This window comes from Agrobacterium tumefaciens (assembly GCF_005221385.1).
GTDB lineage: Bacteria > Pseudomonadota > Alphaproteobacteria > Rhizobiales > Rhizobiaceae > Agrobacterium > Agrobacterium tomkonis.
The window spans coordinates 2,701,861-2,759,531 of the sequence record NZ_CP039903.1 but is presented as its reverse complement, the minus strand read 5'-3'; the positions used below and the strand labels follow the sequence as shown (position 1 = coordinate 2,759,531).

Below are 57,671 nucleotides of genomic sequence, written 5' to 3'. Positions count from 1 at the left end.
TGTGCGGATGAAAACAATGATCTTGCTGCGCTCTGGTCCGGCGAGGCTGGTGACACGCTTTCCGGCCTGTTCGGCGAATTGATGGAAAGCGGCGAAATCCTCGATGCGGATGGGCCACAATGGGCTGACATATTTGCGGCGCTGGTTGCCGGAGAATCGATCAAGCCGCGATCCATGCGTCATCCGCGCATCTTTATCTTCGGTGCGCTCGAAGCGCGGCTGCAAAGCGTCGATACAGTTGTGATTGGCGGCCTCAATGAAGGCCTCTGGCCGGGCCAGACGGCGAATAACCCATTCTTGTCCCGAACCATGAAGACAGCGATCGGACTGGAGCCGCCGGAACGGCGCATCGGCCAGCTGGCGCATGACTTTGAGATGGCGAACGGCACCCGGCAGATCTTTTACACCCGGGCGCTGAGGCAGGGCTCCACCCCTGCCGTCGCTTCGAGATGGCTGCAACGATTGCTGGCACTGGGTGGTGAGGATTTTGCCGGAGAATTGAAGAAGCGCGGCGAGACGTATCGGCATTGGGCCGGTCTAATGGATGAAAGCATCGATCAGGATGCGGCAAAGCGCCCTGCCCCCAGGCCGCCGGCTGATCTGCAGCCAACCCGTTATTCCTTCAGCGAAGTGGGGCGGTTACGGCGCGATCCCTATTCGATCTATGCGCGGCGTATCCTGAAGCTCGACCCGCTCGAGCCCTTCAATCGCGATCCAAGCGCCGCCGATCGCGGCACGCTCTATCACGCGATCATCGAGCGCTATTCGCGTGAGGGACACATCCCCGGCACGCCGGCTTCGCTCGAGGCCATGCAGCGCATTCTGGACGAATGTTTTGACGCGGAAAACCTGCCGCCGCATGTGGATGTCATCTGGCGGCCACGTTTTGCGGCGGTGGCACGCGCCTTCATCGACTGGGAAAAGGACCGGCACCCATCCATTCGCCATAGTTTTTTCGAGGCACGCGCCGGGCAGGAAATCGCCGAGGCGGGTATAAGGCTGACCGGAATTGCCGATCGCATCGACATCAAGTCAAACGGTCACGCGGATATTATCGATTACAAGACCGGGCTTGCGCCATCCGTCAATCAGGCGCGCGCGCTGCTTGACCCACAGCTGGCGCTGGAAGCGGCGGCGCTGATGCGCGGGGCCTTCCGCGAAGCCGGATCGCCAACACCGGAAAACCTTATCTATGTGCGCCTGCGGCCGGGCGATCGTTTTTTTGCCGACCAGGTCAATAACGAACATTCCAGCCGCAGCGGTAAAAGACCGCCGAAATCGGCTATCGAACTGGCAACGGAATCGATCGAGCAGCTCGCCAAATTCGTGCGCTCGCTGCGCGAAGGCGAGAACGGTTTCGCCTCGCGGCTGGTGCCGGAAGAGCAACAATCCTATGGCGGGGAATATGACCACCTCGCCCGTGTTTCGGAATGGTCAACGGCGGAACCGGGAGACGGCGATGACGATTGATCCTGTCGATCACGGCCCCGCCGCCGACACGCCGGAAAGCTGGATCGACTGGACCAGCGCCCGGCAGCGGCTTGCCTCTGATCCGTCCAGTTCCGCATGGGTGTCAGCCAATGCCGGCTCCGGCAAGACCCATGTGCTGACCCAGCGCGTCATCCGCCTGCTTCTGGCCGGATGCCGCCCCTCGGCGATTTTGTGCCTCACCTATACCAAGGCTGCCGCGTCTGAAATGTCCAGCCGTGTCTTCGACCGGCTGGCGGAATGGGCAACGTTGCCGGATTCCGATCTTAGGGATCGCATCACCGCTATCGAAGGCAAAGCGCCAGATCGCATAAAGCTTGCTGAAGCGCGGCGGCTATTCGCCAAGGCGCTGGAAACGCCGGGCGGGCTGAAAATCCAGACCATTCACGCTTTCTGCGAGGCTCTGCTGCATCAGTTTCCACTGGAAGCCAATGTAGCGGGCCATTTTTCCGTTCTCGATGACCGCGCCGCCACGACCCTGCTGGCCGAGGCCCGCCGCTCTCTTCTGACGGCGGTTTCGACAGGAGGCGACACGGAACTGGCGCAGGCGCTTGCCTATGTGCTCGATCTTGCCGACGAAAGCGGGCTGGAATCTCTGCTCTCCGCCATCATCGCCAATCGCAGCGCCCTTCGCGCCTTTCTGCTCCAGGCAAAACAATCCGGCGGCATCGATGCCCGTTTGCGGCAGGCGATGCAGATCGATCATGAGGAAACCGAGGAAACGGCGGCGGCGGCCTTCTGGCCCCTGCCCGGTCTTTCCGGCCTTGCGCTCGACACCTATCTGACGCTTGCCGACGAGGTGGGCGGATCGCGCGTCATCGATGTTGCTTATGCGCTGCGGGAAGCGAAACGGCAGTCGGACCCAGTGCGGCGTATGGAGTTCATCGAGGCCGCGCTGCTGACGGCCAAGGGTGAGAAAAAATCGGATGCCTATGTCATCAACAAGGGGATGCAGAAATCCGCCCCTGATCTTGTCGATGCGCTGACGCTTGCGCGGGACCATGTTGTCTCCTGCCGCAACCGATATCGTCTGGTGCGGATGCTGGCGGCGACAAAATGCGCCCTTGTTCTGGCAGAGAGGCTGATCGGCGATTTCGAAGACCTGAAAAAACAGCGAAGCCAGCTCGATTTCGAAGACCTGATCGAGCGCGCGGCCAACCTCCTCAACCGCGATACGGCCGGCGCTTGGGTGCATTACAAGCTGGATCAGGGCATCGACCATATTCTCGTCGACGAGGCGCAGGATACCAGCCCGGTACAATGGTCGATCATCCAGTCGCTGGCTGCGGATTTCTTCACGGGCGAGAGCGCCCGCATGGGGCGGCGCACGCTGTTTGCCGTGGGCGATGAAAAACAGTCGATCTATTCCTTCCAGGGCGCGCGGCCGGAACGGTTTTCGCAGGAGCGCGAAGAGACCAAAAGGCGCGTGGATTCCGTGGAGCAGGCGTTTCACCGCATCCGCCTGCCGCTGTCCTTCCGGTCCACGGAGGATGTGCTGGCCGCCGTCGATCAGGTCTTTTCAGATCCGAATAACGCCAGCGGTCTTAGCGCCGATAACGAGCCGGTGGAACACCGATCCAACCGCGCCGGCCATCCCGGCACCGTGGAAGTTTGGGACATGGTGGCACCGGAAACCGCCGAAGACGAAGAGGATTGGACAGCGCCCTTCGATGCGCTGCGGGAAAGCGCTCCGGCCACCATCGTCGCCCGAAGGATCGCCGCACGCATCGCCGAGATGATCGGAAGCGAGACCATCATTGAAAAGGGCGTCGAGCGTGCTGTCGAGCCGGGCGACATTCTGGTGCTGGTCAGAAAACGCCACGCCTTCGTCAATGCGCTGACCCGCGAGCTGAAACGGCGCAAGAATATTCCCGTTGCCGGTGCAGATCGCCTTCGCCTGACTGACCACATTGCCGTGCAGGACCTTCTGGCGCTCGGCCGTTTCGTGGTGCTGCCGGAGGATGATCTTTCGCTTGCCGCGCTGTTGAAGAGCCCGCTCTTCAACCTGACGGAAGATGATGTCTTCGAGATCGCCGCGACGCGATCGGAGACGGAGAGCGTATGGCAAAGGTTACAGGTCCTTTCGCGGGAAGAAAACAGTCACCTTTCCCCCGTTGTCGGTAAGCTGGGCGGTTTCATCGCGCTTTCGAAAACGGCCACCGTGCATGATTTCTTCGCGGCGGTTCTGACGCTGCATGATGGGCGCAAAAAATTCCTCGGCCGGCTTGGCAATGAGGCGAGCGATGTTCTGGACGAGTTCCTGTCCTTTGCGCTGGACCACGAAAGGACAGGCCTGCCCGGCCTGCAGGCTTTTCTGTCCGTTCTGGAGACTGATTCGCCTGAAGTGAAGCGCGAGCAGGACAAGGATCGTGGCGAAGTACGGATCATGACCGTACATGCCTCCAAGGGCCTCGAAGCACCGGTCGTTTTTGTCGTCGATGGTGGTTCGAAAGCCTTCAACCACAGCCATGTGCCGAAACTGCGCTTCATAGAAGCGGATGGGGACACAGTCCCGGTCTGGCTGCCCGGCAGCGGCTTTTCCAATCATCTCATTCGCTCGGATGAGGAGCGCCTGAAGACGGCCGCGGAAGACGAATATCGACGGCTGCTGTATGTGGCGATGACCCGCGCCGCCGATCATCTGGTCGTTTGCGGTTATCGTGGCCAGAAAGAAAACCCGGAATGCTGGCACGCCATCGTCAAGGCGGCGCTTGCCGATAATCAGGATCACTGCCAGCCGCAGCAGTTCGTAGCCGATGGCGAGGAATGGCAGGGGCTTGTCTGGCGCAAGTCCGAAGCTCGCTCGACACTTGCCCCGCAGACTGTGCCAGAACCGCAGCGAGATGAAGATTACACTCTTCCGGCGGGACTTCTTGCCCCCTTGCCGGCCCTGCCCTCTCTGCCCAGACCGCTAAGCCCTTCCGGTGCGGGCACCATCATCGATGACGGCGCGGACGATCTTGCCGTGCGTTCACCGCTGTTTGGCGAAAAAGCCGATGTCTCCTCTCTGGCGTTGCAACGGGGCCGACTGGTGCATCGCATGCTGCAGGCCCTGCCCGATTTTGCCGAGAGTGAACGGGAAGCCGCGGCGCGGCGTTATGCTGAACGGGCAGCCCGTTTCTGGCCTCCCGACGAGCGCGAGTATCTGATACGGGCGGTCTTGCGGGTTCTGTCCGAACCGGTGGTGCAACCGGCCTTTTCCGCCAACAGCCGTGCGGAAATATCGATCATGGGCACGATGACGATCGGCCGACAGCAATATGCGGTGTCCGGCCGTATCGACCGGCTGGCGGTGAATGGCGACCGCGTCATTCTGGTGGATTTCAAAACGAACCGCGTTCCTCCACGTGAAGCACGTGAGATCCCCTATTCCCACGTAGCGCAGCTTGCCATCTATCGGGAAATTCTGGCACCGCTTTATCCCGGCAAGGAATTTGTCTGCGCGCTGATCTATACGGAAAATGCCAGTTTTGTGACGGTTGGCGATGATGCGATGAGAGAGGCTCTTGCCGCAATAAAGACAAAGTGAGATACCGGGGCATTGAAATTCCGACGCGCCCGCATCACATGCGATAGCGGAAAAGTTTAGCTGAAAGGAGAGCCAGATATGGCTACCGTAAAAGTCGACGCCGCCAACTTCCAGTCCGAAGTCCTCGAATCCGCCGAACCCGTTGTGGTGGATTTCTGGGCCGAATGGTGCGGCCCGTGCAAGATGATCGCGCCGAGCCTTGAAGAAATTGCATCTGAGCTTGCCGGCAAGGTCAAGGTTGCAAAGCTCAACATCGATGAAAACCCGGAATTGGCCGCCAAGTTCGGCGTTCGCTCGATCCCGACGCTCGCCATGTTCAAGGGCGGCGAAGTGGCCGATATCAAGGTAGGTGCTGCACCCAAGACAGCGCTTTCCGCTTGGATTTCCGGCGCCGCATAAGCCATTTTTTTGGAATGAAAAAAGCCCGGCATCACTGCCGGGCTTTTTTATTGGGGAACCGTGCCGTTCAATGCAAGCGCATTTCCGGCAAGATAAAGCGATCCACCGATCAGGATGCGCGGCGGTGGCCCATCCGGATCGAAGCGGCGGGAAAGCTCATCCAGCGCCTCGGTAAGAGACGAGGTCGGTGCCGCGACCAGCCCGGCATCGAAGGCCGCATGGGCGAGCACGACAGGATCAATCGCCGCATCCGTGCCGCCGATCGGCACGGTGAAGACATATTCGGCAATATCGGCGAAAGCCTTGAAATAGCCCACCGGATCCTTGGTATTGATCATACCGGCGATGATGAACAGCGGCCGTGGTGTCTTCTCCTCGAACCCCGCCATCGCCTCGGCAATGACTTCACCCGCACCGGGGTTGTGACCGCCATCGACCCAGATTTCCGAATCCTTCGGAGCCATTTCAGCGATTTTGCCGGTCAGGATGCGCTGAAGACGGCCGGGCCACTCCACTGACGTCATGGCCTTTTCGATCATCCGCTCCGTTACCTCAAAACCGGCGGCCTTGACGGCACGGATCGCGGCGGCGGCATTGGCAAGCTGGTGGCGGCCGGGAAGCCGCGGCAGCGGCGCATCGGTCAGACCGTATTCATCCTGATAGACCATGCGGCCGAATTCTTCATGGGCGGAAAAATCCTGCCCGTAGACTGCCACCGGGCAGCCGAGCCGCTCCGCCGTGGCGACGAGCGTTTCCAGAGCCGCATCATATTCCTGATGGCCGATGACGACGGGGGAACCCGACTTCATGATCCCGGCCTTTTCGGCGGCGATTAGCTCCACGCGGTCACCGAGATAGGCCTGGTGGTCCAGCGAGATCGGCATGATGACCGACACGGCAGGATTGTTGATTACATTGGTCGCATCAAAGCGGCCGCCCAGACCAACCTCGACGACGGCGGCATCAGCGGGCTGTTCCGCAAAGAGTACGAACATTGCGGCGGTCAGAATTTCGAAAACCGTTATCATCTGGCCGCCATTGGCAGCTTCAATACGGCGTAGCGCATCCGCAAAGACCTCGTCCTCGACATACTGACCCTTATTGCCGGTAACGCCGATGCGATACCGTTCATGCCAGTTCACGAGATGCGGAGAGGTATGGACGTGGACGGAAAGACCTGCGGCCTCCAGTAAAGCACGACAAAAGGCCGTGACCGAACCCTTGCCGTTCGTGCCTGCCACATGAATAACGGGCGGCATCCTCTTCTGGGGATTTCCGAGTTTTTCGAGAAGACGGGAAATTCTGTCGAGTGAAAGATCGAACCCCTTGGGGTGGAGCTGCATCAGCTCTTCAATGATCTTCTCGGCCTCACTGATCGCGGGCTTCGTCATGTCTTCTGTTCGCCTTTCAGGCGTTTTGCTTGCCATTTGTCCGCCGCACCAAAGATGAAATCATGCAACGTATAGCATCATCCCGAAGGCCGTTCAGGCCTTCGGGCGACATATTTTTGCTCAGGCCGAAGCGGCCAGCGGTACGACAGCGTTTGCGTTGTCAGCAGGCGCCTTGGTCATGATCTTAAGCAGATTGGCCAGCGTATCCGGGATTTCGCGACGGTCGATCACCATGTCGACCATGCCGTGCTCCAGAAGATATTCCGATGTCTGGAAACCTTCCGGCAGCTTTTCGCGAATGGTCTGCTCGATCACACGCTTGCCGGCGAAGCAGATTTCCGCACCCGGCTCGGCGATATGAACATCGCCCAGCATGGCATAGGAAGCGGTCACACCACCGGTCGTCGGGTTCGTCAGAACCACGATGTAGGGCATGCCGGCTTCTTTCAGCATATTCACTGCAACGGTCGTACGCGGAAGCTGCATCAACGAAAGAATGCCTTCCTGCATGCGGGCCCCACCGGAGGCCGGGAACATGACGAGCGGGCAACGCTCGGAAATGGCGCGCTCGAATGCCTTGACGATGGCTTCGCCGGCAGCAATGCCCAGAGAGCCCCCCATGAACTGGAATTCATGCACGACGGCAACGATCTTCAGGCCTTTCAGGAGGCCGACGCCGGCAAGGATCGTATCTTCCTGCTCGGTCTTCGTGCGGCTGTCACGCAGGCGATCGGTGTATTTCTTGGAATCGCGGAACTTCAATGGGTCCTGCGCCACCTTCGGCTGCGGCAGAGCCTCATAGACACCGCCATCGAAAAGATCGACGAGACGCGCCTTTGCCGGCATCTTCATGTGATAACCCGAGGCCGGGATAACCCACTTGTTATCCTCGAGATCCTTGTGGAAGACCATCTCGCCCGTTTCCGGGCACTTGATCCACAGGTTCTCCGGAACCTCCGGACGGCGGCCAAGCATGGAATTGATCCGGGGCCGAACGTAATTGGTGATCCAGTTCAATCAATTACTCCTTGACTGAGCCGCGCTTATTCCGCAGCGGCAAGGCGCGACGCACGCACGCCCGTTGAAAGTCCCTTTACCAGCGTCGTGACGGCCGGCACGGTATCTGCGGTCGCCTGCCCGTCCTTGGTCAGGCTGCCGGCAATCTGGTTGACGATGGCCGAACCGACCACCACACCATCCGCCACAGCACCGATCGCTTTCGCATGATCGGCCGTCTTGACACCAAAACCGACACAAACCGGCAGTTCCGTATGCGCCTTGATACGACCGACCGCGCCCGAGATCAACGAGGGATCGGGCAGCGCGGAACCGGTAATACCGTTCATCGAGACATAATAAACGAAACCTGAGGTATTTTTAAGAACGGCAGGCAGACGCTTGCCATCCGTCGTCGGCGTGGCGAGACGGATGAAATTCACACCCCGCTCAAGAGCCGGAACGCAAAGCTCGTCATCCATTTCCGGCGGCAGATCGACCACGATCAGACCATCGACGCCGGCTGCCAGCGCATCTTCCAGAAACCTGTCGACGCCGTAAATATAGATCGGATTGTAATATCCCATCATCACGATCGGGGTCGCATCGTCTTGCCTGCGGAACTCGCGGGCGAGATCGAGCGTGGTTTTCAGCGTCTGGCCGCCTTTGAGTGCACGTTGTCCGGCCAGCTGGATTGCCGGGCCGTCCGCCATGGGATCGGAAAACGGCATGCCAAGCTCGATAATGTCGGCACCGGCTTCCGGCAGCGCCTTCATGATGCCGAGCGAGGTTGCGAAATCCGGGTCACCACCCATGAAATAGGTGATCAGGGCCGGGCGATTTTCAGCGCGCAGATCGGCGAAGCGCTTGTCCATACGTGCGGTCATGGTCTTATACATCCATTCCAAGGAACTTGCTGACGGTGTGGACATCCTTGTCGCCGCGACCGGACAGGTTCATCAGGATGATCTCATCCTTGCCCATCTTCGGCGCGCGCTTGATGACCTCAGCCAATGCGTGGCTCGGCTCCAGTGCCGGAATGATGCCTTCAAGGCGGGTCAGCATCTGGAAAGCGTCCAGCGCTTCATGGTCCATGATCGGCACATATTCGACACGGCCGATATCATTCAGCCAGGAATGTTCAGGGCCGATGCCGGGATAATCGAGACCGGCGGAAATGGAGTGGCCTTCCTTGATCTGGCCGTCCTCGTCCTGAAGCAGATAGGTGCGGTTGCCGTGCAGAACACCGGGCGACCCGGCGGTGATGGAAGCGCAGTGCTCGTCGCCCGAAAGGCCCTTGCCACCCGCTTCGACGCCGACGATGCGGACATTCTTGTCATCGAGGAACGGGTGGAAAATGCCGATGGCATTCGAGCCGCCGCCGACAGCCGCCACGACCAGATCCGGCAGGCGGCCTTCCGCCTCCAGCATCTGCGCCTTGGCTTCCTCGCCGATGACAGCCTGGAAATCACGGACCATTTCCGGATAGGGATGCGGGCCGGCGGCGGTGCCGATCAGATAGTATGTATCGTCGACATTGGTGACCCAGTCGCGTAGCGCCTCGTTCATGGCGTCCTTCAGGGTGCCGTGGCCAGCCGTCACCGGCTTCACTTCGGCACCGAGGAGCTTCATGCGGAACACGTTCGGGGCCTGACGTGCGACATCGGTCGCGCCCATGTAAACGACGCAAGGCAGGCCGAAACGTGCGGCAACGGTGGCTGAGGCAACTCCGTGCTGGCCGGCACCGGTTTCGGCGATGATGCGGGTCTTGCCCATGCGCTTGGCAAGCAGGATCTGGCCGAGACAATTGTTGATCTTATGCGAGCCAGTGTGGTTCAGCTCTTCGCGCTTGAAATAAATCTTCGCGCCGCCGAGTTCCGCGGTCAGGCGCTCCGCGAAATAAAGCGGACTCGGGCGGCCGGTGTAATGGGCGCCGAGATATTTCAGTTGCGCCTGAAATTCGGGATCGTCCTTAGCCTTGTCCCATTCCGCCTGCAAATCCAAAATGAGCGGCATCAGCGTTTCGGCAACGAAGCGACCTCCGTAAATGCCGAAACGGCCGTCCTCATCGGGACCAGCGCGGAAAGAATTGGGTGTTGGCGCGTCGTTCACTTCAAGCTCCCTTTGGGCCTTTTGACCAATCATTCACCACATCAAAAAATGCGTCGATCATGGCCAGATCCTTGACGCCCGGTGCGCTTTCGACACCGGACGATAAATCTAATCCGCTCGCCCTGGTCTCCGCCAGAGCTTCAGCGACATTGTCCTTGTTCAGCCCTCCGGAAAGCATGTAATCCACACTTCCGTCAAGAGAGCGAAGGATGGTCCAGTCGAAGGAAACACCGTTGCCGCCCGGCAGGTCAGAGCCGGCAGGCGCCTTGGCATCCAGCAGGAAACGGTCGGCGATGCCGATATAAGGGTCGATTTTGGCAAGATCAGCGGCATCACGAATGGAAATGGCCTTCATGACAGGCAGGCCATATAGCGCCTTGATATTCAGCAGTCGCTCCGGGCTTTCGCTGCCGTGCAATTGCAAGATATCCGGTTTTACGAGATCGACGATCTCATCGAGATAATCATTATCAGCATTGACGGTGACGGCAACAACCTTGGCGGCGCCACGGACGTCGTCCGCCAGCCTGCCAGCGATATCGGGCTCGATGTTGCGCGGGCTTTTTTCAAAGAAGATAAAACCGACATGGGACGCACCGCGCCTGACGGCGCGCTCCAGCGCTTCCGGTGTCTTCAATCCGCAAATCTTGATATCCGGTTTCATACCCGCGACCTGACATGAAATGCGACGAGAGTCGAGCCAAATCGCATTCGTCTATGGAATGTTTCACGTGAATCCAGATGGCGATCCGCGTCTCCGGTTTCAATCGAAATCGATGGCGTGGAGTTTAGAGCCATGGCGTTTCAGCCAACCCTTGGCTTCTTCCGTGTGCGGGCAAAGCTTTTCACATAAAGCCCAGAATTTCGGGCCGTGGTTCATTTCCCTGAGATGCGCGACCTCATGGGCGGCGAGATAATCGATGACCTTTTCCGGAGCCATGACAATGCGCCAGGAGAAACTCAGGTTGCCATCATGGGAACAGGAGCCCCAGCGGCTGCGGGTATCCTTCATGCTGATGGAACGCACCGGCCGGCCGGCCGCACGCGCATGAACCGCAACCAGTCTTTCCAGATCGGCCTTCGCTTCTTTTTTCAGGAAAGTTGCGATCCGCCGTCTCAGATGTTCCGGCGCACCGCTGACTTTCAGAATGGCCGCGCCGTCCGCGTCTTTAGAAACATGGGTCAGGCCGCGCAGGCTGCCGGTATGGTCTATGCGGTGGGGTATGCCGCGAATATCGATGGTCGCGCCGGGACGCAGACCGTCATCGGGGTTGAATTTCAGAAGCTTGCCTTCCAGCCAGCCTTGATGCCTTTCGAGAAAATCATCAACCTGGCCATGGTGAAGTCCCATCGGGATCGTCAGCTTCAGTGCCCGGCCACCGGGTTCAATACGCAGGGTAATGCGGGTGGCGCGCGGGTTTTCCCTTACCGTGATCGGCACCTGTCTGCCCGCCACGGCGACAGTGCGCTGGCTGGGTGCGGCCTTTTTGGCCACTGGCGATTTCACGGATTTTCCGAAGAGCGAAAACATGCGCTGTTCATAGCCGATTCGCCGCCGGTTTGGCCATGCAAATGCGCGTCACCACCTGCCGTCTTACCCTATGCGGTCTGGTGTTTGCGGATGAAATCCAGCATGCGTGGCACGATTTCCTTGCGGAACCGCGAACCGTTGAACACGCCGTAGTGGCCGACATCGGGTTGCATATAGTGCGCGCGTTTTTCATCTGGGATGTTCCGGCAAAGATCATGGGCGGCCTTTGTCTGGCCGACGCCGGAGATATCGTCATTTTCACCTTCCACAGTGAACAATGCGACATTGCGAATTGCGGCAGGATCGACCGCCCTGCCCCGGTGAACCATACTTCCCTTTGGAAGCGCATGTTCGATGAAGACCGTTTCCACCGTCTGCAGATAGAACTCCGCCGTCAAATCCATGACGGCCAGATATTCATCGTAAAATTCGCGGTGTTTTTCGGCGGAATCACCATCATTCTTGACGAGGTTGAGGTAAAAATCCTTGTGCGCCGTCATGTGCTTGTCGAGGTTCATGGACATGAAACCGGACAGTTGCAGGAAGCCGGGATAGACATTTCTGCCAAAGGCCGGCTGCGGCCACGGCACCTGCATGACGACGTTGTCGCGGAACCATTCAATCGGCTTGGCCTTGGCGAGACCATTGACGGCGGTGGGATTGATGCGCGTATCGATTGGCCCGCCCATCAGCGTCATGGATGCCGGCGCGAAACGATCTTCATCCGCTTCCATCAGGGAAACGGCGGCCAGAACCGGCACGGATGGCTGACACACGGCGACTACATGCGCGCCCGGACCAATCTGCCGCAACATCTCAATGACATAGCTGATGTAATCGTCGAGATCGAAAGTCCCCTCACTCACGGGCACCGTGCGGGCATCCGTCCAATCGGTGATGTAGATATCCGCTGAGGGCAACAGGGCCTCTACCGTCCCGCGCAGCAGGGTGGCATAGTGACCGGACATGGGCGCAACCAGCAGCACCTTCTGATCGGACTGGCGGGCCGCATCGAGTTCTCTTCTGAAATGAACGAGATTGCAGAACGGGCGCGACCATACGATCTCTTCCGCGACAGTGACGCTCTGGCCATCAATAGTCGTGCTGCCAAGACCAAATTCGGGCTTTACGTAACGGCGGGTCAGGCGCTCGAACACCTCGAAACCGGCATCGAGGCTTCGCCCGAAGGCAGTGCTGAAAAGCGGGTTGAGCGGATTGTTGCAGGCCTGGCGCATCATATCGGCACCGGCACGCAGCGGCATCATGGCCGCATGGTTCATTTCATAAAGATGGTAGAACACTGATGACGCCTCCCTCGCGGATCAAGCTCTTTTTTTGACCATAGCAGCTTTTCGCATGTGCACAAAATCGAAGGCGCCGGCAGTTTCCCGCCGACGCCTCAATTTCAGTTGAATGCCCGACGGCAATCAGATGTCGGCAACGAAAGTCTGCTTCTGGGAACCGAGGGCTTCAATGCCGAGTTCCACGACATCGCCAGCCTTCAGATAACGTGGCGGCTTCTGACCCATGCCGACGCCGGGGGGCGTGCCAGTGGAGATGACGTCGCCGGGATGCAGCGACATGAACTGGCTGAGATAGGAAACCACATGGGCGACGCCGTAAACCATGGTCTTGCTGGAGCCATCCTGCATGGTCTGGCCATTCACCTTCAGCCACATGCCGAGGTTCTGCGGATCCGCGACTTCGTCCTTCGTCACCAGCCAGGGGCCGATGGGGCCGAAGGTGTCGCAGGACTTACCCTTGGTCCACTGCCCGGCACGCTCCGTCTGGAAAGCGCGCTCGGAAACATCGTGGGAAACACAATAACCGGCGACGTAGTCGAGGGCATCCGCTTCCGAGACATATTTGGCGGTCTTGCCGATGACTACACCAAGCTCGACTTCCCAGTCGGTCTTTTCGGAACCGCGCGGAATGGTGACGTCATCGTTCGGACCGACGATGGCCGAGGTCGCCTTCATGAAAATGACAGGCTCCGGCGGTACGGTCGCACCTGTTTCGGCAGCATGGTCGGAGAAATTGAGGCCGATGCAGATGAACTTCCCGGTTCCCGCAACGCAGGCGCCGATACGCTCCTCGCTCAGTACCGGCAGCGTGCCGAGATCAATGGCGGCAATCTTCTTGAGGCCTTCGGGCGAGATGGCGTCGCCGCCGATATCCTTCACGTGGGCGGACAGATCGCGGACTTTTCCTTCCGCGTCGAGAATGGCAGGTTTTTCCTGGCCGGGCTGGCCAACGCGCATCAATTTCATGGAACTCTCTCCCGGTTGTCAGACAAGATGATGCATATATGAACGATGCATTCATCCTTGTCACCCCTTGACTGCGCCAAGTTTTGAAAAATACCTTTTCCTTCCCGTCAATCAAAAGGACACGGCCCGTGACGAACAGCAACTCCCGGCAATCTGAATATCCCGTCGATCCCCTCTTCCTCGACCGCTGGTCTCCGCGCGCCTTTGATGGCAGCGCCATATCGCAGGAACACCTGCTGACCATTCTGGATGCGGCCCACTGGGCGCCCTCGGCATCCAACCTGCAGCCATGGCGATTTGTCTATGCCCATAAGGACAGCGAAGACTGGCCGCTCTTCGTGGAACTGCTGATGGAGGGAAACCAGCGCTGGGCAAAAAATGCCTCGGTGCTGCTGTTCGTCGTTTCGCGGGACTATAATATCTCCCGCGAAGGCGAGAAAAAACCTTCAGCGACCCATTCCTTCGATGCTGGTGCTGCATGGTTTTCACTCGCGATGCAGGCGCATCTGCTCGGTTATCATGCCCACGGCATGGGTGGCATCCTGAAGGACAGGATCGTTGAAGCGCTGGATATTCCTGAAGGCTACAAGGTGGAAGCCGGGATTGCCATCGGTACGCTAACCGACAGTTCCGTCCTCCCGGAAGATCTGGCGGAAAGGGAAGTGCCGAGCAAGCGCCTGCCGCTTGCGGAGGTGGCTTTCGAAGGGCGCTTCACCGGCAAGGCCGATTGATATCAGGCAATTCAGAGAACAAAAGGCCCGGCGATTATCGATCGCCGGGCCTTTTGTTAAATTATCGTTTCACGTGAATCGTTACGCGAGACACTCCACAGGATTAAATGTCGAGGTTGGCGACGCTGAGCGCATTTTCCTGGATGAAGTCGCGGCGCGGTTCCACCTCGTCACCCATCAGGCGGGCAAACAGGCCGTCGGCATCGGTCGCATCGTTGACCTTTACCTGCAGCAGCGAGCGAACATTGGCGTCGAGCGTCGTTTCCCACAGCTGCTCGGCATTCATCTCGCCGAGCCCCTTATAACGCTGCATGGAAAGACCCTTGCGACCGGCGGCGAAAATCGCATCCAGAAGCGCACGTGGTCCTGCCAGTTCCAGGGTGCCATCCTTGCGTTGCAGGACCGGTGGCGTGGCGTAGATTTCACGGGTGCGGGCTGTGAGTTGATCGATATGGCGGGCATCGGCCGAACCGAGCAGTCCCATATCCAGCGTCGAGACCTCCTTGACACCGCGCACCATGCGCTCGAAACGCAGACCGCCATCCTCCAGCACCGTGCCGGACCAGCCGCGTTCGGTTTCTTCCGCAATCATGTCCAGACGCCGGGCCACTTCGGCAACGGTTTCCTGAGCACGGGCCGCATCGGCCGAAAGCTCCGGGTTAAGCGCACCGGCAATGGCAGCCTGTTCGACAATTGAACGGCTGTAGCGGGAATGCAGACCATCGATCAGCGAACGCATGCGCAGCGCATCGAGAATGACTTCGCGAAGATCAGCGCCGACGCGAACCTCACCGGTGCCGAGGGTCAGCGATGCTTCCTCAAGACCCATGGAAATGAGGTATTCTTCCAGCGCCTTCTCATCCTTGAGGTACTGCACGGATTTGCCGCGTGTCACCTTATAAAGCGGCGGCTGGGCGATATAGAGATGGCCGCGCTCGATCAGTTCCGGCATCTGGCGGAAGAAGAAGGTCAACAGCAGGGTACGGATGTGGGCGCCGTCGACGTCAGCATCCGTCATGATGATGATCTTGTGGTAACGCAGCTTGTCGGCGTTGAATTCGTCCTTGCCGATCGATGTGCCGAGCGCGGTAATCAGCGTCCCGATTTCCTGGCTGGACAACATCTTGTCGAAACGGGCGCGCTCAACGTTGAGGATCTTACCGCGAAGCGGCAGGATGGCCTGCGTTTCACGCGAGCGGCCCTGCTTGGCGGAACCGCCGGCGGAGTCGCCCTCAACGAGAAAGAGTTCGGATTTCGCCGGATCGCGCTCGGAGCAGTCGGCAAGTTTGCCGGGCAGAGAAGCAATATCGAGCGCGCCCTTGCGACGCGTCAGTTCGCGCGCCTTGCGGGCGGCTTCGCGGGCGACTGCCGCTTCCACCACCTTGCCGACGAGGATTTTCGCTTCCGAAGGGTGCTCTTCCAGCCAGGTGGAGAGCGCTTCGTTGACGAGGCTTTCCACGACCGGACGAACTTCGGACGACACAAGTTTGTCCTTCGTCTGCGAGGAGAACTTGGGGTCAGGAACCTTGACAGAGAGAATGGCCGTCAGGCCTTCGCGGCAGTCTTCGCCCTGCAAGCTCACCTTTTCTCTTTTCATGATGCCTGACGTATCGGCATAGGAGGTGACCTGACGGGTGAGCGCCGCGCGGAAACCGGCCATATGGGTGCCGCCATCGCGCTGGGGAATGTTGTTGGTGAAGCAGAGCACATTCTCGTGGTAGCTGTCGTTCCACCACAGTGCGACCTCGACGGTGATGCCGTCCTTCTCGCCATGAATGGCAACAGGCTTATCCACCAGCGGTTTCTTGGCGCGGTCCAGATAACGGACGAAGGCCTCAAGTCCGCCGTCATACAGCAATTCCTGCTGCTTGACGTCCGAGTGGCGCTTGTCGGTGAGCAGAATGCGAACACCGGAGTTCAAGAACGCCAGTTCGCGCAGACGGTGCTCCAGCGTGCCGTAATCATAGTCCGTCATGGTGAAGGTTTCGGGGCTTGCAAGGAAGGTAACTTCCGTGCCGGAGCGGCCTTCATATTCGCCAATCACCGAGAGCGGTGCATCGGCGACACCATGGGTGAAGCCAATTTCGTGCAGCTTGCCGTTACGGCGGATTCTGAGCTTCAGCCAGACGGACAGCGCATTGACCACCGAGACGCCCACGCCATGCAGACCACCCGATACCTTATAGGAGTTCTGGTCGAATTTACCGCCCGCGTGCAGCTGGGTCATGATGACTTCAGCGGCGGAAACACCTTCGGAAGAGTGGATATCGGTCGGAATGCCGCGGCCGTTATCCGTTACCGTCACCGACCCGTCGGCGTTCAGCGTCACCGTCACCAGATCGGCATGGCCCGCGAGCGCCTCGTCGATGGCGTTGTCGACCACTTCGTAGACCATGTGGTGCAGGCCCGAACCGTCGTCGGTATCGCCGATATACATGCCGGGCCGCTTGCGCACGGCATCAAGACCCTTGAGGACCTTGATCGAATCGGCTCCGTATTCCGTGTTAACGCCGACTTCGCTTGACGATGTTTCGGTCATAAGTACTCTTTCCAAAGTTTCCTGGCCAGGTTTTCCAGTGAGAAGGCCTGAAGCCAGCGAATCACTCAAATCCGACATGCGACTATAGAAATTCTACACCCAATCCCAAAGGCCGCATGCTTCAGGATGCTGCATAAAGCAGGGGATAGAGGGGGTTTCAATCGCAAGAACGGCTTTTTTGCAGCACCGCTGACAGTTCCTCTATCACACTCGGCGACAGCTTGCGAATATCCCGCGCCAGGCGATTGGCGAAAGCCGTATATTGCGGCGCAAGACCGACCGTATCGATCACCACCTTGGGGTCGGACGAACCGGCCAGAAAGAACAATTCCTCCGCCTCGTCCCAGATGATGTTGAAATATCCGGCGATGCGCTGGAGGAGATCGAAGCTCGGCTTACCGCGTTTGCCATGCTCAAGCGCCGAGAGATAGGCGGGCGAAACACCGATTGCCGCAGCCATCTGCTTTTGTGTCACGCCCTTGCGTTCGCGAAGCTGCCGTACGGCCTCAGCAAACGGTGTCATGATTTTTCGCCCCGCCGGCGCGCCAGCCGCACATAGAGTGCGCCGTCGCCGCCGTGATTGGCGGATGCGTCCTCATAGGACGAAATCAGGTGGCGATATTCCGGTTTGGAAAACCACATGGGCACCGCTCTTTTCAGCGCACCGTCGCTGCCGATCGAGCGCCCCTTGCCGGTGATGACGAGCACGTGCCTGAGACCCCGTTCATGCGCGCGCAACAGAAAATCCAAGAGCACCGCATGGGCTTCACTCTGAAACATGCCGTGCAGATCGATACGCCCTTCCAGAGGCAACCGGCCACGGGTTAGTTTGCGTTTGACCGGCTTTTCCATCGGCTGATGAATTTTCGGCTTCTTGTCCAGCGTTGCCGGCGACACATCGACCGGTTCCGCAAGCATGCGCGGAAAAAGGCTGTTGCCGGTTTGCGGGACAATGGGCTCCATCGGAGCCTCTTCTATGTCGTCGAAAGCCAGCAAATCTTCCAGCCTGCCGGAGATAGGCCGCGCGGTTCTTGCGACCTTGCCCCACAGAATGCGTTCTTCCTTGCCAAGCTTTCTGCTGCCTTTCATCGCCGATACCTTTCCGCAGCACTGCGCGGCATCAGTATATAAAAATCGGCCTCATTGCGCACCGTGCCGGCAAGCTCTCCTGCCTCAAAACCGGAGCCGGTGAAAATATCGCCCCGCGCCGGGCCGACGATAGCCGAACCCGTATCGAGCGCCAACATCAGCCGGGCAAAGGGTTTTCCATCATCCAGATGCGTCAGGGTCGGCGCATGGATAAAAAAGGGAAAACCGAAAGTATGGATAAGCCTGTCCACGGCAAGTGCCCGCCCGGCAACCAGCGGCACCTTGGCGGCGGCAATTGGCCCCATGTCCTGATCGACGACATCCGCCTCGCGGAAAAAAATGAAGGAGCGGTTGTGCCACAGCACCTCATCGACCTCATCCGGGTGATCGGCAAGCCACTTGCGGATCGTCTGCATCGAGATCGTCTTCGGATCGAGCTCTCCGCGATCCAGAAGCAGTCGGCCGATCGGCGAAAACGGATGCCCGGCCTTGGCCGCATAAGTCATGCGTTTTATTGTTCCATCCGGAAATACCAAACGGGCCGCACCCTGCACGTGGACGAAAAACAGGTCGACCTTCGATTTCGCCCAGGCGATCTCAAGACCCCTGCCCGCCAGATATCCCTCATCGATCGCCCGCCGATCGGGGAAAAAGGAGATACCCTCCTCTTCCGCTTTTCCGAAAGCATAGGACGGATCGAAACCGGTGGGACGATTGTCGTCGTCTATATCCACCAGCTCCGGCGGTCTGCGATAGATCGGGTGACACCAGACATCATCACGAACGGATGATACTTCCAGCTCGGGTTCATAGAAGGCGGTTACAAAACCGCTTTTTCCCCCAAGTGGAGAAATTTTAAAGGGTACACAATTTGTCTCGAAGAAGCGGCGGGCCTGTTCCGGACTAGCCCCACCCTCCTCATCGGCCATTTCCAGAAGAGAAACCAGCTCAGCGGCGGTCAGCCCCAGCGCACCGCTCCTATAAGGCTTTGCATTCCGGAGATGCGACAGAACCGTCCGCATCACCGGAAAAAGCTTGCCCGGATCGTCTTCCCGCCAGCCGGGCAGGTTTTGGAAAGAAACTTCCTCGATCGAAAAGGGCGCGGTCATTGCTCGGATTCGGTGGCGATCAGCTTCCAGTTCGGATCGCGCGAGCGCATGTCACGCGAGAAGGTCCAGATATCGTCCACTTCCGCAACCGCGTCCGGGTCGCCATCCACCAGCTTGCCGTCCTTGTCATAGGTTGCCGAAATCAGCTGGCTGACGATCCTCAGCGTGATCTGCACCTCGGAATCGCGAATGCCGGCCTGGGTGATGTCGGCTTTCTCGATACCCACGAAAGTGGATTTAACGACTTCGCCGCGGCTTTCACGTTCGGAGATCGCCGCCTCAAAGCCTTCGAAGACCTCTTTCGACAAGAGATTCTTGAGGGTATTTCGGTCGCCATCGGCAAAACCCATGACAATCATTTCATAGGCCATGCGAGCACCATTCAGGAATTCCTTGGGCCGGAACGTCGGGTCCTTGGTCATTACCTCGCGCAGGGAGGCATTCAGGGAAGAATCCACAGGCGCCAGAGCATCCGCCTCGGCAAAGGGATTTTCATCCTCGGCCTCACCGCGTTTCGGCAGGGTCACGACCTTGTTATCGTCCGTGACGGGGCCTTTGGCGACATCGCGCGGGCTATAGGGATCGAATGGCGGTTTCTCATTGCCCGTCCGGCGGCCGAGAACACTGCGCAACTGAAGGAATATCAGCACCGCCGCAACGAGAAAAAACAATGTGATAAAGTCGCTAAAGCCCATCTTTTACCAAAACCGCCATTTAAATTCGAAAACCACACCATCATATAGTCTGCATCTTATCATCATTCAAATGTGCAGATTCAATCATTGGTGTCCCGGCATCGATGTTCCGGAAACAAGCAATCTGCCAGAGATGCACACGCAAGGCTAGAAGATGCGTTTTTCCTTTCTCCCCATTGTCATCCTGATGATGCCCATTCTCGAAATCGCCGGTTTCATCATTGTCGGCAAAGCCATAGGCCTCTGGCTCACCTTGGCGCTCGTTCTCTTCACGTCGTTTCTCGGATTGCTCATCCTGCGCCTCGGCGGCATCGGCATGGTGAGAAATCTTCAGGATGCGGGACGCACCGGCGCCCAGCCGGCCGACGAGTTGGTCAATGGCGCGATGCGGGTGGTTGCCGGGATACTGCTGATCATCCCCGGCTTCATCACTGACATCCTCGGCCTTCTGCTTCTGTCGACCACTGTACGGCGTTTTTTCTGGAAGGCTTTCGGACCACGTGTCGTCGTGGCGGGTTCCTTCCGCCAACCCGGCCAGCAATCAGGCCATCAGGCCGGTCCACAGCAGGGAGACTATTCCGGGTTTCGCAATGGTCCGGGACATGCGGGCAGTTCGAAGGTTGTCGATCTGGATGAGGACGACTTTCACCGTGAGGAACAGAAGGACTCTCCATGGTCGCACAAGCCGGATGATCGCGATCTGCCCAAGCCCTGATCGCCCCTCAGAACCGATGTAGGGCCCCGATCACGAAGGGTTGTAAGGCTCCGGTCGAAATGATAGACCGCCATCCACGAATTCACGCCGCGAGGAAACGTAATGACCGCTGAAAATGGTGCACAGGGCGCAGTTAGTCCTTCCCTCAACATTCTTACCCAGTACATCAAGGATCTTTCCTTTGAAAATCCGGGCGCACCTCGTTCGCTCCAGGCTCGTGACAATGCGCCGGCGATCAACATCAATGTCAACGTCAACGCAAACCCGATCTCCGGTTCGGATTTCGACGTTGTTCTGTCGCTGAACGCGGAAGCCAAGGATGGCGACAAGGTCCTGTTCGCGGCCGAGCTGGTTTATGGCGGCGTGTTCCGCATCGCTGGTTTCCCGCAGGAGCACATGCTGCCGGTGTTGTTCATCGAATGCCCCCGTTTGCTGTTCCCCTTCGCCCGCCAGATCATTGCGGACGTTACCCGCAACGGTGGTTTCCCGCCGCTGATGATCGACCCAATCGATTTCGCTCAGATGTTCGCCCAGCGCGTTGCCGAAGAGCAGGCCAGAGCCAAGGTCCAGGCCGTACCGAACTGAAGCCTTTAGAGCTTTCTAAAAAAACAAAACCCGGGTTCTTCGCCCGGGTTTTTCTTTGCCTTCATTTTTCGTTCCCGGCATTTGCTATTTTCCGGCTCTGAGCAGACCTCAATTCTGGTAACGGTTCCAGATCGCCTTGTCCCCCATGCCGAGAACGAGCTTGCCATGGGCCGCAACCGTCTCCGTATCCAGCCGCGGCGCCAATGCCCTCGGCCTCTGTAGCGGCTCAAATGGCACATCGTCCTCGATGATCACTGCTTCCTGCTTGGCGGCGGAGCCGAAACCGAGGGCCGTCTGACGCCCGCCGATCATTTCGATATAAACTTCTGCAAGCAATTCGGAGTCGAGAAGCGCGCCGTGCTTGGTGCGGTGGGAATTGTCGATGCCGTAACGCCGGCAAAGTGCATCCAGGGAATTAGGTCCCATCGGGTTCTTGCGACGAGCGAGCGAAAGCGTGTCCGTCACCAGATCGGCTGCGACAGGCTCAATGCCGAGACGGGCAAATTCCGCATTGATGAAACCCATATCGAATGTCGCATTATGCGCCACCCAGCGGGCACCCTCGAAAAAATCGCGAATCTGATCGACGACTTCGGCGAATTTTGGCTTGTCTTTCAGGAAGTCGTCGGTGATGCCGTGAACCGCAAGCGCGTCCGGGTGAACCTTGCGGTCTTCCGGGCTGATATAGAGATGCAGCGTCCGGCCGGTCGGAAAATGGTTGATCAGTTCAATGCCGCCGATTTCGATCACACGGTCGGACTTCGATTCAAGACCGGTGGTTTCCGTATCGAAAATGATCTCACGCATTATTCTCTCCGTGACCGGTATCGGCCAATCTCTGCAATATTCCTCTTACCTGATCCCGCGCCGCTTCGACACCATTTCCGCTATCGATAACAAAATCGGCGCGCTGACGCTTTTCGGCGTCCGGCGTCTGGCGCGCAAGTATCATTTCGAATTTCTCTTGGGTCATGCCTGGCCGGGCCAAAACCCGCTGCCGTTGTATCTCCGGCGCGCAGCTCACCACTACTATTTTATCGACGCGCTTCTCCGCCCCAGTTTCAAACAGCAGGGGAATATCGAGAAGGGCGAACTGGCGACCATCGTCCCTCGCCTCCGCCAGAAAGGCTTCCTGCCTTTCGCGGACAAGCGGGTGGACAATCGCTTCGAGCCGGCTGAAATTAGCCGGATTCCCTCGCAGAACTTCGCCGAGTTTTTGCCGGTCCACCGCACCGGAAATGCTGGTTCCGGGAAAGGCCGCTTCAATCAGCGGAACCGCTTGTCCACGATAAAGCGCGTGCACGACCTCGTCTGAGTCAAGAACCGGAACGCCTTCTTCGGCAAACAGCCGCGCCGTCGTCGTTTTCCCCATACCAATCGAGCCGGTAAGACCGATGACGATCATCAATGTTTCTCCATGTCCGCGATGATCAGGGAACGGAGAGTTTCATCGACTTCCGGCATTTCGCCGAACCATCGCTGGAAACCGGGCTTCGCCTGATGAAGCAACATACCGAGCCCATCCACCGTTATTATGCCCTGCGCTTCCGCCATTTTCAGGATCGGCGTTTGCAACGGTACATAGACGATATCGGTCACGACGGCATTGGTGGCGAGTGGCGAAAAATCGAATTCAGGCGCTTCGGCGCCGTCCATGCCGAGCGATGTGGTGTTCACGAAAAGCCCGGCACCCCGCATAACTTCATGAAGTGCCGCCTGGGGGTGCGAAAAAACCCGAGGGCCAAAACGGTCGGCCAGTTCCCGGGCGCGCTCAACCGTACGATTCAGAACGTGGATTTCGGCAATGCCGCGATCGCGCAGGGACTGAATGACCGCCCGGCTTGCACCGCCGGCTCCCAAAACCACCGCCCTGTCGATTTTGTCCCAGCCGGGATGACGCTCATCGAGATTGGCGACGAAACCATAACCGTCCGTATTGGTGGCATGGAGCTTACCTTCTTCCACCCAAATGGTGTTGGCCGCACCCAGTTCTTCCGCCAGAGCATCGGGGCTGTCTGCTAAGCTATATGCCGCTTCCTTGTGCGGTATGGTGACGTTGCCGCCAACCGCCGTACCCGGTTTGACTTCCTTAAGTGTGGCAATGAAATTCGGAAAATCTTCCGGAGAAACTTCCACAGCCGTATAAGACCCGGCAATGCCGAATTTCTTTAGCCAGTAGGAATGGATGATCGGTGAGCGCGAATGCTTGATCGGGTAACCCGCGACGAAGGCGTTTATGGTTAATGTTTCACGTGAATCAGCCATCGATGACATCCATGTCGCGCAGTTTCGATAAAAGTGGCAGCAGCGGCAGGCCGAGTATCGTGAAATAATCCCCCTCGATAGAGGTGAATAGCTGGATTCCCTCCCCTTCGAGCTGATAGGCACCGACGCTGGTCAGCGCTCTGTCACCCACCCGCTGCAAATGACGGGAGACAAATTCGGCGCTCAAAATCCGCACGGCAAGTTCCGCACTGGAAACCGTCTGCCATATCACCTCACCGGCATGAACGAGAACAGCCGCACTGTTCAGACGATGAACCTGGCCGGACAATGACATCAGATGCGCTTCGGCCTCCGCCATGGTTTTCGGCTTGTGGTAGACACGCGTGCCGAGTGCCATGGTCTGGTCGCATCCAAGAACCAGCGCCGCCGGATGCAGCTTGCTGACTGCAAGGGCCTTTGCCTTTGCCAGTTCCAGCGCCACCTCTTCCGGGCTCGCGCCGTCTCGTTCAAGCTGCTCATCAAGCGCACGCTCATCAATATCCGCGGGTATTGCAGAAAATGTCAGCCCCGCATTGCGCATCAGCATCTGGCGGGATGCACTGGACGAGGCGAGGATCAACTCTTGTTTCATCGACTGTCTGCTCCGAATGGTGAGATTCGGATTATCGTGTCCTTTGGCGAAGGGCAAGGATGGCAGCCGCCGTTTCCTCAATGGAGCGGCGTGTGACATCGATCAGCGGCCAGTTGTTGCGGGCGCAGAGCGCACGGGCATATTTCAGCTCTTCCATAATGGTGGCGCGGTCCGTGTAACGGCCGCTGTCAAATCCGCCCGTTACACCCAGTTCCCGGTTTTCGCGCACCTGCGATATTCGGTCGGATGTTGCGACAAGACCGACTATCAGCGGCCGGGTGGCTGCATAGAGGCTATCGGGCAGGGGCACATTGGGAACGACCGGGATGTTGGCAGTCTTTATTCCCCGGTTGGCGAGATAGATGCTGGTTGGGGTTTTTGACGTGCGGCTGATGCCGATGATGACGATATCCGCCTCGTCATAGGTTTCCGGCATTTGCCCGTCATCGTGGTCCATGGCGAAATTCAACGCCTCAATCCGCGCAAAATAATCGGCGTTCAATGCATGCTGCGCACCCACCCGCCTTCTTGATGGGGCACCGAGATAGGTCTGGAAAATGCCGATGATCGGTTCAAGGACATTAACGCAAGGAACGCCGATCGCATGGCAGCGCAGATCCAGGAACTCGGCCAGCTGCTGGTCCACGATGGTATAAAGAACGATGCCCGGTTCCTTGTCGATCAGATCAACGACCTGTCCAAGCTGTTTCTGGTTCCTGATCATTGGATAAACATGTTCCACCGGCATGGAGGCATGGAACTGGGCCGAGACGGCACGACCCGCCGACATCAGAGTCTCTCCCGTTGAGTCCGAAATCAGGTGCAGATGGAAGAAACTTTTTTTGTTCTCCACGCTGTTTTTCTCCCGCTGTTGATAAACCGGGACAAACTTCAAAATTGTCCTGAGGGCCGAGCCGCTACGTGAATAAGGTGGTGTTTTTCCACAATCCGCAAGTGGCTGCAATCATCCCCGGCGTGCCTGTGAATTATTGGAAGAACGCAAAACTGTTCAAACTTTTCCCCAAATTATCCACAGATGGGATGCTCTCAAAATTCAATCTAAATTACTGAAATTGCTTTAAAAATATCTGTTTTCCCATTTAGCATGCGATGCTGCGTGGAACAATATCCGCTAATGCCCATCAAACCCTGCTGCTGCGGCATTTCGACTGGAATGATTTTAATCCTTGCTACCCACAGACTCTAAGAAATAGAAAATCTTTTAAATCTCTTTGATTTTATTTTTTAGAAGTTGGGTGCCATGAGCGAACGCAAGGTAATGATGGTGTTGAACGGGCAGACGGTCACACCGCCACCCATATGGCTGATGCGCCAGGCCGGACGCTATCTTCCGGAGTACAGGGAAACGCGAAAGAGCGCGGGAAGTTTCCTTGATCTCTGTTATAATCCCGAGCTGGCAACTGAAGTGACCCTTCAGCCCATTCGCCGGTTCGGGCTGGATGCCGCGATTCTCTTTTCCGATATTCTGGTGATACCTGACGCGCTTCATCGCAACGTATCCTTCAGTGAAGGAAAGGGTCCGGCCATGGATCCGATCGATGTAAGCGGCATCGAGAAGCTGGATCCGACTGATGTGATGGCACATCTCGCGCCCGTTTTCGAAACCGTTTCGCGTCTGCGCAAGACGCTGCCGGATGAAACGACGCTTCTGGGCTTCTGCGGTGCGCCCTGGACAGTTGCGACCTATATGATCGCCGGCCATGGAACGCCGGATCAGGCGCCAGCGCGGCTGTTCGGTTATCAGGAACCCGCGGCGATGGAAAAGCTCTTGGCTTTTCTCGCCGATGTTTCCGCCGATTATCTGGTGGCGCAGATCGATGCCGGTGCTGATGCGGTGCAGATTTTCGATTCCTGGGCCGGCGTGCTCGGTGAAAAGGAATTTGAGGAATATGCGGTAAAACCGGTTGCCCGCATTATCGCATCGGTGCGTGCTCGTCGTCCCTCAGCAAAGATCATCGCCTTCGCCAAGGGTGCCGGTTATCTGCTCAAGGATTATCGCCGTAAAACGGGTGCAGACGCCATCGGGCTCGACTGGTCGGTGCCGCTGACCTTCGCCCGGGACTTGCAGAAGGAAGGCCCTGTGCAGGGCAATCTGGACCCAATGCTGATGGTGGCGGGCGGCCGGGCTTTGCAGGATGGCATCGATGCGGTGCTGCAGGCGCTTGGACAGGGCCCGCTGATCTTCAATCTGGGCCATGGCATCACCCCGCAGGCCGACCCGGAGAACGTTACCAGACTGGTGCAGCGGGTGCGTGCTGGCGGAGCCGGGGCATGAGCGAGGAGAAACAGACCTCCCCCCGTTCCGGAAACAGGGCGGCCTTGCGGGCCGGTATAGCACTCGGTGTTTTTGCGGTTTTTGTTGCCCTGTTGTTTTACGCCGATCCGGCCGATCTCTATCTCTGGATCAAGGCGCTGCATATCATCGCAGTGATCTCCTGGATGGCGGCGATTTTTTATCTGCCGCGGCTTTTCATCTATCATACCGATGCGCCCGCCGGTTCGCAGCAATCCGAAACCTTCAAGGTGATGGAGCAGCGGTTGATCAAGGTGATCATGAACCCGGCAATGATGATAAGCTGGATATTGGGGCTCTATCTGGGATGGTCGGTTTACGGTTTTTCCGGCGGCTGGCTGCACGCGAAAATCGCGCTGGTCGTGCTTCTGACAGCCACTCATGTTTATTTCACCCGCAGCGCCAAACGTTTCGCCAAGGATGAAAACACCCGACCTGCCCGTCACTGGCGGTTGATGAACGAGGTTCCAACCGTGCTGATGATCCTCATTGTCATACTTGTGGTTGTGAAACCCTTTGGTTAAGGGGCTTTGACGATAAATTTCGCGGAATTCGTGCTTTCCTCTTGCAGCGGCCGTATTCAGTCGCTATTTTCAGGCCACTCATCTTCGTGGCATGTGAATTATTCAGTCCTCTGCGGCATTTCCCACAGCATCTGATTCGCGAACACGCCCTCCCCCGACATTACATTATTAGACGGTCTTCCCTTCATGGCTGAAATGAAGCTTCAGGAACTTAAGAGCAAATCGCCTACCGACTTGCTGACTTTTGCCGAATCCCTGGAAGTTGAAAATGCGAGCACCATGCGCAAGCAGGAGCTTATGTTCGCAATCCTCAAGGTTCTCGCGAGCCAGGACATCGAAATCATCGGCGAAGGTGTCGTTGAAGTCCTGCAGGATGGTTTCGGGTTCCTGCGATCCGCAAACGCAAACTACTTGCCCGGTCCGGACGATATTTATATTTCCCCCTCGCAAATCCGCCGCTTCTCCTTGAAGACCGGTGACACTGTTGAGGGACCGATCCGTGGTCCGAAGGAAGGCGAACGTTATTTCGCGCTTCTCAAGGTGAACACGATCAATTTCGACGATCCTGAAAAGATCCGTCACAAGGTTCACTTCGACAATCTGACGCCGCTCTACCCGAATGAGCGCTTCAAGATGGAACTGGATGTTCCAACATCGAAGGATCTGTCGTCTCGCGTGATCGATCTGGTAGCACCACTCGGCAAGGGCCAGCGTGGTTTGATCGTCGCGCCGCCGCGAACCGGTAAAACGGTTCTGCTGCAGAACATCGCGCACTCGATCACGGCAAACCATCCGGAATGTTATCTGATCGTTCTTCTGATCGATGAACGTCCGGAAGAAGTCACCGATATGCAGCGCTCGGTCAAGGGCGAGGTTGTTTCCTCCACCTTCGACGAACCGGCTGTCCGTCACGTCCAGGTCGCTGAAATGGTCATCGAAAAGGCGAAGCGTCTTGTCGAACACGGCCGTGACGTTGTGATCCTGCTCGATTCCATTACGCGTCTCGGCCGCGCCTATAACACGGTTGTTCCTTCCTCCGGCAAGGTTCTGACCGGTGGTGTGGATGCCAACGCCCTGCAGCGCCCGAAGCGCTTCTTTGGCGCTGCGCGTAACATTGAAGAAGGCGGTTCTCTGACGATCATCGCAACGGCGCTTATCGATACGGGTAGCCGTATGGATGAAGTGATCTTCGAAGAGTTCAAGGGTACCGGCAACTCGGAAATCGTGCTTGACCGTAAGGTTGCCGACAAGCGTATCTTCCCGGCGCTGGATATTCTCAAATCCGGTACCCGTAAGGAAGACCTGCTGGTACCGCGTCAGGACCTGCAGAAAATCTTTGTTCTTCGTCGTATTCTCGCGCCGATGGGAACGATGGATGCCATCGAGTTCCTGATCGACAAGTTGAAGCAGACCAAGAATAATTCCGATTTCTTCGAATCCATGAATACCTGATCCGGAGTTTAGCCGGATTCATCTGAAAACCTTGAAGCCGCGTCCGTTCATTCGGATGCGGCTTGACTGTTTTGAACCGAGGTGAGTGATGCCAGCTTCCGCCGATACGATCTATGCGCTTTCAAGCGGCGCTCTGCCGGCGGGCGTTGCCGTGATCAGGATCAGTGGTCCGCGAGCATTTCTGACTCTAACGACGCTGACAGGTCGAGAAACCCCGTCACCGAGGCGGGCTGTTTTGAGTTCGATTCGGAATCGAAACGATGAAGTTATCGATCAGGCACTGATCCTCCTTTTTCCCGCGCCTAATTCCTTCACGGGTGAAGATTGTGTCGAGATACACAGCCATGGTAGCAGGGCGGTGCTGGCTTCGATTTTTGCCGAGCTGGAGAATCTTGAGAGGGTTCGCCCTGCTGATGCCGGTGAATTTTCCCGCCGTGCTTTCGAAAACGGCAAGATGGATCTTCTCGAAGTCGAAGGGCTGGCCGACTTGCTGCAGGCGGAAACTGAAATGCAGCGGCGCCTGGCAGTGGAGCAGAGCACGGGTAAGCTTTCCGCGCTCTACGACGGCTGGGCAGGTCGATTAACGCGGGCCCGCGCATTGATCGAAGCGGAGCTGGATTTCGCCGATGAAGACGACGTACCGGATTCGGTTGCAACTCAGGTATGGGACGCGATGTGGCAGCTGCGGCGGGAGATTGCCGATCATCTTCGCCAGGGTGCTGGCGGTGAAATCATCCGTGATGGATTTAAGGTCGCATTGGTCGGCGAGCCTAACGTCGGTAAATCCACCCTGCTTAATGCTCTAAGCGGCCGCGATGTTGCGATCGTCACCGATATAGCGGGCACGACGCGGGACGTTCTCAGTGTTGATATCAATCTGGATGGCTATCTTGTCCGGATATTTGATACGGCGGGTATCCGGGAGACTGAGGATGTTGTCGAACAGGAGGGTGTTCGACGGGCAAAATTGGCAGCCGAAAATGCTGATCTCATTCTGCTACTTCAGGATAACGATTCGTTTCCGAAACAATCCTCTCTTTCATTCAGCAATACGCGTCGCCTCTATCTCCGCACGAAGTCGGCTCTTTCTTCAGATTTCCCAGAAACCCCCTTCGACCTTTCTATCTCTGCCAAAGAGGGACATGGTCTGGAAGAACTGAGATCGGTGATCACCCAGGAGATCAAGAACCGCGTTGGTGGCGGCCAGACACTGGTTCCTGCACGCGCCCGCCATAAAAAACGACTTGAAGAGACGCTGAACTATGTTAGTGATGCGCTGGATTCCGAAGCCATGGACCTTGCGATAAGGTCAGAATATTTACGGCTCGCGGCGACATCGCTTGGGCGCATTACCGGCCGAGTTGATGTGGAAGATTTGCTGGGCGTAATCTTCTCGGAATTCTGCATAGGAAAATGATTCACGTGAAACATTGGCTACCGTGGTGGCTATGTGGATGATTTAGGATAAGGCGCGGGAACATGCACCAGTCATTTGATGTCATAGTTATCGGAGGCGGCCACGCCGGCAGTGAAGCCGCTGCCGCCGCCGCGCGACATGGTGCAAAAACCGCCCTCGTTACCCATAAGCGTGAGACGATTGGGGTGATGTCCTGCAACCCTGCGATTGGCGGTCTCGGCAAAGGACATCTGGTTCGCGAGATTGACGCGCTGGACGGTTTGATGGGCCGGGTCGCTGACGCTGCCGGTATCCAATTTCGCATGCTCAATCGTAAAAAAGGCCCTGCGGTTCGAGGACCTCGGACTCAAGCTGACAGGCGGCTTTACCGCGAGGCGATGCAGCGCGAAATCGACGCGATTGAAAATTTGACGATTATTGAGGGTGACGCCTTTGATATTGAAATGGTGGATGATCGGGTCTCCGCCGTTATTATGGTGAATGGTAGCCGGATTCCGTGTGGTGCCGCCGTTTTGACCAGTGGAACTTTCCTGCGTGGCCTGATTCATATCGGTTCCGAAAAGATTCCTGCCGGCCGCGTTGGCGAAAAGCCGTCATTGGGTCTTTCAGAGACGCTTTCTCGTCTTGGCTTGGTCATGGGGCGGTTAAAAACGGGCACGCCTGCCCGGCTCGATGGTCGCACCATTCACTGGGACGCTGTCGATCGGCAGGGGGCGGATGAGGATCCAGTGCCCTTTTCGTTTATGACGGATCATATTCTCAACCCGCAGATCGAATGTGGCGTGACTCGCACGACGCCGGCCGGGCATAAGATCATCCAGGACAATATTCATCTGTCGGCGATGTATTCTGGACAGATTGAAGGTGTTGGCCCACGCTATTGCCCGTCCATCGAAGATAAGATCACCCGTTTTGGGGAGCGCGACGGTCACCAGATATTTCTGGAACCTGAGGGTCTGGACGACCATACCATCTATCCGAATGGTATCTCGACCTCCCTTCCCGCGTCCGTACAGGAACAATTTATCCGCACAATACCAGGGCTCGAACAGGTTGCTATTCTTCAACCCGGCTATGCCATTGAATATGACTATGTCGATCCGCGGGAACTCAAGCCCTCGCTTGAATGCCGCAAAATTCCCGGCCTGTTCCTCGCGGGACAGATCAATGGCACCACTGGTTATGAGGAAGCCGGCGCTCAGGGTCTTGTTGCGGGATTGAACGCTTCTCTGTATGCGAGCAATACCGATCCGCTTTATTTCAGCCGAACGGAATCCTATATCGGCGTCATGATCGATGATCTGACCTCGAAGGGAGTGAGCGAGCCCTATCGGATGTTCACGTCCAGAGCCGAATATAGGCTCTCCCTGCGGGTGGATAATGCCGATTTGCGGCTGACGCCAATTGGCCAAAGCGCCGGCATTATCGGTTCCAAGCGCGAAAAGCGCTTTGAGGCATTTATTGCTGATCTGGAATCGGGTCGTGAGCTGATGAGGGCAACTACCATCAGCCCCTCCCAGGCGGCGAAGCAGGGATTGAAACTCAATCAAGATGGCCAGCGTCGTTCCATTTATGAATTACTCGCTTATCCCGATATAACACTGGATATCCTCACGCAGCATTGGCCGGAGCTGGAATCGCTTCGGGGCAAGGTTGCAGAAACTCTGGAAATTGAAGCGAGCTATGCGGTTTATATGCAGCGGCAGAGCGCGGACATTGTTGATATCAAAAGGGACGAAGATAGAAAGATCCCGGATGATTTTGATTTCCAGAGCCTCTCAGGTCTTTCCAACGAACTTAAACAAAAGTTGGAAAAGGCTCGTCCCGAGAACATTGCGCAGGCGGCGCGTGTTGACGGTATGACGCCGGCTGCGATATCCCTGCTGCTTGCCCTGCTGCGGAAAAGTTCTGCCGGGCAAGGCGAAAAATTGCGCATGCACCAATAGCGAGTCGGATTATGAAGATAAACGGCCAGAGTGTTTCACGTGAAACACATGAGAGGCTCGAGCACTTTGTCGAGCTTTTTAAGAAGTGGAATAAAACCACAAATCTGGTCGCGCCCTCCACTCTCACAGAGCTTTGGAGTAGGCATGTTGCCGACAGTGCCCAGATATTCCAGCTGTCTCCCAAGACACAGAGATGGGCTGACTTAGGCAGCGGTGGTGGTTTCCCCGGCGTTATTACCGCTATTTTTCTTGCGGAACTCGGCGATGGTTGGGTCGATCTGGTCGAAAGCAACAACAAAAAGGCTGCATTTTTGCGGATTGCCCTGAAGGAAACCGGGGCGAGAGGCAGTGTTCATCCAATAAGGATCGAAAAAGCACCCGAAATTGTCAAAACCTGCGATGCGGTTTCTGCGCGGGCGCTCGCCGAGCTTGATCTGCTTTTCGACTACATACATCCCTGGGCGCAGAATAATCCCGATCTCAAGGCATATTTTAATAAAGGCCGGGATTATGATTCTGAAGTGCAGAAAGCGCATGGTCGCTGGCAGTTTGATCTGGTAAAACATCAGAGTGCCATTGAGGCAGATTCTGTTGTTCTTGAAATCAGCAACCTCACTTTGAGACGCTGACAAGCTGGCCAGGTGCGGCATGACTTTTGAAAAAAACCGGATTATCGCAGTCGCAAACCAGAAAGGTGGCGTTGGAAAGACAACGACGGCCATTAATCTGGCAACGGCACTGGCGGCTATTGGCGAGCGCGTATTGATCATTGATTTGGATCCGCAGGGCAATGCCAGTACCGGGCTTGGAATTGACCGCAAGGAACGCAAGTTTTCATCCTATGATCTTCTGGTGGGCGATCACACCATTAGTGAAGTTGCTGTTCCGACGGCAGTGCCAAATCTCGACATCGTACCATCGACCATGGATTTGCTTGGCTTCGAGATGCAGGTTGCCAATGTTTCCAACCGCGTCTTTCTGTTGCGTGCGGCCATGGAAACGCAAGAGGCACGAGACTATTCCTATATTCTCGTCGATTGCCCGCCCTCTTTCAATCTTCTGACCATGAATGCCATGACAGCCGCCCACTCTGTGCTTGTGCCGCTGCAATGCGAATTCTTTGCTCTCGAAGGTCTTAGTCAGTTGTTGGATACTGTCAGCCAGATCCGCGGCTCGGTTAATCCGCAGCTTGATATACAGGGTATCGTTCTGACGATGTTCGATGCGCGGAACAATCTTGCGCAGCAGGTTGTTACGGATGTACGTGCCCATTTGGGTGAAAAGGTTTACCACACGCTCATTCCGCGTAATGTTCGTGTGTCAGAAGCGCCGTCTTATGGTAAACCCGCAATTCTTTATGATCTGAAATGCGCCGGTAGCCAGGCCTATTTGCAATTGGCATCGGAAGTGATCCAGAGAGAGCGGCTGCGAAAAGCCGCCTGACGTCTGCCGGAATGTATGGAGTAATATCTTATGAGTGATGATCTTTCCAAGCGTCGACTCGGGCGTGGTCTTGCTGCATTGATCGGCGAAATGGATCAGCCGATGCCGGTGGGCGAGCCGCAGCGTACCGTCAATGCTGACCGCACCATTCCGATTGAATTCATCGCTCGCAGCCAAAGAAACCCAAGGCGTCATTTTGACGAGAATGAATTGCAGGATCTGGCCGCATCCATTCGCCAGCATGGAATTGTTCAGCCTGTGGTCGTGCGGACGGTTGCGGTCAACCGTTACGAGATTATTGCCGGTGAAAGACGCTGGCGTGCGGCGCAACTGGCTGGCTTTACCGATGTGCCTGTCATCGTTCGCGATGTGGACGACCGCACTGCGCTTGAGTTGGCCATTGTCGAGAACGTCCAGCGTTCAGACCTGAACCCACTTGAAGAGGCGATGGGTTATGAACAGCTGATCGCTGAACACGGCTATACCCAGAATGATCTCGGCGAGATTATTGGCAAGAGCCGTAGCCATGTTGCAAACAGCCTCCGGCTTTTAAAACTTCCCGATCCGGTACGGGATATGCTCGCAGACGGTTCCCTGTCCGCGGGCCACGCGCGGGCGCTTGTTTCCACGTCTGATCCGGCAAATCTGGCGAGAACGATCGTCTCCAAGGGATTGTCGGTGCGTGACGCCGAGCGTCTGGCGCAAAACGACATTAAGTCACAGGGCGACGTTGCGGAGAAGCGACCGGCGGCTGAGAAGGATTCTGATACGATTGCGTTGGAGCGAAGCCTGTCGGACGCCCTGGGGCTTGATGTAAAGATCAACCACAAGGGTGGTTCCGGGCAAATCCGCATCGGATACCGCACGCTTGAACAGCTGGAAGCGGTCTGCCGACTTCTGGAACAAAAATAGTCAACTATTTGTTTTTGTTGATAAATACCCGCTTTTGGCGGGTATTTATGTTCTGGTGCGGCTCAAAAGTCGATTGCGCGGCCTTTTATTTCATAATCACCGAAACGAACGGGTTCGGCACCACCGCGGCCGCCTGTTTCCGGCGGCAATTGAAGCTCTGCCTGTTGTTGACGTCGCTCTTCGGCTTCTTTCAGGGCACGTTCCGCTGCCGGCGATAGCCGTCTCGGCGTTTCCGCGCCGTTGTCATTATCCGCATCTTGCATGAGAAATCCTCCCTATGACGGGATATTGAAATATGTTTGGCGTTTACCAGATTATATAATCAAGCGGGGTTTATAAACCCCGCAATGGTTGCTGATGAACGACAAGGAGATTTTAACCGATGAACATGATGCGCACGGCAATGCTTCTGGCCTTCATGACGGCATTGTTCATGGGTGTCGGTTTTCTGATCGGCGGCAAGGGCGGCATGATGATTGCCCTTCTCATCGCTGCGGGTATGAACCTCTTCTCCTATTGGAATTCGGATAAAATGGTCCTCTCCGCCTATCGCGCGCGGGAGATTGACGAGGCCAATGCGCCCGAATTTTTCCACATGATCCGCGATCTTTCGCACAATGCCGACCTACCGATGCCGAAGGTGTATATTTACGACAGCCCCCAGCCCAACGCCTTTGCGACGGGACGAAACCCGCAGAACGCCGCTGTGGCGGCCTCTACGGGTCTGCTGGAGCGTCTAACCCCGGAAGAAGTGGCTGGCGTCATGGCCCATGAGCTGGCGCATGTGCAGAACCGCGATACATTGACCATGACGATCACCGCCACGCTGGCGGGCGCTATCTCCATGCTCGGCAATTTCGCTTTCTTCTTCGGAGGCAATCGTGAAAACAACAATAATCCGCTCGGCTTTATCGGTGTGCTGGTTGCGATGATCGTTGCGCCGCTCGCCGCAATGATGGTGCAGATGGCGATCAGCCGGACGCGGGAATATTCCGCCGACCGCCGCGGCGCGGAAATTTGTGGTAATCCGCTATGGCTTGCCTCGGCGTTGCAGAAAATCTCCGGCATGGCGCAGCAGATTCACAATGACGATGCCGAGCGCAACCCGGCAACGGCGCATATGTTCATCATCAATCCCCTCTCCGGTGAGCGTATGGACAATCTCTTCTCCACGCATCCGAATACGGAAAACCGCGTGGCGGCGCTGCATGCCATGGCGCAGGAGTTTTCCCCGCGAGCATCGACGCCGCCGCCATCGGGTGATAGACCTCTGCGCAAATCAGGCTCCGTTCCCAATACGGGACGAAGCAACGAAAACGAGCGCAAGGGACCGTGGTCTTGACATCCGATATTCAGAATAAGCCGGCCCGGTCCAGAAAACCGAGACCGGGACAAGCGAGGCCGGGACAAGGCGGGGGCCGTGAAGACGGCCCTTCGTCTTTCGAGGACAAGCCAGGCCTTGCTGCGCGCATCGCCGCGACCCGTATTCTCGCTGCCGTTCTGGAAAAGAAGACTTCGCTTGATGGCATGCTGGATAGCGAAAACGGCAATCCTGTCTATCGGGCGCTTTCCATTGCGGACCGGGCGCTGGTGAGAGCCATCGTCAACAGTGCGCTTCGCCACCTCCCCCGCATTGAAACGGCATTGTCGATGCTGCTTGACGGGCCGTTGCCACAGGGTGCGCGATCGCTGCACCACGTACTTGTCGTCGGCGCAGCGCAGATGCTCTATCTCGATGTCCCCGATCATTCCGCTGTCGATCTGGCGGTGGAACAGGCCCATCGTGACCCGCGCAACAAGCGTTTCGTGAAGCTGGTCAACGCCGTTCTCAGAAGGCTTGGCCGGGAGAAAGCGGAAATCGAACAGGCCATTGCCGACGTACCGGTGTTGCCGGACTGGTTCTATGCGCGGCTTGTTTCCGCTTATGGCAATGACGTGGCGCAACGGATTTCCGAAGCGCAGCTGACACCGTCCTCCATTGATCTTACAGTCAAGGCTGATCCGGCCCTGTGGGCGGAGAAGCTGGGCGGCACGGTTTTGCCAAATGGCAGCGTGCGCCTTGGAGATTTCGAAGGGCAGATTCCCTCGCTTGAAGGTTTTGCCGAGGGCGCTTGGTGGGTGCAGGATCTTGCCGCCAGCATGCCGGTGCGGCTGCTGGGAGATATTTCCGGCAAACGTGTCGCCGATCTCTGTGCAGCCCCCGGCGGCAAAACGGCCCAGCTTGCGCTGGCGGGCGCTAAAGTGACGGCGCTGGACCAGTCCGGCAATCGTCTGCGGCGCCTCAGGGAAAATCTCGACCGGCTTGGCCTCCATGCCGAAACGGTGGAGGTGAACATGTTGAAGTATCAGCCGGAGCTGCTGTTTGACGCTGTTCTCCTGGATGCGCCGTGTTCGTCAACCGGCACGCTGCGTAAACATCCCGATGTCTGCTGGACGAAGGATGAAACGGACATTGCCAAACTTGCGGCTCTTCAGGGCCAGATGTTGCGGCATTCGCTGACATTGGTGGGTTCTGGCGGTATCGTCGTGTTCTCCAACTGCTCGCTTGATCCTTCGGAAGGCGAAGAGATGATCGCGCAGGTTCTCGCGGAAAATCCAGATGTGGAGCGTATTGCCGTTCGCAAGGAAGATTGGCCGGGAATGGAAGCGGCTGTCAGCCCAGAGGGTGATCTGCGCACGACGCCGGATATGTTCGGCGGTGTCGACGGGTTTTTTAGCAGTGTCTTGCGTAAGAAGTAGAAAAAAGCGAAGCTTTCGCGAATCATTGATATTTATCGATAATGTTCCGGTCATCACGGTTCACTGATAAAAACAAAATATGTGAAGCGGGAAACACAGCTTGTTAGGGTCCTTTGCAGGCAGCATGAATGCGGCCGGTCTTCTTTCACGGATGGCGTATCGTCATCTGTGTGTCGGCCTTACACCTTTGCGCTTGCATGTCTCGCGGTTTGCCAACCGTGTGCCCGATGGTCTGGTAGCGGCACCGACGGATTTGAGGGCAATCGATCCTTATTTTGCCGAGGAATTGCTGCGCGGTCGGATTGCGCTTGCCGGCCGTGTCGTGGAAACCGGTGGTCTTTCGCCCTTTCAGGTGGATTATCCCTCGCTTGTTTTTGAGGAGCGGCTGCACGCCTTCGGCTGGTTGAGGCATATCCGCTCCGACAGGTCGAGTGAGGCTTGCAAGCGGGCGCGTCGCATTGTCGCCGAATGGATTGCCCTGAACGGCAGGCGCGTTACCGGGACAGGCTGGTCGCCGGAGATTACGGCGCAGCGGCTGATTGCCTGGCTGTCCCATTCTCCCGTTGTTTTATTCGAGGCCGATGCTGGTTTTTACCGCCGTTTCCTCAAAAGTCTCGCTTTTCATGTGCGTTATCTGGACAGGATCGTCAAACACGCGCCGGATGGCGAGACGCGGCTCAGGATCAGGATTGCGCTTGCCATGGCCTCCATTGCCATGCCGACACGCCTCTCCCGTATCACCCGGCACGGTATGAAGCTGGCTCAGGAAATGGAACGCCAGATTCTGCCCGATGGCGGGCATGTGTCCCGTAACCCGCGGGTCATGCTTGATCTGCTGCTCGATCTTCTGCCGCTTCGGCAAAGTTATATCAATCTTGGCCACGATCTGCCCTCCGGGCTGGTGCCGGCGATAGACCGGATGTTTCCGGCAATCCGCTTTTTCAGGCATCAGGGTGGCGACCTCGCACTATTCAACGGTGCGACGGCGACGCTTGCCAATGAGCTTGTCTCCGTGTTGCGTTACGACGAAACCGCCGGTCGGCCGTCGAAAATGTTGCCGGATGTGAATTACCAGCGGCTTGCGACAGATGAGACCGTCATCATCGTCGACACCGGTCATCCAGGCTCGGCGGAGCTTTCCCGTAATGCCCATTCGGGTTGCCTGTCTTTTGAAATGTCCTGCGGCAAGAACCGGTTCATCATCAATTCCGGCTTTCCGAAAAATGCAGCCCCGGAATATCAGCGAGCCAGCCGGTCAACGGCCGCCCATTCCACCGTCACGCTTGCAGATACCTCCTCTTGCAGATTGTCGCGCTCCAGGCTGCTTGGCCCTATCATGATTTCTGGCGTCAGCCGGGTGGATAGCGAGCGTGGAACTGATGGAAACGGCAACGACGTCCTGCGGGCGTCGCATGATGGCTATCTGCAAAACTTTGGCTGCTATCATGAGCGGGAAATCGAGTTAAATGCGGCCGGCACGAAAATTAAAGGCCGTGACCTGCTCAGAGCCGACGAGAATACGACGAAGACACAATTGCAGTCGATTTCGGCGGTTTCGCGTTTCCATATCCATCCTCATATTCAGTTGTTCCAGCGGGATGAGGAGTCGGTTTATCTGGAGGCGGCTGACGGAACCACCTGGCTGTTCTCGGCGCCGGGTCTGGAGGTTTTCGTGACCGAAGATGTGTTCATGGCCGATGCATCCGGCATGCGGCCTTCGCAACAGATCGAGTTGCCCTTCAATCTCGCCAACACGCGGGAAATCCGCTGGATCATCGAACGCAAGGCCTGAGCCGTATCTCATCCGTAATCCGGGCTATTTCGGACGAAAACTGCTCATGGATTTCGTCCTCCGTCATCCCTGCTGTTTATTAATCCGGTAAGCTGTGTTAACGCGGCGGCAATTGCTGGATCAATTCCATTTCAGCCCGTCTTCCCCGTCAAACGGAGTATGCCCGATGGCCGTCGTGTCCAAAAAAATCCCCGCCCCCGACAAAGTCAAAATCCGCACGGCGCTTCTTTCCGTGTCCGACAAGACTGATATCCTCGAGCTGGCGACGGTTCTGTCAAAGCTCGGCGTCAAGCTCCTGTCGACAGGCGGTACCGCAAAAGCCATCGCCGAAGCGGGCTTGCCGGTGACGGATGTTTCCGACGTAACCAATTTTCCTGAGATCATGGACGGCCGCGTTAAGACCTTGCATCCCAACGTGCATGGTGGGCTTCTGGCAATCCGGGATGATGCGGAACATGTCGAGGCGATGAAGGCACATGGTATCGAGGCGATCGATCTTTCGGTCATCAATCTTTATCCCTTCGAGGAAGTTCGCGCCAAGGGCGGCGATTATCCGACGACGGTCGAAAACATCGATATTGGCGGTCCGGCGATGATCCGCGCTTCCGCCAAGAACCATGCCTATGTCACGGTCGTCACCGATCCTTCGGACTATCCGGCACTGGTTGAAGCCCTGCAGGCTGATGACGGCCATACCTCTTATGCGCTGCGCCAGACATTTGCCGCCAAGGCCTATGCCCGCACGGCCGCCTATGACGCGGTGATTTCCAACTGGTTCGTTGAAGCGCTTTCCATCGAGACACCGGATTACCGTGCCATCGGCGGGACGCTGAAGGAAAAGATGCGTTATGGCGAGAACCCGCATCAGAGCGCCGGTTTTTATCTGACGGGCGAAAAGCGCCCCGGCGTCGCAACGGCGACGCTGCTTCAGGGCAAACAGCTTTCTTACAATAATATCAACGATACGGATGCAGCTTACGAGCTGGTGGCGGAATTCCTGCCTGAAAATGCGCCGGCAGTCGCCATTATCAAGCATGCCAACCCTTGTGGTGTTGCAACTGGTCCGACACTCGCCGAAGCGTACCGGCGGGCACTGGCCTGCGATTCCGTTTCTGCCTTTGGCGGCGTCATCGCCTTGAACCAAACGCTTGATGCGGAAACGGCGGAAGAGATCGTCAAGCTCTTCACCGAAGTCATCATTGCACCTGACGTCACCGAAGAAGCAAAGTCCATCATTGCCCGCAAGCCGAACCTGCGTCTGCTGACCGCTGGCGGCCTTCCGAATCCGCGTGCAGCCGGCATCACCGCGAAGACCGTGTCCGGCGGCCTGCTGGTGCAAAGCCGTGATAATGGCATGGTCGAAGATCTCGACCTCAAGGTTGTCACCAAGCGCGCGCCGACGGCGCAGGAGCTTGAAGACATGAAGTTCGCCTTCAAGATTGCCAAGCATGTTAAATCAAATGCCGTGATATACGCCAAGGATGGACAGACGGCTGGTATCGGTGCCGGCCAGATGAGCCGGGTGGATTCCGCCCGCATCGCCGCCCAGAAGGCGGAAGATGCGGCCAAGGCGCTTGGCCTTGCCGAACCACTGACGCGCGGCTCCGCTGTTGCTTCGGAAGCGTTTTATCCTTTCGCTGACGGCTTGCTTGCTGCGATTGCCGCTGGTGCCACAGCTGTCATCCAGCCGGGTGGATCCATGCGTGACCAGGAAGTGATCGACGCTGCAAACGAGCATAATGTGACGATGGTGTTCACGGGCATGCGTCACTTCCGCCACTAAGTCGCGGACCTATAGTCAGAAATAGTGAAGGCCCGGAAAGTGATTTCCGGGCCTTTTGTTTCACGTGGGACAGTTTTGATTTTTGTTCAGGTGACTGCCCCGACCTGCCACGGCACGAATTCGTTGTCGCCGTAGTCGTAAATCTCGCTGACGGTCTTGTCGCCGGAAGCCACGGCCAGAATATGTTCGAAAATTCGTTTGCCGGATTCTTCTATGGTTTCTGCGCCGGTAACGATCTCACCGCAGTTGATATCCATGTCTTCCTTCATATGTTCATACATTTCGGAATTGGTGGCGATCTTGATGCAGGGCGACGGCTTGAAACCGGAAACCGAGCCGCGGCCGGTGGTGAAACAGATGACGTTGCAGCCGCCGGCGACTTGGCCAGTGACGGCGACGGGATCGTAGCCGGGCGTATCCATGAAAACGAAACCCTGCTCGGTGACGGTTTCGGCAAATTCATACACGGCCTTCAACGGCATGGAACCGCCCTTGGCGACTGCACCCAGTGATTTCTCCAAAATGGTGGTCAGGCCGCCAAGCTTGTTGCCATGGGAGGGGTTGTTGTTGAGTTCGTCGCCATTGCGGGCGGTATAATCCCGCCACCAGTCAATACGCTGCAGCAGTTTTTCGGCGACCGCCGGGGTGACGGCGCGTTTTGTCAGCAGGTGCTCGGCGCCGTAAATCTCCGGTGTTTCGGAAAGAACTGTCGTGCCGCCATTGCGGACAATGAGGTCGGACGCATAGCCGAGTGCCGGGTTGGCGGATATGCCGGAGTAGCCATCCGAACCGCCGCATTCCAGCGCCACTTTCAGCTTCGAAAGCGGTTGTTCGGTACGGCGGGCGGCATTGACCATTGGCAGCATGGCCTTGATCTCGGTAATCGCCGCATCGATTGTCTTGCGCGTGCCGCCGTGCTGCTGGATCGTCATGGTGCGCAGCCGCTCGCCTTCCTCCATCTTGTAATGTTCGAGGATGGGGGCGATCTGGTTGGTTTCGCAACCGAGGCCGATCAGCAGAATACCGCCGAAATTGGGATGACGGGCATAACCCTGAATGGTTCGGATCAGAAGGCGGTAGCCTTCCGATTTGGTGTTCAGCGCGCAGCCGCCGCCATGGGTTAGTGCCACGACGCCATCGACATTATCGAACCCGTCAAGTCCGCCCTGTTTGTTGAAATAATCGGCGATGTAACGCGACACCGTGGCGGAACAGTTCACCGATGCGATGACGCCAATATAGTTGCGTGTGCCCACGCCGCCGAGACCACGATCATAGCCCATGAAGGTGCGGCGTTCGGTTTCCGGCACCATGCCCTTTTCTTCAATATCGACACTGAACTGATGAGCGTGTTCGGAAGGTACCATGGCGAGATTGTGCAGATGCACGTGCCGGCCCGGCTCGATATCCTGAGTGGCGATACCAATCACCTGGCCGTATTTCAGCACCTCGTCTCCGGATTTGATGTATTTCAGGGCCACTTTATGCCCGCGTCCGATCAGTTCGCGAGCCGTCAGATCGCCCCTGCCCGTCGCACCACCGGCCGGAATGGACCGGCGCGCCACCGCAACATTGTCGTTGGCGTTCAGCAAAATGGTTGCCTCGGAATTCTCACTCACGGGTTTTCCTCCTCCCGGTATATTGCCTGCTATGTTTCTAACTCAGCTTTCGACCCAGCGCCGTTTGGAGCCTTCAAGATGGGTATGAATGGCCGCCTGCGCCAGCAGTGGATCCTTGAGTTCCAGAGCTGCCAGAATGGCTTCGTGCTCCTGAAGCGCATGGGTCCAGGTATCCCGATCCTCGAATTTGACCCGCAACTGGGCTGAAATGGGGCTGTGTCGTTCGTCGAAAAGACTCGCCACCAGCCGTGTGAGGACGCTGTTGCCGGATTGCTCGGCAATGGTGACGTGAAACAGCCGATCCTGATCCAGAGGCTTACGTCCCGCCTCGATTTCCTTCTGCATGGTATTCAGGATCTGGCGAAGGCTTGAGATCGTTTCGTCGGTCATGCGGCTTGCCGCCAGCACGATGGTCGCGCCTTCCAGAGCCGCGCGCGCCTGCATCAGCTCAGAGGGGCTGTCGCCCAGCGATTTGGTGTGGTGGGTTGTCTGGAGAGCCTCTGTCGAGACATAGACACCGGAACCCATGCGAATTTCAACAGTGTTGTCTATTTCAAGCGCAATCAGCGCTTCTCGCAACGAGGGTCTCGATACACCGAGTTTCTGCGCCAGTTCCCGTTCGGCCGGAAGCCGTGTTCCAGGCAGAAACTCACCGAGATCGATGAGTTCACGTATTTGGTCCGCTATCTGCTGATAGAGCCGGCGTGGTTCCGCTATTTTGGCCTGACCATTCATATGTTTTTCGATGATCCCTATCTGCAATCTCTATTTGGCCTTACCGTAACGCCAAGCGTATCAATACGCAAGAAATTACTTAAATATAAGAATTTACAGTATTATATCGAATTTTCGGCGATGAAGATTCCGCGCCATTCAAAGGCGTATTTCAAATTTCGCCCTAATTGGCTTGACCATTCCAGAAAACCGGCCTAACCATTTGGCCTGTTCAAGGCACCCCGGTGGAGTGGGGAGCACGAGTGGGAGGTTTCCAGATGTCGCAGGGCGCATCGACAATTCGGGGCGATTTTTCGCCTGAGGAGACGGGCGCGGAGCGTTCGGCCCTCCTGCGTCTTGAAAACATCAGCAAGGAATTTCCGGGCGTCAAGGCGTTGTCGAATGTGCATTTCGATCTGCGCAGCGGTGAAGTGCATGCTGTCTGCGGCGAGAATGGCGCAGGAAAATCGACGCTGATGAAAATCATCAGCGGCGTCTACCAGCCGAGCGACGGCACGATCCTGCACAAGGGTGTGAAGGTGCAATATGCGTCGCCGCTGGAGTCTGAAGCGGCGGGCATCGCCATCATTCATCAGGAACTCAATCTGGTTCCGCATCTTTCCGTCGCCGAAAACATCTATCTTGCCCGTGAGCCGCGCCGCGGTTTTCTCGTTGACCGCAAAAAGCTGCGCCTCGATGCCAAACGCTGTCTCGATCGGCTGGGAGTCGATATCGATCCCGACCAGATCGTGCGTGGCCTCTCGGTCGCCCAATGTCAGATGGTGGAGATCGCCAAGGCGCTCTCTCTTGACGCTGAAGTGCTCATCATGGATGAGCCGACCTCCTCGCTAACCGAGCAGGAAACGCGGCTCTTATTCAAGGTCATTCGCGATCTAAAGGCATCCGGTGTCGGCATCGTCTATATTTCTCATCGTCTGGATGAAATGGCCGAGATCGTCGACCGCGTGACGGTCCTGCGTGACGGGCGTTATATTTCGACCGACGATTTTGCGTCGATCACCGTTGACGATATCGTCACGCGCATGGTCGGGCGCTCACTGGAAGACAAGTTTCCGGAGCGCACATCGAAGCCCTCTGAAGATATCATCTTCTCTGCCGAGGGATTGACGCGCGCGGGCGTGTTTCAGGATGTCTCCTTCTCGCTGCGGCGCGGCGAAATTCTCGGTTTTGCCGGGTTGATGGGGGCCGGGCGTACTGAGGTGGCGCGGGCGATCTTCGGAGCCGATGCTCTTGATAGCGGAAAAATCATCTTTGAGAGCCGCGAGCTTTCCATCCGCTCACCGCAGGACGCCATCAGGGAAGGCATTGCCTATCTGTCGGAAGACAGGAAGAGCGATGGTCTCGCCATCAAGATGTCCGTTGCCGCAAACACCACTCTTGCCAATATTGGCGAAGTTTCCAACCGTTTCGGGTTGATCGATTTCAAGAAGCACGACGATGTCGCCAGACGTTACGTCGATCTTTTGAATATTCGTACACCTTCCATCCAGCAGACCGTGCGGCTGCTATCGGGTGGCAATCAGCAAAAGATCATCATCGGTAAATGGCTGTTCCGGCAGTCGCGTGTGCTGTTCTTCGATGAGCCGACGCGCGGCATCGATGTCGGCGCGAAATTCGCGATCTACAAGATCATGGATGAGTTGGCCGCGCAGGGCATCGGCGTTGTTCTCATCAGTTCGGAGCTGCCGGAAATTCTCGGGCTAACGGATCGCATCGCCGTTTTCCACCAGGGCCGGATCACGGGCGTGCTTGAAACCGCCAAGACCAATCAGGAAGAAATCATGCGGTATGCGTCCGGGTACGGCCGGGCCGCGCAGTGAGGAACGACATGGCCAATATTGCAGAACCCAAGAAGAGCTTCGCTTTCAGCGACCGCCAAAAGGACATCATCCAGAAATTTGCGGCGCTTGGCAGCCTCGTGGCGCTTGTCGCGGTCTTCTCCGCAACCAGCAGCGCTTTCTTCACCGTCAATAATGGCATGACGATCGCATTGCAGGTCACATCCATCGCGCTGCTCGGTATTGGCGCAACCTGTGTCATCATCACTGGCGGTATCGATCTTTCCGTCGGTTCGGTGCTTGCGCTTGCCGGGGTCGTTGCAGCCCTTGCGGTGAAAGAACTTGGCATGCCGGTGCCAATCGGCATGTTTCTCGGCATTCTGACGGGTTCGCTTTGCGGCTTCATCAACGGCCTGCTTGTCACGCGCTTCAAGCTGCCGCCCTTCATCGCCACACTCGGCATGATGCTGATTGCCCGCGGCGTAGCTTTGCAGATCACTGGCGCGCGTGCTGTGTCCGGCCTCGGGGAATCCTTCGGCGAACTCGGCAATGGCGCGCTCTTCCGCATCGTCACTATCGGTGATGACGGCTTTCCGAACGTCGTGTTTCCGGGCATCCCCTACCCCGTCATCCTGATGGTGGTGATTGCGCTTGCGGTTTCCTTCATGCTCAACCGCTCGATCCTCGGCCGTCATATCTATGCCGTTGGTTCCAATGCGGATGCGGCGCGTCTGTCTGGCGTGAACGTCGCCCGCGTTACCAATTTCACCTACATCCTGTCCGGAACGCTCGCCGGGTTGACGGGCTGCGTGCTGATGTCACGTCTCGTCACCGCCCAGCCGAATGAAGGCGTGATGTATGAGCTGGATGCGATTGCCAGCGCCGTCATTGGCGGCACGTCCCTGATCGGCGGTGTGGGCACGATTTCCGGCACGGCCATCGGCGCCTTCGTCATCGGCATCCTGCGCAACGGTCTCAATATGAACGGCGTCTCCGCCTTCACACAACAGATCATCATCGGCCTCGTCATTCTGGTCACCGTCTGGATCGACCAGTTGCGCAACCGCCGCTGATCAAGGGCCTGCGGACCCTTTCCGCAAAAAAGATCGGCAAGGGGAGGCCCGGTATGCCGACATCACGGAGGAAGAAATGAACAAACTTGCGACCGCCCTTCTGACATCCGCAATCGCGCTGTGGAGCGTTTCCACCGTGCAGGCCGGCGAAATCGCCGTCATCGTCAAGACCGTCAATTCCACCTTCTGGCAGAACGTTCAGAAGGGCGCTGATGCGGCGATGAAGAACTCTGCCGGCAACACCATGACCTTCCAGGGTCCGGCTGCCGAATCTGCGATTGCCGACCAGGTCAACATGGTTGAAAACGCCATCAACCGTAAGGTCGCGGGAATCGTTCTTGCCCCTTCCGATCCGGATGCGCTGGTTCCGGCCGTCAAGAAGGCCTGGGAAGCCCGTATTCCCGTGGTTCTGATCGACTCGCAGCTGGCGAGCGGCTCCGAGCAATATTACCAGTCGTTTCTGGCGACCGATAACAAGAAAGCCGGCGAACTGGCAGCGCAGGCGCTGATCGACAAGGTGGGCAAGGAAGGCAAGATTGCCGTCATGTCTTACGTTGCCGGTGCCGGTTCTGAAATCGGCCGCGTTGGCGGTTTCACCGATTACATCCAGATGAATTCCAACCTGAAGATCGTCGGTCCTTTCTATTCGCAGTCGCAGATGGCGACCGCGCTGAACCAGACCACCGACGTTCTGGCCGCCAATTCCGATCTGAAAGGTATCTTCGGCGCCAATGAGCCGACGGCAATCGGTGTTGGCCGTGCGCTTGCCCAGACCGGCAAGGCCGGCAAGGTCGTTGGCATCGGCTTCGACGGCAATCAGGATCTTCAGGGCTTCGTCAAGGATGGCACACTGGCCGGCATCGTCGTTCAGGGTTCCTACCAGATGGGTGAGAAGGGCGTGGAAACCATCACCAAGCTCATCAACAAGGAAAAGGTTGAGAAGTTCGTCGACACCGGCGTCGTTGTTGTCACCAAGGACAATGTCGACAAGCCGGAAGCCAAGAACGTTCTTTATTGATGCATGATGGCGCGCCGCTTCACGGCGGCGCGCCTTTTCAAATAAAACCCGGAAAGTCCCTGCGATGAAAGTCTCCGACACACGTAAATTGCCGCGCCGCGCCGTCGACGTCACGGTCATGGGCCTCGGCTGCGCCCAGATGGGCAATCTCTACCGCGTCACGCCCTATGAGGAGTCCAAAGGTGCGTTCGACACGGCATGGGAAAGCGGCATGCGTTATTTCGATACCGCGCCCTTTTACGGTTATACGCGGTCGGAGCGTCGTCTCGGCACCATGGTAACGGAGCATGAGCGGAACGAATATACGCTCAGCACCAAGGTCGGCCGTGTGATGGTTCCTGACGAGACCGTCGGTCCGGAGGAGGATGCCTATATAGCGCCGCTGCCGTTCCGCCCGGTCTATGATTATTCCTATGACGGTATCCTGCGCTCCTTCGAGGCAAGCCAGCAGCGGCTGGGCGTTCTGAAGCCGGATATTCTTTACGTGCATGATATCGGCTCCTTCACCCACGGCGAAAAGCACCGGCATTACTGGGAGCAGCTGACCACTGGCGGCGGCTTCCGGGCGCTTGGCAAACTGCGCGAAGAAGGGTCGACCGGAGCTGTTGGGCTTGGCGTTAACGAATGGCAGATCGTCAGCGACGCCATGGATGTCTTCGATATAGACGTCGCCATGCTTGCTGGTCGCTATACGCTCCTGGAACAGCAGAGCCTTGTCTTCATGAACCGCTGCGCTGAAAGCGGTGTCGGCATCGTTGTCGCTGGTGCGTTCAACTCAGGCATTCTGGCTGGTAACCGCAAGTTCAACTATGCCGATGCGCCTGCCGATATCCTTACGCGCGTCGATGCGCTGCAGGGCGTGTGCGAGGAGTTGAGCGTGTCGTTGCAGGCGGCTGCGCTGCAGTTTCCGCTCGCCCATCCGGCTTCAGTCACGGTCGTGTCAGGCGCGCGCAACGCGCAACAGCTTGCCTCCAATATCGAATGGTTCGAACAGTCGATTCCAGATGAATTCTGGTCCGAGCTGCACAGGCGCGGCCTGATTGCCGAAGGTTCGCCCGTGCCCGGCGGAAAGGCCTGAGGCAATGCTCATAGACGCCCACCAGCATTTCTGGCTGATGAAGGATCGCGCCGGGCAATGGCCGCCGCCGGCGCTCGCCGCCATCTACCGGGATTTTCTTCCGGCCGATCTGTCGCCGTTGCTGGCTGAGGCAGGGGTTTCGGGAACAGTGCTAGTGCAGACAATGGAGACTGCCGCCGATACGGATTTCATGCTGGAGCTGGCGGATAAGACAGGTTTCATCAAAGGTGTGGTTGGCTGGGTGGACATGAAGTCCCCCGATGCGGCGACGGAAATTGCCCGCCGGGCAAAACATTCGGCCTTCAGGGGCGTACGCCCCATGCTGCAGGGCATTGAGGATGTGGCCTGGATCGACGATCCGGCGCTGGATACCGCTGTGGACGCGCTGGTGAAACACGGGCTTGTGTTTGATGCGCTGGTCCTGCCGCCAAATCTGCCGCATCTCCTGTCTTTCGCCCGCCGCCATCCGCAACTGCCTGTTGTCATCGATCATGGTGCGAAGCCGTTGATCGCCACAGGTCATTATAGCGGCTGGCGGAGCGACATGGCGGCTCTGGCTGCCCTACCCAATGTCCATTGCAAGCTTTCTGGTCTGTTGACCGAGCGCGGTGATCAGCGGCCGGAAGCGGTGCGACCCTATGCGGAAACCATTCTGGAACTCTTCGGCGCAAACCGCGTGATCTTCGGCAGCGACTGGCCGGTGTTGCGACTGGCCGGCGATTACCAGGTCTGGCTGGATTTCTGCCGCGATATCGTGCCGGCAGAGGACTATGCGGCAGTTTTTGGCGGCAACGCCATCCGTTTTTATTCCCTTTCTGACAGGTGATGCATGCTGGCGATTTTCTGTGACACTCCCGGTCAACTTACCGCCAAGGATTTACCGAAACCTGTACGCGGTGAAGGTGAAGTGCTGGTGCGCATTCGCCGCATAGGCGTCTGCGGTACGGATCTGCACATCTTCACTGGCAACCAGCCCTATCTTTCCTACCCGCGCATCATGGGCCACGAGCTTTCCGGCACCGTGGAAGAAGCACCTGATGGCAGTCCTCTTTCCGCTGGCGACGTGGTCACCGTCATTCCCTATATCTCCTGCGGAAAATGCAGCGCCTGCCTGAAAGGCAAGAGCAATTGCTGCCGCAATATTGGTGTCCTCGGCGTTCATCGCGATGGCGGCATGGTGGAATATTTGAGCGTTCCGCAGCAATTCGTGCTGAAGGCGGAGGGGTTGAGCCTCGATCAGGCGGCCATGACCGAATTTCTGGCCATCGGCGCGCATGCCGTGCGCCGCGGCGCGGTCGAGAAGGGGCAGAAGGTCCTGATCGTCGGCGCCGGTCCTATCGGCATGGCGGTTGCGGTTTTTGCGGTTCTCGATGGTGGCGAGGTGACCATGATCGACGGGCGCACCGATCGGCTGGATTTCTGCAGGGAGCATCTCGGCGTCGCCCATACGGTAACGCTCGGTGAAGGTGATAAGGACCGCCTCTCTGATATTACCGGCGGTGATTTCTTCGATGCGGTTTTTGATGCGACGGGCAATCCGAAGGCCATGGAACGCGGGTTTTCCTTCGTCGGGCACGGCGGCTCCTATGTGCTGGTATCCATCGTCGCCAGCGATATCAGCTTCAACGATCCGGAGTTTCACAAGCGCGAAACGACGCTGCTGGGCAGCCGAAATGCAACGCTTCAGGATTTCGAGCGGGTGTTGCAGGCGCTGCGGGACGGGAAGGTACCGGAAGCACTGATTACCCACCGCATGACGCTTGCCGATGTGCCTTCCAAATTCTCTCAGCTGACCGATCCGAAAGCCGGAGTGATCAAAGGCATGGTGGAGGTCGCATGACAGCTGACACGCCCATTCTGCAATTTGGCACCAGCCGTTTTCTTCTGGCGCATGCGGATCTGTTCGTTTCGCAGGCGCTGGATAAAGGCGAGGCTCTCGGGCATATCGCTATTGTTCAGACGACCGGCAATGCGGAAAGCCTGAAGCGTGTTGCCGCACTGAATAGCGGCGCGCCCTACCCTGTGCGCATTCGCGGTATCAGCGATGGGAAGGAAGTGGACGAGGAAATTCCGGGTAAGGCCGTCGCGCGCGCGCTGACCGCCGCGACCGACTGGGCCGAGGTGCGGCGTCTCGCCTGCATGGCCGAGGTCATTCTGTCCAATACGGGTGATCGCGGTTATGAGCTGGATTCCGCTGACGGGCCTGGGCTTGTGGCCGATTTTTCGGTGGTGCCGAAAAGCTTTCCGGCGAAACTCTGCATGTTGCTGCTGGAGCGTTTTCAGAGCAATCCGGAGGCGCCTTTGTCGATCTTCCCCTGCGAACTTGTGCCGCGCAATGGCGAAAGGCTGCAGCACGTCATTCGCCAGCTTGCAGACGAGTGGCAGTTGCCGGCGGGGTTTGCCTTTTATCTCAACGAGAAATGCCGTTTCGCCAATAGTCTGGTCGACCGTATCGTCTCCGAGCCTATCGATCCAGTTGGTGCGGTGGCGGAGCCCTATGCGCTCTGGGCGATCGAGAGGCAGGAAGGGCTCGTTTTGCCATGCGCTCACCCTGCGATCGTGCTGACGGATGATCTCGACCACTACGAAAAGCTGAAGCTTTTTCTGCTCAATCTCGGCCACTCCTATCTGGCGGAGCGCTGGATGCAGGATGCGCGTGCGAATGACGAGACAGTGCGTCAGGCAATGGGCGACGACGCTCTCGTTACGGATCTGGAAACGCTCTGGCGGGACGAGGTTCTGCCGGTCTTTGCTGCCGAAGGCATGGGAGATGAGGCTGAGGTCTATATCAGTGTGTTGCGCGAACGTTTGCGCAATCCTTTTCTCGCGCATCGGCTGGCCGATATCGCCGGTAACCACGATGAAAAGAAGCGTCGTCGATTCATCCCGATCATTGCTGCTGCAGAACGGCTGGGATTGAACCTGCCGCAACACGGGCTGCGCGCAGCGCTCGCTACCATCAAGCAATAACGGAGTTTTTCATGCAGCGTATGGGCATGGTCATAGGTGTCAAACCCGAGATGATCGCGGAATATAAAAGGCTGCACGCTGCCGTCTGGCCGGAAGTTCTGGCGCTCATCAGCGACAGCAACATCCGTAACTATACGATCTTCCTGCGTGAACCGGAAAATCTGCTGTTCGGCTATTGGGAATATCACGGCACGGATTTCAGCGCCGACATGGCGAAGATAGCCGCAAGCCCCAAGAACCAGGAATGGTGGTCTTTCACCATTCCCTGCCAGCAACCGCTCGAAAGCCGCAGGCAAGACGAGTGGTGGGCGATGATGGAAGAAACCTTCCACCACGATTGAACGATTTCCTTTGACACTGACCGCGAGTAACCGGCCATGACCAAAATTACAGATCTGCGTGTTTTCGACCTGCGTTTCCCGACCTCCCAGAGCCTTGACGGTTCGGATGCGATGAACCCCGACCCGGATTATTCCGCGGCTTACGTCATTCTCGACACCGACGAGCCGGGCCTGAAGGGCCATGGGCTGACCTTCACCATCGGTCGCGGCAATGACATCTGCTGCATGGCAATCGAAGCGATGCGGCATCTGGTGGTCGGCACCGACCTCATCACCGTCACCGAGAACCCCGGTAAATATTGGCGGCATCTGACGAGCGACAGCCAACTCCGCTGGATCGGCCCGGACAAGGGTGCGATGCATCTCGCCACCGGCGCCGTCGTCAATGCTGTCTGGGATCTGCTGGCGAAGAAGGCGGGCAAGCCGGTGTGGCAGCTTGTTGCCGATATGAGTCCGGAAGAAATCGCCGACATCGTTGATTATCGTTATCTGACCGATGTGCTGACCCGCGACGATGCGCTTGCGATCCTGAGACAAGCCGAGAGCGGCAAGAAGGAGCGTATAGAGACGCTGAAGAACGAGGGTTATGCCTGCTACACGACGTCAGCCGGCTGGCTAGGTTATGACGACGCCAAGCTGCGCCGTCTTTGCCAGGAAGCGATTGATGCCGGATTCAACCATGTGAAGATGAAGGTCGGCCGTGATCTGGAAGACGATATTCGCCGTCTCACCATCGCCCGCGAGGTGATTGGTCCTGACCGTTACCTGATGATCGATGCCAATCAGGTGTGGGAAGTGGATCAGGCAATCGAGTGGGTGAATAAGCTCGCCTTTTCCAAGCCCTTCTTCATCGAAGAACCGACCAGCCCGGATGATGTCGCCGGCCATCGTAAAATTCGTGCCGCCATCGGTTCCGTGAAGGTGGCGACGGGCGAAATGTGCCAGAACCGCATCATGTTCAAGCAGTTCATCGCTGAAGGCGCCATCGACGTGGTGCAGATCGACAGCTGCCGCATGGGTGGCCTGAATGAAGTGCTGGCTGTGCTGCTGATTGCCGCCAAATACAATCTGCCGGTCTGGCCGCATGCCGGCGGCGTCGGCCTTTGCGAATATGTGCAGCACCTGTCAATGATTGATTATCTGGTTGTGTCAGGCACGAAGGAAGGCCGCGTCATCGAATATGTCGACCATCTGCACGAGCACTTCATCGAGCCCTGCGATATCCGCAACGCCGCCTACATGCCGCCGAAACTGCCGGGCTTCTCCATCGAAATGAAGCCGGAGTCGATCGAGACCTACACCTTCGAGGGATGATCGAAAGAGAGCAGTGCCACTTCCAGGCGCTGCCACTCCTCTTCGCTGCCGGGGAGGCCGAAACGCATGTCGTTCGGCCTTTCATCAAAGATGCGGACCAGAATGCCACGCTGGCCAAGATGCCCTAACAGTGCTGTGGCGCGCTTATCCCGGACCAGCGTGAACAGGGACGTGCCGCCTTTGATTTCCAGCCCCACTTTTTTCAGCAGGTCATTCATGCGCCGGGCTTCTTTCGTGAGTTGAAGGCGCATGGATGATTGCCATTCCTCGTCTGCCAAAGCTTCGGTCGCAATATGCAGTGCCGGGCCGGAAACTGCCCAGGGACCGAGCCTTGCCTCAAGTGCGGCGGCTGTATCAGGATGCGCAATCGCGAAACCGAGCCGCACGCCCGCCATGCCATAAAATTTGCCGAAGGATCGCAGCACAACCAGCGCATCGTGATCGGCGGCATCGGCGAGGCTTTCTGTACCTCCCGCTTCGACAAAGGCTTCATCCACGACGAGCAGGCCGTTTTTACGACGCATCGAATGGGCCAGAGACAGCAAGGCGTCTCGATCCGTGACACGACCATCGGGATTGTTGGGATTGACCACCACCGCATATGCGGATGCTGACAGGTCGCCAAGGTTGTCAACTTCGGTCACGTTCAGTCCGGCCATGCGCGCGGTGCGGGCGTGTTCCGCATAGGCGGGTGAAAGCACAGCCCCGTTTTTTGCCCCACGGGAAAGAGCGATTTGAGCTAATAACGGCATCAGCATCTGGGTGCCAGGCGAAAGCGTGATATGCGCGGCAGAAGGTGCGCCAAAATGGGTTGCTGCCAGCTGCTTCAACGCTTCGGCGGCATCCGGTTCCGGCAGGCGGGCGAATGCGCTGGCGGGAATGGGAGAATGCGGATAGGAGTGCGGATTGATCCCGGTGGATAGGTCGATCCACGGTTCAGGCGCGTCAGGAAACGTCAGGCGCGCCTTGCCGAGATTGCCGCCGTGACGGATCGCAGCCTGCGGCTTTTCTGGTACTGTCTCGCCCATGTTCTTTGCTCTCGCTTTCCTGTCGCTCGTGATCGAACGCTTGACCGGCTATCCGGACTGGTTGTTCAAACGTATCGGCCACCCCGTCACCTGGATCGGTTCGCTTATCGCGCTGCTGGACAAAAAATGGAACCGGGAGAGCGCTTCATTTTCGCAGCGTAGGGCGGCAGGCGTGGCTGCGCTGGTTGTTTTTGCCGGTCTCACCGTCATTCTTGCATGGTCCGTACAATCGGTTCTGCTTCTCTTGCCCATCGGCCTTTTGGCTGCGGCTATCCTCGGCGCCTCGCTTCCGGCGCAAAAAAGTCTGGAACAGCATGTGGAGGCCGTTGCCGTTGCATTGGAGCGCGAGGGTGTGGAGGGTGGCCGCAAGGCGGTGTCGATGATCGTCGGTCGCGATCCGCAGGCGTTGGACGAGGCGGCGATATGCCGGGCGGCAATTGAGAGTCTGGCCGAGAATTTTTCTGACGGTATTGTTGCCCCTGCCCTTTGGCTCGGCCTGTTGGGCCTGCCGGGCGGTGCAGCTTACAAGGCGATCAATACGGCCGACAGCATGATCGGCCACCGCTCTCCACGCCATGAGGCCTTTGGCTGGGCCTCGGCCCGGCTGGACGACTTGGTCAATCTGCCGGCCTCAAGATTGAGCGGCGGTCTTTTCGTCATCGCCGCGTTTTTCGTGAAAGGTGCTTCTCCGCTAGGGGCCCTCGCCGCAATCCGTCGCGATGCGCACCACCATCGATCCCCCAATGCCGGCTGGCCGGAGGCGGCGCTGGCTGGTGCGCTTGGCTTTGCGCTAGCCGGCCCGCGCTCCTATGGTGGGCAGATGATCGATGCGCGTTTTATGGGCGAAGGCGGGAGGGCGGCGCTGGTTGCCGGCGATATTCGCGCGGCGCTCCGGCTGGCAAGGATCGCAGATGTCCTGTTGATCGGCCTGTTTGGGCTTCTCGCAATCCTTATCGCGCTATAGACAGCAGTCTGTCGAGATCGAGGTGTTCTTCCATATGCGCAGCCAAACGGTCAAGAACGGCTTCAATCTGCGCATCGTAGTTCAGCTGCGTATGCTCACCGCCGAGCCGCTGCAGCCATGCGCTACGCTGGCGGTCATCCGCGAAAAGCCCGTGAATGTAGGTGCCGAAGGCGCGGCCGTCGGGCGAGATGGTGCCATCGGCATATCCCCCGATCATCGAAAACGGCAGGCTATCCGCAGCACTCTTCGTTTCGCCGACATGCATTTCATAGCCGGATAAATCAATCCCGTCGAAACTCCTGCCACGTACGGAAACAAGCCGCTTATCGCCGGTCAAAACCGTATCGACATCCAGCAGGCCAAGCCCTGTTACCGTTGCCGGTGGCCCTTCTATGCCGTCAGGATCGGCAACGGTTTTGCCGAGCATCTGGTATCCGCCGCAAAGGCCGAAAACATAGCCACCACGCCGGGCATGGGCCTTGATGTCGATATCGAGGCCAGCGTTTTTAAGCACGGCCAAATCGGCGATGGTGGATTTCGAACCGCAAAGCAGCACCAGCCGGCAATCGGCAGGAATGGTTTCGCCCGGCCGTATGCGGATCAGTTCCACATCCGGCTCCATGTCCAGCGGATCAAGATCGTCGAAATTGGAGATATGCGGCAGGATTGGCACCGCGATGCGGATCTTTGCGCCCGGTTTCCGTTGGGCCGGGCCGGAAACACCGAGAGCATCTTCTGCCGGCAGTTTCGCGGCATCGGAAAAATGCGGCAGAAGCCCGATGGAGGCCCAGCCGGTCTTTTCCGCGATCATCCGCATGCCATCGGAAAACAGCGCCGGATCGCCGCGGAAGCGGTTGACGATGAAACCTTCGATCATTGCCGCATCGTCCAGCTCAAGCACTGCCTTGGTGCCGACGAGGCTGGCGATGACGCCGCCCCGGTCGATATCGCCGATCAGGATCACCGGTGCACCGGCCGCGCGGGCGAAACCCATATTGGCGATGTCATTGGCGCGCAGGTTGATTTCAGACGCGCTGCCCGCCCCTTCCACCAGTACCAGATCGGCCTGCTGTTTCAGGCGATCGAAGCTTTCCAGCACGCGCGGCATCAGTCCCGCCTTCATGTGCTGATAATCGGCGGCCTTGGCATTGCCGACGATCTTGCCCTGCACCACCACCTGTGCACCGGTTTCGCTTTGGGGTTTAAGCAATACCGGGTTCATGTGGACGGATAGCGGCACGCCCGCCGCCCGCGCCTGCAGCGCCTGGGCGCGGCCGATCTCGCCGCCATCGGCGGTCACCGCCGCATTGTTCGACATGTTCTGCGGTTTGAACGGCATTACCGACAGGCCGCGCCGGGTGAATGCACGGGCAAGGCCGGCCACCATCAGCGATTTGCCGACATCCGAGCCGGTTCCCTGAAACATCAGCACCCGCGCAGTCATGTCAGAATTCTATCCCCGCCTGCGCCTTCACACCCGCCTTGAAGTGGTGTTTCACCAGCGTCATTTCCGTTACCATGTCGGCCGCCTCGATCAGCGGTTGCTTGGCGTTGCGGCCGGTGACGACGACATGCAGATCAGGTCTGCGGCTGGACAGGGTTTCAACAATCTCTTCCAGCGGCAGATAGTCGTAACGCAGCGCAATGTTCAGTTCATCAAGGATCAGGAGGCCGATCGTTTCATCGGCCATCAGGGCCTTGGCTTCTTCCCAGGCTTTTGTGGCTGCGGCAACATCGCGTTTCAGATCCTGCGTGTCCCACGTGAAACCCTCGCCCATGGTGCGCCAGACAACACTGTCGCCGAAAAGCGTCAACGCCTGCTGTTCGCCCGTCGACCATGCGCCCTTGATGAACTGCACTACGCCGACCCGCCGCCCGGTGCCGAGCATCCGCAGGGCAAGACCGAAGGCGGCCGTGGACTTGCCTTTGCCCGGGCCAGTATTGATCATCAGCAGACCTTTTTCGATGGTCTTTGCCGCAACTTCGGCATCCTGAGCCGTCTTGCGGTTGACCATTTTCTGCCGGTGACGTTCGGCTTCGTTGTCGCTGATGTCGCGTGTCATCGCGTTTTCCTTCTCATCCTGCGGTGCGGGACCGGATGCCCCTGCCATTCGGAGCGGCGACTATACCCAATTTGCCGCACCCGGCAATGTATGAGGGGCATGCCACGGCATTGACCCTCACCCCCGTTCAGCCTAATGGTATCGGACTGACGGTCTTTTCCCGGCAACGGGAAAAGCTAAGAGGGAACACGGTTCCACCCGGACAATGGGTCATTCCGTGGCTGCCCCCGCAACTGTAAGCGGTAAGCCCGCACCGTAAAGCCACTGGACCTCCAAGATGGGTTCGGGAAGGCGGTGTCCGGGTGTTTTGAAGCCGCAAGCCAGGAGACCTGCCGTTTCAGAAAAAAACGTCTGCCGGGCGGGGTGCTCCGGTTAGTCGGTCAGATCGAACATTGGGTTTGCGCATCTGCGCACGCCGTTTTCGATATCCGCACCCCGACGATTTTTAAAGGCGCGGGAAGCGAAACGGTTTGGATATTTCAGCGACATCTCCATGTGCAGGCGGAAACACGCAGGCTAACACGGCGTCTGGTGTTGTCGTCTTCGTTTGTCGAAGCTGTCGCGATGAAGCCGATCCCAATGCCGAACCGCGCGCCGGTTCGCGTCTCGCTGATGCCGTTATCGCAAAGGCGGAAGAATCCGGCGTCGTCGTTCGTTCCGTCAATTGCCTTGCCAATTGTAAGCGCGGCCTCAGCGCCGTGCTTCGCGGTGCCGACGGCTGGTCCTATGTGTTTGGCGGGCTGAAGCCCGATGACGCGGAAGACCTGCTGACAGGCGCGCATATGCTGGCCGCCTCCGCAGACGGCCTGATGCCCTGGCGCGGCCGCCCCGAACCATTGAAGCGCGGCATGGTGGCGCGCATTCCCCCATTCGATTTTACCGAGGAGAGATCATGAGCACCCTTCTGGACCGCGTTCCCTGCACCATCGTTACCGGCTTTCTGGGGGCTGGAAAAACCACGCTGCTGCGCGGCCTTCTCGAAAAGCTGGATGGCAAGCGGCTCGCCATCATTGTCAATGAATTCGGCGATATCGGCATCGATGGGGAAATCCTGAAGGGCTGCGGCATTGAAAGCTGCCCGGAAGAAAACATCGTCGAACTGGCCAATGGCTGCATCTGCTGCACGGTGGCGGATGATTTCCAACCCGCTATCGAACAGATTTTGAGCCGCCAGCCGAAGGTGGAGCATATCCTCATCGAAACGTCCGGCCTCGCCCTGCCGAAGCCGCTGGTGCAGGCCTTCCAGTGGCCGGCGATCAAGAGCCGCGTGACGGTGGATGCAGTGGTGGCCGTGGTGGATGGCGCCGCCCTTGCCGAAGGACAGGTCGCCCA

General features: G+C 57.7%; 54 protein-coding genes and 1 riboswitch (2 of these 55 only partly in view). Of the genes, 30 read left to right on the top strand and 24 right to left on the bottom strand.

Features of this window, described 5'->3' with window-relative positions; translation table 11 throughout:
- The 3 genes from addB to trxA form a co-directional block, all read left to right on the top strand.
- Positions 1-1,470, top strand: the 3' portion of a protein-coding gene (addB, locus tag CFBP6623_RS13745; protein WP_080841817.1) for a double-strand break repair protein AddB. 1,716 nt of this gene lie to the left of the window's left edge; only the last 1,470 of its 3,186 coding nucleotides appear in the window; the start codon falls outside the window, past its left edge; the stop codon is at positions 1,468-1,470.
- Positions 1,460-5,017, top strand: coding sequence for a double-strand break repair helicase AddA (addA, locus tag CFBP6623_RS13740; protein WP_046799723.1), 3,558 nt, complete (start codon positions 1,460-1,462; stop codon positions 5,015-5,017). The genes addB and addA overlap by 11 nt, the downstream gene beginning before the upstream one ends.
- A gap of 78 nt (positions 5,018-5,095) precedes the next feature.
- The gene (gene trxA / locus CFBP6623_RS13735) at positions 5,096-5,416 is read left to right on the top strand and encodes a thioredoxin (protein ID WP_046799722.1); all 321 of its coding nucleotides are present in this window, start codon (positions 5,096-5,098) and stop codon (positions 5,414-5,416) included.
- Between the two features lie 47 nt (positions 5,417-5,463).
- Here the strand turns inward: trxA and CFBP6623_RS13730 are convergent, their stop codons facing one another.
- The 8 genes from CFBP6623_RS13730 to CFBP6623_RS13695 all read right to left on the bottom strand — a co-directional run bounded on the left by CFBP6623_RS13730 (position 5,464) and on the right by CFBP6623_RS13695 (position 13,716).
- Positions 5,464-6,843, bottom strand: a complete 1,380-nt coding sequence (locus CFBP6623_RS13730; RefSeq protein ID WP_170979845.1) for a bifunctional folylpolyglutamate synthase/dihydrofolate synthase — start codon at positions 6,841-6,843, stop codon at positions 5,464-5,466.
- An 84-nt stretch (positions 6,844-6,927) separates the two neighbouring features.
- Positions 6,928-7,824, bottom strand: a complete 897-nt coding sequence (accD, locus tag CFBP6623_RS13725; protein ID WP_046799720.1) for an acetyl-CoA carboxylase, carboxyltransferase subunit beta — start codon at positions 7,822-7,824, stop codon at positions 6,928-6,930.
- A gap of 26 nt (positions 7,825-7,850) precedes the next feature.
- The gene (gene trpA / locus CFBP6623_RS13720) at positions 7,851-8,690 is read right to left on the bottom strand and encodes a tryptophan synthase subunit alpha (RefSeq protein WP_046799768.1); all 840 of its coding nucleotides are present in this window, start codon (positions 8,688-8,690) and stop codon (positions 7,851-7,853) included.
- A gap of 4 nt (positions 8,691-8,694) precedes the next feature.
- Positions 8,695-9,915, bottom strand: coding sequence for a tryptophan synthase subunit beta (gene trpB, locus CFBP6623_RS13715; protein WP_046799719.1), 1,221 nt, complete (start codon positions 9,913-9,915; stop codon positions 8,695-8,697).
- Between the two features lies 1 nt (position 9,916).
- Entirely contained in the window at positions 9,917-10,579 is a 663-nt protein-coding gene (locus CFBP6623_RS13710; RefSeq protein WP_046799718.1) for a phosphoribosylanthranilate isomerase, read from the bottom strand.
- 99 nt (positions 10,580-10,678) lie between these two features.
- Positions 10,679-11,446 carry a M48 family metallopeptidase gene (locus CFBP6623_RS13705; RefSeq protein WP_046799717.1) on the bottom strand — a complete coding sequence of 256 codons (768 nt, stop codon included), beginning with the start codon at positions 11,444-11,446 and terminating at the stop codon, positions 10,679-10,681.
- A 68-nt stretch (positions 11,447-11,514) separates the two neighbouring features.
- Entirely contained in the window at positions 11,515-12,747 is a 1,233-nt protein-coding gene (locus tag CFBP6623_RS13700; protein WP_046799716.1) for a polyhydroxyalkanoate depolymerase, read from the bottom strand.
- A gap of 126 nt (positions 12,748-12,873) precedes the next feature.
- A complete protein-coding gene (locus CFBP6623_RS13695) occupies positions 12,874-13,716 on the bottom strand; it encodes a fumarylacetoacetate hydrolase family protein (protein WP_046799715.1) in 843 nt (280 codons plus the stop codon).
- A gap of 128 nt (positions 13,717-13,844) precedes the next feature.
- On the opposite strand from CFBP6623_RS13695, the gene CFBP6623_RS13690 reads away from it, so the two are divergent.
- Complete coding sequence (locus tag CFBP6623_RS13690) at positions 13,845-14,447, top strand: nitroreductase family protein (RefSeq protein WP_046799714.1); 603 nt, start codon at positions 13,845-13,847, stop codon at positions 14,445-14,447.
- Positions 14,448-14,550: 103 nt separating this feature from the next.
- On the opposite strand, the gene gyrB is transcribed toward CFBP6623_RS13690, so the two are convergent.
- The 5 genes from gyrB to CFBP6623_RS13665 form a co-directional block, all read right to left on the bottom strand.
- Positions 14,551-16,986, bottom strand: coding sequence for a DNA topoisomerase (ATP-hydrolyzing) subunit B (gene gyrB / locus CFBP6623_RS13685; RefSeq protein WP_046799713.1), 2,436 nt, complete (start codon positions 16,984-16,986; stop codon positions 14,551-14,553).
- Positions 16,987-17,143: 157 nt separating this feature from the next.
- Positions 17,144-17,509 (bottom strand): helix-turn-helix domain-containing protein, encoded by a 366-nt coding sequence (locus CFBP6623_RS13680; RefSeq protein ID WP_046799712.1) that lies wholly within the window; start codon positions 17,507-17,509, stop codon positions 17,144-17,146.
- Entirely contained in the window at positions 17,506-18,075 is a 570-nt protein-coding gene (locus CFBP6623_RS13675; RefSeq protein WP_046799711.1) for a Smr/MutS family protein, read from the bottom strand. The genes CFBP6623_RS13680 and CFBP6623_RS13675 overlap by 4 nt, the downstream gene beginning before the upstream one ends.
- Positions 18,072-19,184 (bottom strand): murein transglycosylase A, encoded by a 1,113-nt coding sequence (locus tag CFBP6623_RS13670; protein ID WP_046799710.1) that lies wholly within the window; start codon positions 19,182-19,184, stop codon positions 18,072-18,074. Before CFBP6623_RS13670 ends, CFBP6623_RS13675 begins: the two co-directional genes overlap by 4 nt.
- Positions 19,181-19,879, bottom strand: coding sequence for a Tim44/TimA family putative adaptor protein (locus tag CFBP6623_RS13665; RefSeq protein ID WP_046799709.1), 699 nt, complete (start codon positions 19,877-19,879; stop codon positions 19,181-19,183). The genes CFBP6623_RS13670 and CFBP6623_RS13665 overlap by 4 nt, the downstream gene beginning before the upstream one ends.
- Before the next feature lie 154 nt (positions 19,880-20,033).
- Here CFBP6623_RS13665 and CFBP6623_RS13660 point away from each other — a divergent pair, with 154 nt between their 5' ends.
- Positions 20,034-20,594 carry an FxsA family protein gene (locus CFBP6623_RS13660; protein WP_046799708.1) on the top strand — a complete coding sequence of 187 codons (561 nt, stop codon included), beginning with the start codon at positions 20,034-20,036 and terminating at the stop codon, positions 20,592-20,594.
- 102 nt (positions 20,595-20,696) lie between these two features.
- The gene (gene secB, locus CFBP6623_RS13655) at positions 20,697-21,179 is read left to right on the top strand and encodes a protein-export chaperone SecB (protein ID WP_046799707.1); all 483 of its coding nucleotides are present in this window, start codon (positions 20,697-20,699) and stop codon (positions 21,177-21,179) included.
- 108 nt (positions 21,180-21,287) lie between these two features.
- Here the strand turns inward: secB and dnaQ are convergent, their stop codons facing one another.
- The 5 genes from dnaQ to CFBP6623_RS13630 are packed head-to-tail and all read right to left on the bottom strand — an operon-like array spanning position 21,288 to position 24,889.
- Positions 21,288-21,986, bottom strand: coding sequence for a DNA polymerase III subunit epsilon (dnaQ, locus tag CFBP6623_RS13650; RefSeq protein ID WP_046799706.1), 699 nt, complete (start codon positions 21,984-21,986; stop codon positions 21,288-21,290).
- Positions 21,979-22,584 carry a dephospho-CoA kinase gene (gene coaE / locus CFBP6623_RS13645; RefSeq protein WP_046799705.1) on the bottom strand — a complete coding sequence of 202 codons (606 nt, stop codon included), beginning with the start codon at positions 22,582-22,584 and terminating at the stop codon, positions 21,979-21,981. The genes dnaQ and coaE overlap by 8 nt, the downstream gene beginning before the upstream one ends.
- Entirely contained in the window at positions 22,584-23,444 is an 861-nt protein-coding gene (locus CFBP6623_RS13640) for a shikimate dehydrogenase (RefSeq protein WP_080841818.1), read from the bottom strand. Before CFBP6623_RS13640 ends, coaE begins: the two co-directional genes overlap by 1 nt.
- Positions 23,437-24,036: a Maf-like protein gene (locus CFBP6623_RS13635; protein WP_046799703.1), complete on the bottom strand. Its 600-nt coding sequence runs from the start codon at positions 24,034-24,036 to the stop codon at positions 23,437-23,439. The genes CFBP6623_RS13640 and CFBP6623_RS13635 overlap by 8 nt, the downstream gene beginning before the upstream one ends.
- A 31-nt stretch (positions 24,037-24,067) precedes the next feature.
- Positions 24,068-24,889, bottom strand: coding sequence for a pyruvate, water dikinase regulatory protein (locus CFBP6623_RS13630; RefSeq protein ID WP_046799702.1), 822 nt, complete (start codon positions 24,887-24,889; stop codon positions 24,068-24,070).
- A gap of 408 nt (positions 24,890-25,297) precedes the next feature.
- Between CFBP6623_RS13630 and hemE the strand changes: the two genes are divergently transcribed.
- From hemE to CFBP6623_RS13590, 8 genes are all read left to right on the top strand, one after another.
- Positions 25,298-26,332: a uroporphyrinogen decarboxylase gene (hemE, locus tag CFBP6623_RS13625; protein WP_046799701.1), complete on the top strand. Its 1,035-nt coding sequence runs from the start codon at positions 25,298-25,300 to the stop codon at positions 26,330-26,332.
- Entirely contained in the window at positions 26,329-26,874 is a 546-nt protein-coding gene (hemJ, locus tag CFBP6623_RS13620) for a protoporphyrinogen oxidase HemJ (protein WP_046799700.1), read from the top strand. The genes hemE and hemJ overlap by 4 nt, the downstream gene beginning before the upstream one ends.
- 186 nt (positions 26,875-27,060) lie before the next feature.
- On the top strand, positions 27,061-28,326 hold the full coding sequence (gene rho / locus CFBP6623_RS13615) for a transcription termination factor Rho (protein WP_004444236.1): 1,266 nt from the start codon (positions 27,061-27,063) through the stop codon (positions 28,324-28,326).
- Between the two features lie 88 nt (positions 28,327-28,414).
- Positions 28,415-29,743: a tRNA uridine-5-carboxymethylaminomethyl(34) synthesis GTPase MnmE gene (mnmE, locus tag CFBP6623_RS13610; RefSeq protein WP_062654432.1), complete on the top strand. Its 1,329-nt coding sequence runs from the start codon at positions 28,415-28,417 to the stop codon at positions 29,741-29,743.
- A gap of 62 nt (positions 29,744-29,805) precedes the next feature.
- On the top strand, positions 29,806-31,689 hold the full coding sequence (mnmG, locus tag CFBP6623_RS13605; protein WP_046799698.1) for a tRNA uridine-5-carboxymethylaminomethyl(34) synthesis enzyme MnmG: 1,884 nt from the start codon (positions 29,806-29,808) through the stop codon (positions 31,687-31,689).
- Between the two features lie 11 nt (positions 31,690-31,700).
- Positions 31,701-32,318: a 16S rRNA (guanine(527)-N(7))-methyltransferase RsmG gene (gene rsmG, locus CFBP6623_RS13600; RefSeq protein WP_080841819.1), complete on the top strand. Its 618-nt coding sequence runs from the start codon at positions 31,701-31,703 to the stop codon at positions 32,316-32,318.
- Positions 32,319-32,337: 19 nt separating this feature from the next.
- Positions 32,338-33,132, top strand: coding sequence for a ParA family protein (locus CFBP6623_RS13595; RefSeq protein WP_046799696.1), 795 nt, complete (start codon positions 32,338-32,340; stop codon positions 33,130-33,132).
- Between the two features lie 30 nt (positions 33,133-33,162).
- Positions 33,163-34,044, top strand: coding sequence for a ParB/RepB/Spo0J family partition protein (locus tag CFBP6623_RS13590; protein ID WP_046799695.1), 882 nt, complete (start codon positions 33,163-33,165; stop codon positions 34,042-34,044).
- Positions 34,045-34,106: 62 nt separating this feature from the next.
- Here the strand turns inward: CFBP6623_RS13590 and CFBP6623_RS13585 are convergent, their stop codons facing one another.
- The gene (locus CFBP6623_RS13585) at positions 34,107-34,307 is read right to left on the bottom strand and encodes a DUF1674 domain-containing protein (protein WP_046799694.1); all 201 of its coding nucleotides are present in this window, start codon (positions 34,305-34,307) and stop codon (positions 34,107-34,109) included.
- Between the two features lie 119 nt (positions 34,308-34,426).
- Here CFBP6623_RS13585 and htpX point away from each other — a divergent pair, with 119 nt between their 5' ends.
- From htpX to purH, 4 genes are all read left to right on the top strand, one after another.
- Complete coding sequence (htpX, locus tag CFBP6623_RS13580) at positions 34,427-35,386, top strand: zinc metalloprotease HtpX (RefSeq protein WP_046799693.1); 960 nt, start codon at positions 34,427-34,429, stop codon at positions 35,384-35,386.
- Entirely contained in the window at positions 35,383-36,783 is a 1,401-nt protein-coding gene (locus CFBP6623_RS13575; RefSeq protein WP_046799692.1) for an RsmB/NOP family class I SAM-dependent RNA methyltransferase, read from the top strand. Before htpX ends, CFBP6623_RS13575 begins: the two co-directional genes overlap by 4 nt.
- 124 nt (positions 36,784-36,907) lie before the next feature.
- Positions 36,908-38,575, top strand: coding sequence for a heparinase II/III family protein (locus tag CFBP6623_RS13570; RefSeq protein WP_046799691.1), 1,668 nt, complete (start codon positions 36,908-36,910; stop codon positions 38,573-38,575).
- A 166-nt stretch (positions 38,576-38,741) separates the two neighbouring features.
- Complete coding sequence (gene purH / locus CFBP6623_RS13565) at positions 38,742-40,358, top strand: bifunctional phosphoribosylaminoimidazolecarboxamide formyltransferase/IMP cyclohydrolase (RefSeq protein WP_046799690.1); 1,617 nt, start codon at positions 38,742-38,744, stop codon at positions 40,356-40,358.
- 86 nt (positions 40,359-40,444) lie between these two features.
- Here the strand turns inward: purH and CFBP6623_RS13560 are convergent, their stop codons facing one another.
- Entirely contained in the window at positions 40,445-41,977 is a 1,533-nt protein-coding gene (locus CFBP6623_RS13560) for a UxaA family hydrolase (protein WP_046799689.1), read from the bottom strand.
- 42 nt (positions 41,978-42,019) lie between these two features.
- Positions 42,020-42,712: a FadR/GntR family transcriptional regulator gene (locus CFBP6623_RS13555; protein WP_046799688.1), complete on the bottom strand. Its 693-nt coding sequence runs from the start codon at positions 42,710-42,712 to the stop codon at positions 42,020-42,022.
- A 257-nt stretch (positions 42,713-42,969) separates the two neighbouring features.
- Between CFBP6623_RS13555 and CFBP6623_RS13550 the strand changes: the two genes are divergently transcribed.
- From CFBP6623_RS13550 to CFBP6623_RS13510, 9 genes are all read left to right on the top strand, one after another.
- Positions 42,970-44,532, top strand: coding sequence for a sugar ABC transporter ATP-binding protein (locus CFBP6623_RS13550; RefSeq protein WP_080841820.1), 1,563 nt, complete (start codon positions 42,970-42,972; stop codon positions 44,530-44,532).
- Positions 44,533-44,540: 8 nt separating this feature from the next.
- Positions 44,541-45,563 (top strand): ABC transporter permease, encoded by a 1,023-nt coding sequence (locus CFBP6623_RS13545; protein ID WP_046799687.1) that lies wholly within the window; start codon positions 44,541-44,543, stop codon positions 45,561-45,563.
- 76 nt (positions 45,564-45,639) lie between these two features.
- Positions 45,640-46,581, top strand: a complete 942-nt coding sequence (locus CFBP6623_RS13540; RefSeq protein ID WP_046799686.1) for an ABC transporter substrate-binding protein — start codon at positions 45,640-45,642, stop codon at positions 46,579-46,581.
- 64 nt (positions 46,582-46,645) lie between these two features.
- Positions 46,646-47,659, top strand: coding sequence for an aldo/keto reductase (locus CFBP6623_RS13535; protein WP_046799685.1), 1,014 nt, complete (start codon positions 46,646-46,648; stop codon positions 47,657-47,659).
- Positions 47,660-47,663: 4 nt separating this feature from the next.
- Entirely contained in the window at positions 47,664-48,485 is an 822-nt protein-coding gene (locus tag CFBP6623_RS13530; RefSeq protein ID WP_046799684.1) for an amidohydrolase family protein, read from the top strand.
- Positions 48,486-48,488: 3 nt separating this feature from the next.
- Positions 48,489-49,499, top strand: coding sequence for a zinc-binding alcohol dehydrogenase family protein (locus CFBP6623_RS13525; protein WP_046799683.1), 1,011 nt, complete (start codon positions 48,489-48,491; stop codon positions 49,497-49,499).
- Complete coding sequence (locus tag CFBP6623_RS13520) at positions 49,496-50,629, top strand: mannitol dehydrogenase family protein (RefSeq protein WP_046799682.1); 1,134 nt, start codon at positions 49,496-49,498, stop codon at positions 50,627-50,629. Before CFBP6623_RS13525 ends, CFBP6623_RS13520 begins: the two co-directional genes overlap by 4 nt.
- Positions 50,630-50,640: 11 nt before the next feature.
- Complete coding sequence (locus CFBP6623_RS13515; RefSeq protein WP_046799681.1) at positions 50,641-50,970, top strand: L-rhamnose mutarotase; 330 nt, start codon at positions 50,641-50,643, stop codon at positions 50,968-50,970.
- A gap of 36 nt (positions 50,971-51,006) precedes the next feature.
- Positions 51,007-52,284, top strand: coding sequence for an L-fuconate dehydratase (locus tag CFBP6623_RS13510; protein ID WP_046799680.1), 1,278 nt, complete (start codon positions 51,007-51,009; stop codon positions 52,282-52,284).
- Here CFBP6623_RS13510 and cobD read toward each other — a convergent pair.
- A complete protein-coding gene (gene cobD, locus CFBP6623_RS13505; RefSeq protein ID WP_062654431.1) occupies positions 52,266-53,312 on the bottom strand; it encodes a threonine-phosphate decarboxylase CobD in 1,047 nt (348 codons plus the stop codon). The two genes, CFBP6623_RS13510 and cobD, sit on opposite strands and share 19 nt — an antisense overlap.
- Between cobD and cbiB the strand changes: the two genes are divergently transcribed.
- Positions 53,311-54,276, top strand: coding sequence for an adenosylcobinamide-phosphate synthase CbiB (cbiB, locus tag CFBP6623_RS13500; protein ID WP_046799678.1), 966 nt, complete (start codon positions 53,311-53,313; stop codon positions 54,274-54,276). The genes cobD and cbiB overlap by 2 nt on opposite strands.
- Here cbiB and CFBP6623_RS13495 read toward each other — a convergent pair.
- Both CFBP6623_RS13495 and cobO read right to left on the bottom strand, forming a co-directional pair.
- Positions 54,263-55,720, bottom strand: coding sequence for a cobyric acid synthase (locus tag CFBP6623_RS13495; protein WP_046799677.1), 1,458 nt, complete (start codon positions 55,718-55,720; stop codon positions 54,263-54,265). The genes cbiB and CFBP6623_RS13495 overlap by 14 nt on opposite strands.
- Position 55,721: 1 nt before the next feature.
- On the bottom strand, positions 55,722-56,339 hold the full coding sequence (gene cobO, locus CFBP6623_RS13490) for a cob(I)yrinic acid a,c-diamide adenosyltransferase (RefSeq protein WP_046799766.1): 618 nt from the start codon (positions 56,337-56,339) through the stop codon (positions 55,722-55,724).
- A gap of 133 nt (positions 56,340-56,472) precedes the next feature.
- A riboswitch (cobalamin riboswitch) is annotated at positions 56,473-56,690 on the top strand.
- Between the two features lie 119 nt (positions 56,691-56,809).
- Here cobO and CFBP6623_RS13485 point away from each other — a divergent pair.
- Positions 56,810-57,235 (top strand): DUF1636 family protein, encoded by a 426-nt coding sequence (locus tag CFBP6623_RS13485; protein WP_046799676.1) that lies wholly within the window; start codon positions 56,810-56,812, stop codon positions 57,233-57,235.
- Positions 57,232-57,671 carry the start of a cobalamin biosynthesis protein CobW gene (gene cobW / locus CFBP6623_RS13480; protein ID WP_046799675.1) on the top strand. It continues 598 nt past the right edge of the window, so only the first 440 of its 1,038 coding nucleotides appear in the window; the start codon lies at positions 57,232-57,234; its stop codon lies beyond the right edge, outside the window. The genes CFBP6623_RS13485 and cobW overlap by 4 nt, the downstream gene beginning before the upstream one ends.

Bases quoted from the DNA above. Each gene is read 5' to 3' on its own strand.
- CFBP6623_RS13695 (WP_046799715.1), bottom strand. From the start codon at position 13,716: ATGAAATTGATGCGCGTTGGCCAGCCCGGCCAGGAAAAACCTGCCATT.
- CFBP6623_RS13530 (WP_046799684.1), top strand. From the start codon at position 47,664: ATGCTCATAGACGCCCACCAGCATTTCTGGCTGATGAAGGATCGCGCC.
- CFBP6623_RS13520 (WP_046799682.1), top strand. From the start codon at position 49,496: ATGACAGCTGACACGCCCATTCTGCAATTTGGCACCAGCCGTTTTCTT.
- CFBP6623_RS13710 (WP_046799718.1), bottom strand. From the start codon at position 10,579: ATGAAACCGGATATCAAGATTTGCGGATTGAAGACACCGGAAGCGCTG.
- gyrB (WP_046799713.1), bottom strand. From the start codon at position 16,986: ATGACCGAAACATCGTCAAGCGAAGTCGGCGTTAACACGGAATACGGA.
- CFBP6623_RS13545 (WP_046799687.1), top strand. From the start codon at position 44,541: ATGGCCAATATTGCAGAACCCAAGAAGAGCTTCGCTTTCAGCGACCGC.
- CFBP6623_RS13635 (WP_046799703.1), bottom strand. From the start codon at position 24,036: ATGAAACAAGAGTTGATCCTCGCCTCGTCCAGTGCATCCCGCCAGATG.
- CFBP6623_RS13555 (WP_046799688.1), bottom strand. From the start codon at position 42,712: ATGAATGGTCAGGCCAAAATAGCGGAACCACGCCGGCTCTATCAGCAG.
- dnaQ (WP_046799706.1), bottom strand. From the start codon at position 21,986: ATGCGTGAGATCATTTTCGATACGGAAACCACCGGTCTTGAATCGAAG.
- CFBP6623_RS13670 (WP_046799710.1), bottom strand. From the start codon at position 19,184: ATGACCGCGCCCTTTTCGATCGAGGAAGTTTCTTTCCAAAACCTGCCC.
- CFBP6623_RS13680 (WP_046799712.1), bottom strand. From the start codon at position 17,509: ATGACACCGTTTGCTGAGGCCGTACGGCAGCTTCGCGAACGCAAGGGC.
- CFBP6623_RS13665 (WP_046799709.1), bottom strand. From the start codon at position 19,879: ATGGGCTTTAGCGACTTTATCACATTGTTTTTTCTCGTTGCGGCGGTG.
- CFBP6623_RS13585 (WP_046799694.1), bottom strand. From the start codon at position 34,307: ATGCAAGATGCGGATAATGACAACGGCGCGGAAACGCCGAGACGGCTA.
- purH (WP_046799690.1), top strand. From the start codon at position 38,742: ATGGCCGTCGTGTCCAAAAAAATCCCCGCCCCCGACAAAGTCAAAATC.
- CFBP6623_RS13550 (WP_080841820.1), top strand. From the start codon at position 42,970: ATGTCGCAGGGCGCATCGACAATTCGGGGCGATTTTTCGCCTGAGGAG.
- cobD (WP_062654431.1), bottom strand. From the start codon at position 53,312: ATGGGCGAGACAGTACCAGAAAAGCCGCAGGCTGCGATCCGTCACGGC.
- CFBP6623_RS13540 (WP_046799686.1), top strand. From the start codon at position 45,640: ATGAACAAACTTGCGACCGCCCTTCTGACATCCGCAATCGCGCTGTGG.
- mnmG (WP_046799698.1), top strand. From the start codon at position 29,806: ATGCACCAGTCATTTGATGTCATAGTTATCGGAGGCGGCCACGCCGGC.
- CFBP6623_RS13570 (WP_046799691.1), top strand. From the start codon at position 36,908: ATGAATGCGGCCGGTCTTCTTTCACGGATGGCGTATCGTCATCTGTGT.
- rsmG (WP_080841819.1), top strand. From the start codon at position 31,701: ATGAAGATAAACGGCCAGAGTGTTTCACGTGAAACACATGAGAGGCTC.
- CFBP6623_RS13525 (WP_046799683.1), top strand. From the start codon at position 48,489: ATGCTGGCGATTTTCTGTGACACTCCCGGTCAACTTACCGCCAAGGAT.
- trpA (WP_046799768.1), bottom strand. From the start codon at position 8,690: ATGACCGCACGTATGGACAAGCGCTTCGCCGATCTGCGCGCTGAAAAT.
- CFBP6623_RS13515 (WP_046799681.1), top strand. From the start codon at position 50,641: ATGCAGCGTATGGGCATGGTCATAGGTGTCAAACCCGAGATGATCGCG.
- hemJ (WP_046799700.1), top strand. From the start codon at position 26,329: ATGAGCGAGGAGAAACAGACCTCCCCCCGTTCCGGAAACAGGGCGGCC.
- secB (WP_046799707.1), top strand. From the start codon at position 20,697: ATGACCGCTGAAAATGGTGCACAGGGCGCAGTTAGTCCTTCCCTCAAC.
- CFBP6623_RS13495 (WP_046799677.1), bottom strand. From the start codon at position 55,720: ATGACTGCGCGGGTGCTGATGTTTCAGGGAACCGGCTCGGATGTCGGC.
- addA (WP_046799723.1), top strand. From the start codon at position 1,460: ATGACGATTGATCCTGTCGATCACGGCCCCGCCGCCGACACGCCGGAA.
- CFBP6623_RS13705 (WP_046799717.1), bottom strand. From the start codon at position 11,446: ATGTTTTCGCTCTTCGGAAAATCCGTGAAATCGCCAGTGGCCAAAAAG.
- CFBP6623_RS13660 (WP_046799708.1), top strand. From the start codon at position 20,034: ATGCGTTTTTCCTTTCTCCCCATTGTCATCCTGATGATGCCCATTCTC.
- CFBP6623_RS13640 (WP_080841818.1), bottom strand. From the start codon at position 23,444: ATGGCTGATTCACGTGAAACATTAACCATAAACGCCTTCGTCGCGGGT.
- CFBP6623_RS13535 (WP_046799685.1), top strand. From the start codon at position 46,646: ATGAAAGTCTCCGACACACGTAAATTGCCGCGCCGCGCCGTCGACGTC.
- htpX (WP_046799693.1), top strand. From the start codon at position 34,427: ATGAACATGATGCGCACGGCAATGCTTCTGGCCTTCATGACGGCATTG.
- CFBP6623_RS13510 (WP_046799680.1), top strand. From the start codon at position 51,007: ATGACCAAAATTACAGATCTGCGTGTTTTCGACCTGCGTTTCCCGACC.
- hemE (WP_046799701.1), top strand. From the start codon at position 25,298: ATGAGCGAACGCAAGGTAATGATGGTGTTGAACGGGCAGACGGTCACA.
- trxA (WP_046799722.1), top strand. From the start codon at position 5,096: ATGGCTACCGTAAAAGTCGACGCCGCCAACTTCCAGTCCGAAGTCCTC.
- CFBP6623_RS13595 (WP_046799696.1), top strand. From the start codon at position 32,338: ATGACTTTTGAAAAAAACCGGATTATCGCAGTCGCAAACCAGAAAGGT.
- cobO (WP_046799766.1), bottom strand. From the start codon at position 56,339: ATGACACGCGACATCAGCGACAACGAAGCCGAACGTCACCGGCAGAAA.
- CFBP6623_RS13730 (WP_170979845.1), bottom strand. From the start codon at position 6,843: ATGGCAAGCAAAACGCCTGAAAGGCGAACAGAAGACATGACGAAGCCC.
- cbiB (WP_046799678.1), top strand. From the start codon at position 53,311: ATGTTCTTTGCTCTCGCTTTCCTGTCGCTCGTGATCGAACGCTTGACC.
- mnmE (WP_062654432.1), top strand. From the start codon at position 28,415: ATGCCAGCTTCCGCCGATACGATCTATGCGCTTTCAAGCGGCGCTCTG.
- rho (WP_004444236.1), top strand. From the start codon at position 27,061: ATGGCTGAAATGAAGCTTCAGGAACTTAAGAGCAAATCGCCTACCGAC.
- CFBP6623_RS13675 (WP_046799711.1), bottom strand. From the start codon at position 18,075: ATGAAAGGCAGCAGAAAGCTTGGCAAGGAAGAACGCATTCTGTGGGGC.
- CFBP6623_RS13590 (WP_046799695.1), top strand. From the start codon at position 33,163: ATGAGTGATGATCTTTCCAAGCGTCGACTCGGGCGTGGTCTTGCTGCA.
- coaE (WP_046799705.1), bottom strand. From the start codon at position 22,584: ATGATCGTCATCGGTCTTACCGGCTCGATTGGTATGGGGAAAACGACG.